This is a genomic window from Caballeronia sp. LjRoot31 (assembly GCF_964253885.1).
Taxonomy (GTDB): Bacteria; Pseudomonadota; Gammaproteobacteria; order Burkholderiales; family Burkholderiaceae; genus Caballeronia.
On record NZ_CAXURX020000002.1, the window covers coordinates 458,758 to 514,003 of the forward strand.

Sequence of the window (55,246 nt, forward strand, 5' to 3'; positions counted from 1 at the left end):
ACGGTGGCTTATCGACTACTCGAGCCGGCATTGAACCTGTCGGACTCACTGCGGCTGATCTGTCATGAAGGCAAGCTGCATGCGCTGCTTTCGCAATTAGCCGTGCATAAGCTGGACCTGATCATTGCCGACGCCCCCATCCCGCCCGATGTGAACGTCAAGGCGTTCAACCATTCGCTCGGCCGTTCGACGCTGAGTTGCTTCGCATCCAAATCCTTGGCGGCACGCGCCGCAAAGGCTTTCCCCGCATCGCTGAGCGACATGCCGGTGCTGTTGCCCGGCACTGAGTCAGCAGTCCGAAGGAAACTCGATCACTGGCTGAAGTTGCGCACGATCTCGCCGCGCATTGTAGGAGAGTTCGACGACAGCGCGCTGACGCTCGCGTTTGGCCGCGAGGGAAGGGGTGTGCTGTTTGCACCGACGGTGCTGGCGGCACAACTTAAACGAGAGCACGGCTTGATTGCGGTTGGACACATCGAAACAATTGTTGAAGAGTTCTTCGCCATCTCCATTGAACGGCGGATCAGCCATCCCGCCATATCGTCGATCATGAGCGCGGCGCGCAGCAAGCTGTTCAATGCGTAGGTCGTGCCCGAGTCGCATGGGCGCGTCCTCCGCCGACGGGCACTCTGTGAATAAATCTCTTACATTACATTTAACTTTCTACTATAACTGTCGTACGTGTTGCGGACTGCCATGTCGCGTACCACGTCTCGGCCCGCCAGGTTTGCCTGCGGGCCTTTTTTTATCGCGCGGAACAATCGGGAAAATACTTTCATATTTCTTTCAGTATTAACCCGATCTGGTAAAAACCCTGTCAATTCTTTCATTGTACTTACTTGATATATTACATATTGTGTATTCCATCGCCATCGAAACGAAGGACAGGCGATGACGGAGACGTCCATTCGGCGTCCCGAATACAAGGCAGCGAATGCCAAGGAGACAGTGATGGAAATGAATCGCCAGGAAGGTGCGTCGCGGCTGGCGTCGCCATGGATGCAGCTCGTGTTTGGCGTGATCTGCATGGCCATGATCGCGAATATGCAGTACGGCTGGACCTTGTTTGTGAATCCAATCGATGAAAAGCATCAGTGGGGTCGAGCGGCAATCCAAGTAGCGTTCACGATCTTCGTGGTGACGGAAACCTGGCTGGTTCCTATCGAAGGTTATCTCGTCGACAAGTACGGTCCGCGTCCGGTTGTCGTCGCCGGTGGGCTGCTTTGTGCGATCGCCTGGGCGCTCAACTCGGTGGCTTCCTCGTTGCCGTTGCTGTATTTCGCGGCGGCCGTGGGCGGCGTTGGCGCGGGGGCCGTGTATGGCACGTGCGTTGGCAATGCGCTGAAATGGTTCCCTACTCGCCGTGGTCTGGCAGCCGGTATCACCGCCGCCGGCTTCGGTGCGGGATCGGCCGCAACCGTCGTGCCGATCGCGCACATGATCAAGAGCAGCGGCTACGAAGCCACCTTCCTGTGGTTCGGCCTCGGTCAGGGACTGGTGGTGTTCCTGCTCGGGATGGCGCTGTATGCGCCGCCCGCAAGCCTGCTTGCATCGGTCAAGAGTGCCTTGAAGAGCGATGTTTATAACGCGACGCCGAGGCAGGTCGTAAGCTCTCCGATCTTTTGGGTGATGTACCTGATGTTCGTGATGATGGCGGCCGGCGGCTTGATGGCGACCGCACAGCTTGGTCCGATTGCGAAGGACTTCGGCCTGCATGACTCGCCTGTCTCGCTGCTTGGCCTGACGTTGCCCGCGCTTACATTTGCGCTGACGATCGACCGCGTTCTCAACGGCTTGACGCGGCCTTTCTTCGGCTGGATCTCGGATCGCATCGGCCGCGAGAACACGATGTTCATGGCGTTTGCGATTGAGGCGGTCGGTATTTTGCTGCTGTCGAAATATGGACAGAGTCCGGTGGCGTTCGTCGTACTGACGGGTATTGTCTTCTTCGCCTGGGGTGAAATCTACAGCCTCTTTCCCGCGACTTGCGGCGATACGTTCGGGCCAAAATTTGCAGCCACCAATGCCGGCCTGCTCTACACGGCGAAGGGGACGGCGGCCTTGCTCGTGCCGTTCAGCAGCGTGATTACGGCCGCGACCGGCAGTTGGCACGCTGTCTTCATGCTGGCTTCGGGAATGGCTGCGGCGTCGGCGCTGCTGGCGCTCTTTGTGCTCAAGCCAATGCGGCAGGCTCACAAGGAGAAGCATGCATCCACCATAGCCGGCATGCCGTTTGGTTCGGCCTTGAAGGAGTGATCATGCTATGCGGCGAAGCTCATGTGTTCTCCAGCTTCGCTCGTTTGTAATGAAAGAATGGCCGGTGTTCATCCGGCCGTCCTACTATTTCCTGCCCACCAGATAGCAGACGCCTTCGGGACCGTAACGCTCACTATGCGTTTCGTTTGCCCTCAAATGGAACACGTCGCCTGGTCGATAACGCGTGTCTTTATTGTCGATGCTCAGCGTCAATTCACCTTCAAGAATCAGCGCCTTGGCTTCGAACGCATGCGCGTGGTCGTCAAGAGACGCGCCGGCTTCGCGCTCCACCAGCACGGTGGTCTGAAAACCCCCGCGCGCGAGCATTTCGATGAAATCGTCGCGTTCCATGATCGTTCCCCTTCTAGCGGGTCTTGGGTCACCTACTAATATAAGTTGAAACGACGCGGTGCAGACGAGGATGCTTAGCGCCGCGTTGTGCGGCGAACGTGGTCCTCCGAGCCCCTGGTATGTGAGCGAATTTGAAATTCGCGTAAAATATGAGGATGTACTCATATTTTACGCGTTACCTTCTGTCACGCGTGCCTACAATGATGGAAGCCACTATGCCAAGTCTCGATTTGAACCCTGAACATACCGCGCTTATCTCGATCGATCTGCAAACCAGCAATCTCGCGCGTCAGCTCGCGCCGCATTCCGCCGCCGACGTGCTCGGCAAGACCGTTCAACTTGCCAATGCATTGCGTGCGAAGGGCGGCACGATCGTCTGGGTGCGCGTGGATGTAACGGCATTGCTGAGCCTTCCCGCCGACGCGCCGCTGACGCGTCCGCCGGGTTCGCCGGGTTCGCCGCCGCCGCCCGCGAATGCATCGGAGTTGTCGCCGGATCTGGGCGTGCAGAGCGGTGACGTCGTCGTGACCAAGCGTCAATGGGGCGCGTTTTATGGCACGGATCTTGAACAGCAACTGCGCCGCAAGGGTATTCGAACGATCATCATGAGCGGCATCGCGACGAATTTCGGCGTGGAGTCGACGGCGCGCGCCGCGTTTGATCGCGGTTATGAACTGGTGTTCGCGGAGGACGCCATGACGTCGCTGACAGCCGATGCACACACGTTTGTGACGCGGGAAATTTTCACGCGCATGGGGCGCGTGCGGTCGACGGATGAGGTGGTGACGGGGCTGCAGGAGGGGTAAAAGTGGCCAGTTGTAGAGTTCTGTGTCCAACACCAATTATGACGATGGCGGTCGATATACTTGCCTCCCTATGTTGCCGGTCGAGCGCACTGGTAACGAGAAAGCACGTGCCAAGACACGAGGAACTTTGATGAAAACGATCAGGCGGTCACACCTTGCGAGAATTTTGTCCGATGTCTGGTGTGACGTGGTTCGCGACAGTTACAGCAAAGGCCGATTGAACTCGGAGGGCAGTCTTCAGGCAGCGTTTGTTTCGCTTTTGGATGAACGCTTGCGTGCCCCCGACGAACCTGAACGCCAAATCTTTATTGAACCCGCGGTCAGGCTGACAAGTAAGACGCCGGAGATGCCGGGCACGTTGATTCGCCCGGATATCGTCATTTTCAATTCGCTTGAAGCCGTGTGCTTCATCGAGTTGAAATATATGCCGCGGGCTTTGCCCGACACCGTAAAAGATATGAATAGCCTGTCTGCCATTGCGGGCGACGCAAGCGTTACGGTGACGAACGATCGCTATCGCGGCCCGGAACTGAAGACAAAAGTGTTCGGTGTATCCAGGAGCGCGTTGTTTGTCTGGGCGGGGATCCATAAGGGAAGTGCGGTGCAGCTTGCGGCTTGGGACGACCCTCGGTTCGAGCCGCACGGATTCCTGCAAATGAACGCGGTGACGCAAGCGGAGCAGGAGCCTGATTGCAAGTTCTTCACCGACGCATACAAGCGACAGCGCAACGTCGACCCGGTTGAATGATAGTTATTGGAGGCGACGCATTGCATCGCCCCCAATCAAACTCAGCTCTCCAGCCGCGAACCTTTCGCCAACGCCATCGCTTCAAGATCACGCGTCGATCCTTTCGCCGGCCGCCCGGCCCAGTACCCTGCCAGCAAGGATCCCGACAAGTTGTGCCAAACCGAAAACAGCGCACCCGGGAGCGCTGCGATCGGCGTGAAATACAGCTTGCCCAGCGTGGCAGCGAGTCCCGAGTTTTGCATGCCGACTTCGATTGCCAGCGTGCGGCACACGGCTTCATCGAAACCCAGCAGACGTCCGCCCCAATATCCGCCAAGTAAGCCGATACCGTTATGCAGGATCACGCCCAACATCACCAGCAAGCCGACCGACGCAATACTTTTCTGCGTCCCTGCAACCACGGCCGAGATAATCAGCAGGATTGCGATCATCGAAATGATCGGCAACGCAGGCTCGATTGCGCGCACGGTCTTGTTGAACAACTGATTGATGATCAGCCCCGCCACGATAGGCAATGCGACGATCTGGAGAATGCTCATGAGCATGCCGTGGACATCGACGGCAATAGACGCGTCCACGTAAAGGCGCGTCAGCAGCGGTGTGGCGAACACGCCGACCAGCGTGGACAGGGCACTGATGGTAACTGACAGCGCCACGTCGCCGCGCGCGAGATAGATCATCACATTCGACGCCGTGCCGCTGGCAACGCTGCCGACCAGCACCATGCCTGCGGTCAGGTCGGGCGGCATGCGCAGCAATTTGGCGATGCCCCAAGCCGCGAGCGGCATCACCAGATAATGCAGGCCGATCCCCGCTATAACCGGCGCCGGCCGGGTAAAAACGCGCCGGAAGTCGGCGAACGAAAGCGTTACGCCCATCGCGAACATGATGATGGTGAGTAGCGTGGTGACGTGCGGCGCAATGCCTGTGAACGTTGCCGGCGAAAAGTACGCGACGACCGAAATGAGAGCGGCCCAAAGAGGGAACAAGCGGGTGACGCGCGAAAGCATGGAGAGACGATCCTGGCTGATTGATAGGGGCGTCGCCCGGAGCGCTGGGTGCATCGGGCGCGGGCGATCAGTCACGAAGCAACGAAACGAAAAGAAGGGTGTTCCAGGCTTGACCGACGGTGCTATCGATAAATGCGGCCGGTGACGCAAGCCGTCACGGGTCTTTGTGGGACCGGCGGGCGGCGAATATGCGTCGACGTGAATTGTAACGTTTCGTCGGAAGAAACCCGCTGGAGCGGATTTCCCGCTTACCTCAGGCGCGCGACCGTCCCCGCGTCGGGCTCTCCGCCGAAATAGGTATTCAGCGCCAGTTCGAACGGCATCTTGTCGGAGGCGGCGTGGGCGAAGAGGGTCATCGACGAATGGAATTTCAGGTCGTCGGGGTAACCGAAAATCTGCTCCACCGAGCGCCCGTCGAGCGCATTCACGATTTGCGTGAGAATCAGCAGCCGCTCGCCGAGCACGGGATGAGCGAGGTAGGCCCGCGCCTCGTCCACCGATGAAATCGCGTAGCGGCGCGCCATTTCGCTATGACCCAATCCCTGGATCTGCGGAAACACGAACCACATCCAGTGCGTGCGTTTCTTGCCGGCCTCGAGCTCGGCCGTCACCGTCTGGAACAGCGGATCCTGCGCATCGATAAAACGCTGCAAGTCAAAAGGATCTGGATCGGTCATGCGAGCCTCCGGGGTCTTCCTGGGATATTGCCGCAAACCACGTTCCCGGCGTTTTTCGTGGCTAGACGACCACGCGGCCTCAGATCTAATCCCGGTCATCTGCGAACGATATTCCGCTTTCTGATATCTTCACGGCCATGCAAAACATCATCGAAATTTCGAATCTGTCGAAGAGCTATGCCTCCGGCTTCAAGGCGCTGAAAAACGTCACGCTGAATATCCGCCGTGGCGAAATCTTCGCATTGCTGGGGCCGAACGGCGCCGGTAAAACTACCCTGATCAGCATTGTGTGCGGCATCGTGAACGCCACGGAAGGCACGATCCGGGTCAACGGTCACGGCATTATCTCCGACTACCGCGCCTCCCGCGCGATGATCGGCCTCGTGCCGCAGGAGTTGACCACTGACGCCTTCGAGTCCGTCTGGGCGACCGTTTCATTCAGCCGCGGCCTGTTCGGCAAGCCGCCGAATCCGGCGCACATAGAAAAGGTGCTGAAGTCGCTGTCGCTCTGGGACAAGAAGGACAACAAGCTGGTCACGTTGTCTGGCGGCATGAAACGCCGGGTGCTGATTGCCAAGGCGCTCTCGCACGAACCGGAAATCCTGTTCCTGGACGAGCCGACCGCAGGCGTTGACGTCGAACTGCGCCGCGATATGTGGAATCTCGTGCGCGGCCTGAAGGCGAGCGGCGTGACGATCATCCTGACGACGCACTACATTGACGAAGCCGAGGAAATGGCTGACCGGATTGGTGTGATCAACGGCGGCGAGATCATCTTGGTCGAGGAAAAAGCCGAACTGATGCGCAAGCTCGGCCAGAAGAAACTCGCGCTGCAACTGGAAGACGAGATCGAGCACATTCCCGCCGGCCTGAGTGATTACCGGCTCCACCTGTCCGCAGACGGGAGTGAGTTGACCTACACCTACGACGCGCAGGATGAACCGGGCCGCATCATTGCGCTGCTGAAAGACCTCGCCGATAACGGCGTCAAGTTCAAGGACCTGCAAACGACGCAAAGCTCGCTGGAAGATATTTTCGTGAGCCTGGTCGGAGAGAAAAAATGAATATTCATGCAGTCCGCGCAATCTATCTATTCGAAATGGCGCGCACCTGGCGCACCATCATGGGCAGCATCATCTCGCCGGTGATTTCCACCTCGCTCTATTTCGTCGTGTTCGGCGCCGCGATCGGTTCACGCATTCCCGAAGTGAACGGCGTGAGTTACGGCGCGTTCATCGTGCCGGGGCTCGTCATGTTGTCGTTGCTCACGCAGAGCGTGTCCAACGCGTCGTTCGGCATCTATTTCCCCAGGTTTACGGGGACTATCTACGAACTGCTGTCGGCGCCGGTTTCGTATATGGAGATCGTGCTGAGCTACGTTGGCGCGGCCGCCACCAAGTCGATCATCCTTGGCCTCATCATTCTTGCGACCGCGCGGCTGTTCGTGCCGTTGCACGTCGATCACCCGTTCTGGATGATCGTATTCCTGCTGCTGACGGCGGTGACGTTCAGCTTGCTGGGATTCATCATTGGCATCTGGGCGGACGGGTTCGAGAAGCTGCAGGTGATTCCGCTGCTGATCATCACGCCGCTGACTTTCCTGGGCGGGAGTTTTTATTCCATCGATATCCTGCCGCCGTTCTGGAAAGCCGTCGCGTTGTTCAATCCGGTGGTGTACCTGATCAGCGGGTTTCGCTGGAGTTTCTACGGCACCGCCGATGTCGGCGTCGAGATCAGCCTTATCATGACGCTGGTGTTCCTCGCGGTGTTTATCGGCGTGGTCGCATGGATCTTCAAGACGGGTTACAGGCTGAAATCATAGGGAGCGTGGCTGATGCGTGACGTGCTGATCGAACGGTTCGGGCTCCAGCCGCACCCTGAGGGCGGGTATTTTCGCGAGACATTTCGCGGCGCGGACAGGGTAGCGCGCGAGCTCACGCGTGATGTTGCGCCCGGCGAGACGCGCTCCGCATCGACGGCGATCTACTACATGCTTTGCGATGGCGCGCATTCGGTGTGGCATCGAATCCGCTCGGACGAGGTGTGGCACTTTTATGCAGGAGAGCCAATCAACGTTCATGTCATCGATACCGCGGGGCAGTTGCTCACGCATCGCCTGGGTAACGCGCTGACGCATGACGACGCTGTATTCCAGGCGGTCGTTCCGGCGGGGCAGTGGTTTGCGGCGGAGTTATGTGACCCGACGGCGTTCGCGCTGGTGGGCTGCACGGTAGCGCCGGGTTTCGAGTTCAGCGAGTTCGAACTTGCCGATATAACCGCTTTGACAAAAGCGTATCCGCAGCACGAGGCCGTGATCGGAAGGTTGGGTCCGGCGGTAGGGGCGAAGCGCTGAGCGCATGCCGGTGCATGCCACACACTGCATACAACCCATACTTGGGAACAACGTAAAAGCAGAACAAAAAAAGCGGCGCGCTCATTTCTGAGGCGCCGCTTTTTCATGTTTCTATTATAGATTGGCCCTGACTGCGTCGCGGACGGCATCCATCATGCCGCCGTGATTCAGCGGTATGTCGAGTGAATCACCATAGACGTCCTGATCCGCTTGTGCACGTGCTTCCTGCGATTCGCGGCGTACCGGCGATTCGTAAGCTGTGTCACCTGAACGAATAGTGTCTCTGGCTTCGACGCGCTGCGCTTGATAACTCTTCACGATGAACTCCTTGCAGTGATGGAGCGGCGGGAGACTGCGATCCTACGGAACTGCCATGACAGATTTACGACTCTTGACGCTTTTCGGTGCACGACTGTAACGGTGGCGGACCGCTTGCCTCTGGCCGTGTTGCGCACCCTGCAATGAAAGCGCGGCTCTACAGTTTAATGGCGTTGCGTTATGGGATTCGTACTTCTGGCTTATGAAACGATGGCTGCACTATCAGCGTGCAGCCGCGACTTTGGGCTTGAAACTTGCGAATGACGCAAGCGTTTGCGGGAGGCAGGAACACGCCGGAGCGGTCGATAAACGTGTCAGGCAGACAGTACGAACCAGCCCGGTACTGCATTTATCCGCGTGTGTATTACCGTCGAGGGAAACAGTTAAAGCTGTTTCTCAGAACCGGCGTGTCCGGTGCACGTGTTTCACATAGCGAAAAGCACAACCGCATGATGCAGCCGTGCTTTCGTGCCATTTAACCGGGCTCCGTGACGCGTTCAGGCGTGCTGGTCCTGCAAATCGGCGTCGCTGGTCTCGTCCTGTGGCATGGAAGCCGCAAGAATCATCGCCGATGCGTTCTGTGGTTTCGGGTCGCGCTGTGACGGCCGGTACACCGAATCGCCTCGATGAATGAGTGCGCCGGTCAGTGCGCAGGCGCCGTCAGACGTGGCCGTGGTCACGCGCCATCCCTGGTAGCCATAGTGGCAGGTTGCCGCGTCGGACCAGTAGACGATCGCCGTCGCGCTGCTCGGCCGCTCGATCACGCGCACCACAGCCTCGGGGAACGGCCGTGGCGATTGCGGCGATGCCGACACAACGCGCGGATGATCACGCTCCCACGCTCGCGTGAGCCGCTCTAGAAACGGGTGCGCGGCCTTTTGCTGCGGGGCAGGTGCTGCCGCGCGGTTGTGGGTCGCTGTCAATGAGCGGACCGTTTGCAGCCACGGGTCCGCGCTTCTCGCTAACGCTGTCATGGTTCGTTCCTGGCATGGTTCAGGGTCGAACTTACGCAATCAGCCTGCCCGGATAAATACCCTTAAGGTGAATACACTGTCTTGTTAGCGCGAATAATCGCAACAACGCTTTATGCAATAAGGCTTTGCCCGATATCGCTATGCGGCAGAAACGCTGTGTGCGCTTCATTGAACGTTTTAATGGGTTCGATAGTGGGGCCATTTAGCGAGAGCCTCGCGTGCGGAGCGATTCTGTTTTGTATGGATTACGTAAGGTGTCAAGTTTCGCCGCATTCCGTGGAATGCGACTTGCGTAGGCCATACTAGCTGTGTACTTACAACGTTGAACGAGGTGTTCGTGAAGAAAAGTCATATTACTGTTGCAGTACTGTTTGCAAGCTTGGGCCTGACAGCTACGGCGTTTGCCCAAAGCGGCCCCGGCGGCCCGGGTAATCAAGATCGACCGCAAGAGCGTCCGGGTAGCCCCGCTATGCAAGGCCACAACGGCGGCGGTTATCAGAACCAAAGTCAAAACCACGGCCCACAAGGTGGCCCTGGTGCCCAGAACCACAACAACGGCCGTCCGCCCGTGCCCATGCATGCTGACAATGGCCCGGGACGCGCCGGTCCTGGCGGTCCGCGTGCAGAAGGCCCGCGTGATTGGCACAGCGGGGACCGCTTGCCGAGCGACTATCGTGATCGCCAATATGTGGTCGACGATTATCGCGGTTATGGATTGCGTCAGCCCCCGCGCGGTTACCACTGGGTGGGCGTGAACGGCGATTACGTGCTTGCCGCGATCGCGACCGGCGTGATAGCGCAGATCGTGCTGAGCAACGGGCACTAAGCGCTTACTCGCGGTCTTACTTGCGCCCCGCTGCCGTAGCGGACGTATCCGCGAGTCAAATTAACAAGGCCGGTCCAAACTCGCGTTTTGGACCGGCCTTGTTTCATGCACGCGGCGTGAGCTCTCCACCGCCACCGTTGCGCTACATCCTGGCGGTATCGGTGATCGCTTTCACCACGCGCGCCAGCGACTTCAACGCTACGTCAGGCGATTCTTCAAATTGCGCACCGACTATGGCGCCATCCACCGCCATGGCCAATGCACGCGCGTCGGCCTTCGCCATTCTCGACGATGCCGGCAAGAGCGTCCTGATAACCGCGGCCATGTCCAGCTTGTGACGCCGTGAAATATCGACCGCTTCGGGCAGGGTCCCGCCCACTTCCACCACCGCGTTGATGAACGCACAGCCGCGATACACATCGCTCTCGAACCATTCCGCCAGCGCCGGCACCAGCGCATCCGCATCTGCGCCGTGACGCTTCACGGCGTCTTCGAACCAGGTCATCCAGTTGCGATGCCTATACTCCAGGAACGCAACGATCAGATCGTTTTTCGCCGGATAGTAGCGATAAAACGTCTTCTTCGCGACGCCCGATTCCGCGATCACACGGTCGATTCCGGTCGCGCGAATGCCATCCCGATAGAACAGCGCGTGGGCCGTGACAAGAATGCGCTCTGCCGGTGACAGCTCGGCCAAAGGCTCTGTATTTGATGAATGATTGTTCATGGCGAGTCATTGTAGACAGGTCTGTCTCCTTGCGCTAGAGTGAAGGTGTAGACAGACCTGTCTACTGCCAGATCATGCTGTCGACCGACAACACAATCGACGTTACATCATTCGCCGATCAATTCTCCACGATCAAAAGGAAACGCCATGGAAAGCAAACCGCCGTTCCCGCCATTCGATGCCGACACCGCCCGGCAAAAGGTCCGTCTCGCGGAAGACGGCTGGAATTCCCGCGACCCGAAGCGGGTTGCTCTCGCCTATAGCGAAGACACACGCTGGCGCAACCGCGCAGAGTTTGTGGCGGGACGTGCTGAAGTGGAGGCGTTCCTGGCGCGCAAATGGGCGCGTGAACTGGACTATCGGTTGATCAAGGAATTGTGGGCGTTCACCGGATCACGGATTGCGGTGCGCTTTGCTTACGAATGGCACGATGATTCCAAAAACTGGTTCCGGAGCTACGGCAATGAGAACTGGGAGTTCAACGAAGCGGGCTTGATGACGCATCGGCACGCGTGTATCAACGACTTGCCGATCAAGGAGTCCGAGCGCAAATATCACTGGCCGCTCGGCCGCCGTCCCGACGACCATCCTGGCTTGAGCGACCTGGGCTTCTGATTGAAGCTCGGCCGGCAGTCTCTTCGATCATCGATTGCATCGACTGACTGCCGGCATATTAGCGGCCTCGCCGCCGGTAAAAGGCCCACCATCCCGCCAGCACGGTGAAGGTCGCAACGATCGCCACCATCAGCCAGAACCCGTGTTTGTTGTCGGCCAGCGGCACTCCGCCAACATTCATGCCGAAAATCCCCGCGACTATGTTGATCGGCAGCGCCAGCACGGTGACCAGCGTCAACGTGAAAAGCGTGCGGTTGCTTTGCTCGTCCGTGCGTGCGGCGATCTCTTCCTGCAGCAGCTTGATGCGTTCTACCAGCCCTGCCAGATCGCCCAGCACCAGCGAAAATTCCTCGGTGGCATCGCGAAGATCCTGAAGGTCGAGCGTTTGCAGCCAGCGCGGCGGCCGTGCCAGCAGCCGGAAAATCGATCCCGGTTCAGGCGCGAGCAAACGCTGCAACCTGACGAGCACGCGTCGCGACGCGCCGAGTTCGGAGCGGGTAGCGGGGGACCGCATGGAAAGAAACCGGTCTTCTATCTGGTCGATGTCAATGCTCGTGCGCCGGACGATTTGTACCAGCAGATCGGCCTGGTCGCGCAACAGATGAATGAGCAGTTCGGCCGTCGACCGGAAGACCTCGCCGTTGCGTACCGATTCCCGCAGTGTATCGATGGAACGCAGCGGTTTCAGCCGCGCGGTGATGAGCAGCTTTTCGCGCGTGTAGACCCATAACGTTGCGATTTCGGAGGGTGTTACGTCGAAGTTGAACATCACGTCGTTGATGACGGCGAGCAGCGCGCCCTCCTGATGTTCTATCCGCGTGGAATGCGAGCCGTCGCGCAGGTTCTCGAAGAAGGCGTCCGGCAGCTCGAGCTGCGTGCGCATCCAGCGTTCGCTTGCGCTGTTCGCGAGGTCGAAGTGCAGCCAGACGAAGTCGTTCGAAGCGCGTTCGGCGCTGGATTGCGCCAGCCACTCGAGCGCCCCGGCGGAGTCGATGGCCACGCCCGCCGCGTCCGGGGCGAAACGAAAGCCGCACACGATGCCGGAGAAATCGGAGGCGTAGGGTAGGGCGGTAGTCATGGTGAGTCGGTCATCAGCAACGGTAATTGGAAGGGACTGCGGATTTCGATTGTCCCTGCCGTGCAATTCGAATCAAGCAACGTCCGCCTCGATTTGCGTTATTGTTGGTCAAATGCCGCGTGACACAGAAAGTACTTATGGTTGTCACGCCCTATGGGTAGACTCGCGCGGTGCAAGAGGGCCGTCGGGCGCAGCCCGACCCTTTACGCTTCATCGGGGAAACACAAATGGAAGATCGCGTCGAGCAGGACGAACCTACGCAAACCACGGCAGACGGACTGACGCGGCTCGCGACGAGCATCGTCGAATTGCTGGGCGAGCAGGCCATCGACAGCCGTCTGGGAGCCAAATTGCTCAAGCGGCTGGAAAAGGAAGCGAAGCTGGTGGAGGAATCGGGGCCGCAGCCGCTGAACAAGGCTCAAAAACGCAGTTTGCGCGACGCGCTGGACGGTCTCGAACACGCAGTGCGTCAGGTCGATGCAAACCTGTTGGTATCGGCGAACGCAAAACTACGCTCCACCGACGAATCTTCCAGCAAAAAGGCCAAAACAAAATCCTGAAGCCGGGCCGGCCGTCGCCCTGCGAAGCGGGTGCGGCGCCGGTTTTAAGCGCATCCGGCTTTATCGGACAAGCGATCTGGCGGTTTTTTCATCACGTCGACACAAACCGCTTGCAGCAAACGAGCAAGTTGGCGCGGAAAATGCTGCGTTTGCTGCACATGCATAAATCTGAGCGGTCATGGTTTCAGTCTCTTCTACCCCAAGCTGCGTGTTATGGACCGACCGGAACGTCGACGCCGACGCAGGCCGTTGGCGCATTCTGGTTGTCGACGATAACGCCGCCAGCGCCGAGGGCCTCGCTGCGGCGTTGAGCGCGGATGGTTGTGACGCGCGGTATGTGTTGAGCGGCGTTGACGCGCTGCAGGCTATTGACGGCTGGGTGCCGCACATTGTGGTGCTCGACATCAGCATGCCGGAGCACGACGGTTTTGCGACCGCGCGCGTGCTGCGCCGGATTTCCCCCACCCGGAACGCCGGGATCATTGCCTTTACGGCGCTCGGCGAGGATTACGTGCGCTCGAAAGGCCTCCACGCAGGGTTCGACGGCTATTGCCAGAAGGGCAACGCGCCCGGTGTCCTGGTCAGCCTGATCAGCCGGCTGGTCCAGGTTCACTGAACATTCCCTGAGAATTCAGTGGGGCGATGAGCGTCCGATTTGAATTTTTTTGATTTCGTCGGGTCAGGCCCTCTAAAAATCCTGCTTACCGCGACTTCCGGGTGAGCCTTTTACAGGCTCGCCCGCAGCGATTTTCCCCGATTTGGACGTCCTCCCATTATTGGTTTATCCCGAAAAGTGTATTGAACTTTATGGGGATAAAAAGCCGATAGTAGGGGTATACACTGCATTTCATTGACGAAGCAGCTACCGAAATAAGTTTGACCGCTGCGACGCCTTCTGAATCAGTCGAAGTCCAACGTATATCGGAGCTCAGCATGAAAAAGAATCTTCTCGCATCGTTACTCGTCGCCGTTACGGCTTCTATCGCTGTTCCGGCGTTTGCCAGCGGCTACGGCCCGGCACCTTCGTATCGTCCGTCGGTGGGTGCTCCGGCTTCGCAACAAGGCATGAACTTGCAAACCATCGCTGCGCAAAACAACGCTGATGCGAACGGCTACGGTGGCGCACGCACCTCGGTGTCGCAATCGGGCTCGAGCCGCGATCGTACGAACAACGCGCAACCTGTTTTCTCCGGTCAATAATCTCCGGGCTCCTACGTGCACGGCCGGCGCTACTCGCGCCGCCGTGATCGCGCCAAGCCCGATGGCCATGTAGTACAGAAACGCACAAACGCCCGCTGAACGAAAGTTCTGCGGGCGTTTGTGTTTGTGCGTGAAGAACGACCGTTTCAGGTGCCTGTCATTTTGAGCGCATCGCGCATCACCGCCGCCAGTTCTCCCGCGGCAAACTTGGCCACATAAGCGTTCGCGCCTACTTTGCGCACATGCTCCTCGTTCGCCGACCCCGACAGCGACGAGTGGATCACGACCGGAATGGCCTGCATGCCGGCGTTTGCCTTGATACGGCGTGTCAGCGTGAATCCGTCCATTTCCGGCATTTCGAGGTCGGTCAGGACGAGCGCGATTTCGTCGGCGGCGCAACGGCCATGCTTTTCCGCCTTGCTCTGCAAGTCTTCCAGCACGTTCCACGCTTCCTGGCCGCTCTTGGTCATGATGAACGACACACCCATCGCAGTCAGGCTTTGTTCGATCAGGCTGCGCGCGACGCCGGAATCGTCGGCGGCGAGCACTTTGGTACCCGGTTTCAGGACCAGCCGGCCAGTGCTTGATTCATTGATCTCCACTTCCGTCGACGGCAGCACGTCGCGCAGAATCTGTTCGACATCGAGTACTTGCGCGAGTCGCGAGCCGTCCACGTTGCCGTCGAGGCGCGCGAAGCTGGTCACCGTCCGTCCGCCCGAATGCGATTCCGCAGACAAAACCTGATTCCATTCCAGCCGCACGATGTCATCGACTTCCTCCACGGCAAAACCTTGCGTCGTGCGTGCGAATTCGGTGACCAGCAGGATCTTGAGACCGTTCTTCGGCTGGCAGCCCGTGACCTGCGCCAGATCGATCACGGGGATGATCTGGCCGCGGATATCGGCTACGCCAAGAATCTCCGGGTTTGCGCCGGCGACCACGGTGATCGGCGGCATGGCGAGGATCTCGCGCACCTTGAACACGTTGATGCCATATAGCTCGCGTTGTTCGGAGTCCGGCGCTTCGCCCAGGCGAAACAGGAGCAGTTCGAACATGTTGTTGCCGGCGAGCCGAACCCGCTGTTCGATATCGTGTTGTGAACTGCTCAAGGTGGTTCTCCTGATTGATTTATGCCGGGCTTCTAATTAGCCGGTTCTTGATTAGCGGCGCAGAGGGGGGAAACTGAAGCACTTTTCGGCGTGTTGTCGCGGGAACGTTTCATGCAGGTCGAGTCGCGCGCGAGGCAGTATCGGGATAGACCCTTGGACGCATAAAAAGCAGTGTTTTCCAGCGTTCACGCGGCAGGTGTCTGGCCTATACTTTTTGAATGGGCTGGGTAATCTGGATGTAAGGCGCTGGATGTACGGCGAATGATTCAACGCGGTGGCTGGGGAGTGTCAGCCGACGTGCCGCGCTCTAAACGCCGGCTATCCAACCATGTGGAACGCCCGCTATCCGGCGGGCGGCGCGCGGTTCAACGGAGGCGTTCGATGGCAACAGTCGCACAAGTTCTTAATTCGAAATCAGATCACACCATCTTCACGATCGCCGATACGGCATCGGTCTACGAGGCAATTGCGATGATGGCGGAGAAGCACATTGGCGCGTTGATCGTGACCCACGGTGAAGCGATCGTCGGCATCATGACCGAGCGTGACTATGCCCGCAAAGTGGTGCTGATGGATCGTGTCTCGCGACAAACTCCCGTGCGCGAGATCATGACCTCGCAAGTGCGTTTCGTGCGTCCCGACCAGACCACGGACGACTGCATGGCCTTGATGACCGAGCGCCGCATGCGGCATTTGCCGGTGATCGATGGCGAAAAGCTGGTGGGCATGATTTCAATCGGCGATCTGGTGGCGAATATTATCTCCGAGCAGCAACTCACGATTCATCAGCTCGAAGGGTATATACGAGGCGAGCACATGTAGCTTGCCCGGGAGGATGCAGCGCGGCGTGAAGACGCCGCGCTGTGTTTTATTTGTTGCCGCTGCGTGGGTATCGTGCTCATGCAGTTCGTGTCATCTCGCGTAGGCCGCCTCCTTCCTTACGTCAAGACTCCCTGCGGCGGTTTCGTTCAGCTAATTGTGTTGTAAGCAAGTTGTGAAAATTGTCAGGTGCTGCGCATAGGCCTGATGTTGACGCGTCCAATCCACCGCCGGGTTTTTCCTGGCCCTGAGCTGAAAGGTGTAGCGCCGTTCATAACGTTGCCTGAACTTTCCACGTCACCTTAGGTTATCGGTTCCACTGGCCATGCGCCGCGTGTCATTGCCGCGGGTGCGCCGTTAACTTGGCCTCACGCTGCGGGGCGCGGCAGGCCGGATCAGCGACGCGGACAACGTGATCAGTTTCGCATTCAGGCGCATCACGGTCACGCATCCCTCTAAACGTCAACGGCCTGTGAAAGTTGCGACCGATGGCAAGATAAACTGGATCACCATGCCGCTCGAATTTCGCGTCGCCCCGGAGTCGCTATTCCTGCTCAAGCCCGAGGCCCGCGTGGCCAATGTCAATCGCTCATGACCCTGCTGCTCCAGATTTCAGATCCGCACTTTGGCACCGAACAACCGCCGGTCGTGGCGGCGTTGCTGCGTCTTGTCAATACGTTGCAGCCCGATCTCGTTATCATGTCCGGCGACATTACTCAACGTGCCAGGCGTGCGCAATTCAGTGCTGCGCGGGCGTTCATCGAACCGTTCGGTGCAACGCCTTTTGTTGTCGTGCCGGGCAATCATGACATTCCGCTGTTCAACATATTCGCGCGCGTTGCACACCCCTATGCCAATTATCAGCGCGTGTTTGGAGACGATCTCGAACCTGTCTTCGAATCGGCGGAACTGTTGGTAATTGGCGTGAATACTACGCGGGCGTATCGTCGTAAGGATGGCGAAGTATCGGCTCAGCAAGTGGAGCGCGTGGTCCGCCGGCTCGAACATGCGACGGCACGGCAACTGCGGGTTGTCGTTACACATCAGCCTGTTGTGGCTGCGCGTGCCAAAGACATCAGGAACCTGTTGCACGGCCGCGAACATGCGATTGAACGCTGGTCGCAAGCGGGCGTGGATCTGATCCTGGGCGGTCATATCCATCTTCCGTATGTGGTGCCGCTGCATGTTGCGAACAAGGACTTGCCGCATCCGATGTGGGCCGTGCAAGCGGGAACCTCGTTGTCTTCGCGCGTGCGCGGGAACGTGCCCAATTCGGTGAACGTGATTGACTACGATGCGTCGCATACGGGCGCACGCCGTGCGATTGTTGCGCGCTGGGATTTCAATCAGGCGAGCGCATCGTTTGAACCCATCATGCAGCACGAACTCGACCTGGATAGCGAGTCGCTCAAGACTCCATTAACCACGCTTTTATGAAACAGATCGAAGTGCGGTACACCGGCTTGTTTGAGGCAGCGCACGTGGCCGGTGAACATGCACTGATGTTGTTCGTGGCGTTTCCCGTTCGTGCAATTGTCGTGGTATGGGGTGCAGGGTAGCTTGTACAACGCTACAGCTTATTGCTGTCACGACGGCAAGCAGCCGCGTGTTCCTGCGCGTACATTTCGCGGGTATTCGGAATAAGGTGTGGAAACGGGTTCCACTGTGAGGTCTCGGTTCAGGTCCCCACGGCTGACCAAAGCCGGAAATAGGGGTGACGGGAAAGGGGATTCAGTCGCGTCATCACGCTGCCCATCCACTTGCCTTGATTGTTTCGAAAACCAGCGGCTTTCTGATGCACCTCCGCGGCCTCTACCCGCGAGCGCGTTCTTCAATGACATTCGCTCGTTGACCTTAAGCCGTGCTGCGAACGAAGGCAAGCAGCAACGTGTAGTCACCTTTGTCCGCGGCACGCAGTGCAGTTAGATATAGCGCGCGAGCGTTGTCGGCATTGACGAGCGTGCCTCCGCCACCCCACGGAAAATGAGGCTCTTTCATGCTGCGCAAAAGTGCATCAGCCATCATCCGTGAGTGTCGGCCATTGCCGTTTGGAAAGGGGTGAATCCAGACCAACTCACGGTGAAATCGGGCCGCTATTTCATCCGGCGGGAAGATTTTATTCTCAATCCAGTAGCGCACATTGTCGAAAAGATTTCGCAGCTTGACACTCACCTGCGTCCAATCACATCCGATGTTTTTATCGGACTTCCGGAATGTGCCGGCCCAGGCCCAGGTCTTGTCGAACATTTTTTTGTGCAGGGTGCGGCAGAAATCCTCACTGAGCACGTCTGGCTGACGGGCACGGCGAAGCCATGTCACCGACGCCAGGATGTTCTCCTGCTCCCAGTCGTTAAGCTCACCCTTTGTGGTCAGGTGCGTTGGCTTTAATCCGGCGATTTCGTCGGGGTCGAGAGGCGTTTGCCCCTCCTGTTCATCAAAATCTATCGCCATAGTGCAGACCATCGACCCCGAAGCAACTCTTCGGCTCGCTGCTCAACCTGTTTGCGAAGGCGGGCTGTAGTCGGGCGCTGGTCCTCCAAACTCATGGTGTGCGCTACCCCGCCGACCTCTTGCAGCGCAATGGCGCGCGCCCGCTCCGCGACCACTTGCGTGAGTGGCTTCCGGGGCACTAAAGCATAGACCATCTCGCAGTCCAGCCCCTCTGCCAGCTTACGCAATTGCCCAAGCGTGATTCGTTCATCCGCTTCCGCTTGCTCTGACTTGTGCAAAGTCGGCGCAGAGATACCCAGGCGCTCGGCCTGCTGCCGCTCAGTCAGCCCCAATGATTCTCGAATGAGCTTCAACCAGCCCCGAGGCGGCGCGCGGCGCTTCGCTAAATCGGCATACGCTTCGACCGATGTCTGAACTTGTTCAAGCCTGAGCTGGTTCATTCTCGAATTCATTTGTTTGCCTATAGGCTAACCAAAAACCTTGAAATGATAGCTTATAGTGCAGCTATAACTGGCTTTTCGCTGCCCTATAATGCATCAGATCATTCCGCTATGATAGCCTATAAGCAATTATTTATCCTGAACTTGCTGCACTATAAGCTATTGAAAACAGCAAAAAACAGCCCTCTTCAGAGGGCTGTTGAGTGCCGGTGACAGCGTAACGATGTGGGTATCCGGAACTTGGAAGTGGGACCCGTTTCCGCACGTTATTCCGGATACCCCATTTCGCAAGCGATGTGCTGGCAGGCTTTACGCTGGGAACAGTCAGGCTGGTGGCGTGTATCTTGAGCATCGAATCGACGCACCGGTATAGGCCGAGGCCAGGGCCGTCGCGGCATCAGTCCTGAGGGTGTATCGATAGTTCGGGAAAGCCGGTACGCGGATCCAGATCGCGTGAGAAGCGGACGCCGTCCAAACAAACGATCAGGATTTCCGCCGTCGTCCGCACTATGCATCCCGCCGATACATGGCCGCCGACCACGCGGCCTTCGGCATTCGAGACCGCCATGTGAAGATGCGCGCCGTCGGCTGAAAGTGAGCCGGCCAGCGTCAGGATTTCGAGGTCACCGGTGAGCCGGGTCGGCTGGTCGATGCCCGCGTAACGCAGGTTCGCCACGCTCAGGCTGCCGATGCCCTGCATCACGAACGCGGCGCCAATGGCCTGGTCCCGCGCGATTGTTTCAAGCGCAACACGCAGGTCGTCGCCGGGCATAAGGCGCACCGGAAGTGTTTGCATGAGTGAAGTCCCAAGGCTACGCGGTGTATCAATGATGGCATGATGATTCCGGCTTCGCACATCGCTCCCCAATCAAACTGACATTTCCCATGACAACCGAACTTCATATACTCGCCTGGACACTTGTCCTTGCCCTTATCCAGGTGCTGCTGCCGTCGGTGGTGCGCAGCCGAGAAACGGGCCTGGGACATAACGGCGGACCGCGTGACCAGCCGGGACCGCCCGTCGGCAAGGTGACTGGCCGTTTGATGCGTGCCCAGAACAACCTGTTCGAGACCTTGCCCGTATTCGCCATCGCTATCCTGATCGCGCATATGGCCGGCCGCGAAGGCACGCTGACGTTGTGGGGCGCGTGGTTGTACATCGTCGCGCGCGTGGTCTACCTGCCCTTGTATGCGGCTGGAGTTCCATTTCTGCGCTCGCTTGTATGGCTCGTTTCGCTTTTCGGCATCATCCTTGTTCTCGTCCCTATTATCTAAAACCATCTGAAACCGGAGTCCAGTCAATGACCGCTTTGCTCACCACCATCGACGTGGAAACCGCGCCGAATCCCGAGTTCGCCGTGATCCTGATGCACGGCCTGGGCGCCGATGCCAACGACTTCATCCCGCTGGTGCCCGAGTTGCGCCTGGGCGATCTGCCCGCTGTGCGTTTCGTCTTTCCGAACGCCACCGAAATGCCGGTTACCGGCAACAACGGTTATGTGATGCGGGCGTGGTACGACATTTTGTCGTTCGAAGGCGTGAACCGCCGGGTCGATGAAGCTGGCCTGAAGGCGTCGTGCGAACGGATTCGCGAACTGATCACGCGTGAGAACGAGCGCGGTATTCCGACTTCGAAGATCTTCCTGGCAGGTTTTTCGCAAGGTGGAGCAATGACCTACACGGCGGGGCTCACGCATCCCGAGAAACTCGCGGGACTGATCGTGCTGTCCGGTTACGTGCCGTCGCCTGGTTTGATCGATGCGGCGTTCAGCGAAGCGAATCGCGACACGCCTATCTTCGCCGCACATGGCACGCAAGACCCTGTGCTGCCTATCGAGTTGGCTATTCAAGGCCGCGACTTCGCGCTCGCGCATGGTTGCAAGCTGGAATGGCATACCTACCCGATGCAGCATTCTGTCTGCGGCGAAGAAGTCGAGGCCTTGCGCGCGTGGCTAGGCGCAAGACTGGGCGGCTAAAGCGCCTTGAACAAGGTGTTTTTATACAACTCGAGCATGCCGGCTGCGTCCACGCCAATGCAGACCGACTGCGCCGGACGGTCATCCCAGTCCGGCGCGGGAACGCGCATGGTCGACGGTTTTTGTATCGTCTGACCGGTCGCGATACCGCTGGTCAGCACCCGCACGGGACCCTTGCGCACCGTATAAAGATGCGGAGCCAGCACGTACGCCACCGCCGATGAATCGTGGACATAGATGCCTTCGAGTCCGGCGCTGTCCTGGTGGAACTGCGCGTAATGCCGCGATACGTCCCACACAAAACGGCCGGCCTCGCCTGCGCCATCGCGAATCGATGCAAGCCATTGGTTCGGCATGATCGTGTTTTGCGTGACGTCGAGACCGACGAGCGTGACCGGCCACGCCGCGCCGAGCACGAGATCCGCTGCATCGGGGTCGCACAGGATGTTGGCTTCGGCTGCTGGCGACACGTTGCCGAGCAAGCCGGCCGTACCGAACGCGCCGCCCATGATGACAACCTGCTTCACCAGCCCGGCGATACCCGGGTCGGCTTTCAGCGCGTGCGCCAGATTCGTCAAAGGACCGACCGCGATCAGCGTCACTTCACCGGGAAACGCGCGAACCGTATCGATCATGAACTGATACGCGGGGCGCGCGTCGAGCGTTGTATCGGCGAGCTGGCCCAGTTCGATATTGCCAAGACCGTTGTCGCCGTGAATCCAGCCGAGCGGCGCAGGTGGCACGCGATGCAACGGCGCCGCCGCGCCGCGCGCTACTGGCACGCCGGGTGCAAAACGCGAGCGCAGGTAGAGCGCGTTAGCCGTGGTCGTTTCTATGGTCGCGTTGCCGAACACGCTCGTGATGCCAAGCAGTTCGATCTCGGGATGCAGCGCCTGGAACACGAGCGCCATGGCGTCGTCGACACCCGGATCGGTGTCATAGATGACCTTGTGGATTGTCATAGGTAGAACGCGTCGGGCAGTTGTTCGCGGGCGGTAGTGTCGCGGGTCGCGCCATTGAGATTGCCGAGGCGAATGCTCAACTCGGGGCCGCCCAGTTCAATGATCACCTGACGGCACGCGCCGCAGGGCGCAATGGGGCCGTCCGTGTCCCCGATCACGGCCAGCGCAGCAAATTGATCACGCGCGTAACCTGCGGCAATCGCGCTGAAAAACGCCGTACGTTCCGCACAATTGCACAGTCCATACGATGCATTCTCGACATTGCAGCCATCGAAAACACTGCCATCTTTTGTGAGCAAGGCTGCGCCGACCTTGAACCTTGAATAGGGTGCGTAAGCGCGTTCGCGCGCGTTCTTCGCGCGCTCGAGCAACTCGTCCATTGTCATGATTTTCTCCTTAGTTCAGCGTCAGGAACATGCCTGCGATCGTCGCGCTCATCAGGTTCGAGAGTGTGGCGGCGAGCACGACGCGCAGGCCGTAGCGTGCCACTTCCGCGCGGCGTTCCGGCGCAACCGCGCTGAAGCCGCCGGTGAGCACGGCGATCGACGAGAAGTTCGCGAAGCCGCACAGCGCGAAAGACAAGATCGCTATGGTACGCGGATCGAGCACCTGCAATCCAGCCGCGGCGACGCTGGCGGAGTCCTTCAAATACGGAGACAGCGACGCGTAGGCCACGAACTCGTTGAGAATGAGTTTCTGACCGAGGAAGTTGCCCGCGAGCGCGGCCTGATCCCAGGGCACGCCGATCAGATACGCGAGCGGCGAGAACACGGCGCCGAGCACGGATTGCATGGATACATTAGGGTCGCCGAACCAGCCGCCGATGCCACCCACGATCCCGTTGAGCAACGCGATCAGGCCGACGAACGCAATCAGCATGGCGCCGACCATGACCGCGATCTTCAGGCCGACGGTTGCACCGGAACTGGCTGCTTCGATCACGTTCGCCGGGCGTTTTTCGTCGAAGCTGAGGTTCTCGAGCGTGACGCGACTGGCTTCGCTCGTGGGGTGGATGATCTTGGCGAACAGCAGTCCGCCCGGCACAGCCATGAATGATGCAGCGAGCAGGTATTCGACCTTCACGCCAAGGCCCGCATATCCCGCGAGCACCGAACCGGCGACTGCCGCCATACCGCTCGACATCACGGCGAACAGTTCCGCGTTGGTCATGTCGCGCACGAACGGCTTTACGACTGCCGGCATTTCGCTTTGACCCAGGAAGATGGTGGTGACGGCCGAGAACGATTCGATCTTCGACACCCCGAGCAGCTTCTGGAAGATCGTGCCGAGCACGATCACGATCCAGCGCATGATGCCGAGGTAATAGAGCACTGAGATCAATGCGGTCACGAAGATGATGGCGGGCAGCACGCGAACGGCGAAGACGAAACCGCCGTTGCCGAAGAGTTCGAACATCTTCGATTGAACGAGACCGCCGAACAGGAATTCGATGCCTGCGTTGCCGTAGCCGAGTACGTGGTTGACTCCTGCTGCCGCAGCGGAGAGCACGCTTTTGCCGAAGGGCACGAACAGGATGAAGGCGCCGATGCCGACCTGCGCCAGCAACGCGGGCACGACGGTGCGCAGGCGAATGCCGCGGCGATTGGTGGAGAAGATGAAAGCGATGAGCAGCAGTACGGCGATGCCAAGCAGATTGCGCGCGATCAGGGTCATGTCTCGTTGTTTATGTTTGTCGGAGGAATGGGCGGATGCTACGCCATGTGTGGGGTTTGGAGAATAGGGCGGGAGGGTTTGCTGGCGCGGGTCGGGCTTGGGGCGGGGTTGGGTTTAGGCGGTTAAGTGGTCGGGGTTTATGCCGGGGTGCCGGGTTCCGGCGTTAGCGGTCGGGGTCAATGCCGGGTTGGTGCTTTCGGCGTTAGTGGTCTGCGAGAGTCGGATATTCTCTTTATCACTATTAGCCACTGTGCGTGGCGGCACGTCATTTCTTTGTCCAAAGCGACAAAGAAACGAAGCAAAGAAAACGCTTTCAAACCACGCTACCCTAAGTGTCCACAGCGTGCAGTTTTGATTCATAGGTGCCCCAAAAGCACGGTGCTCGCCAGAGCCACGGATGTGTGAACCCCTCCTTCTCGCGAATCCTGACACGAACACGCTTCGCCCCGTACGCTCTCGGGCAAGCACATTTGCCGAGGGACCAGCACGGCCTCACGCGTATTCGCTGCCGCCTTTCTTGGAGCGTTGGTCAAGCGTGCGCTGTTTTTTTGGTGGGCTATACGGCCGAACGCATACTTACGGCTTCATGTTTGGTGGGCTATTGCGCAGCATGCACATTTCTTTTCGCCGGCTACGGCCTCATGCATCCGCGCGGCTCTGTTTCTTGGTGGATTAGCGATGTGGTTCGTTATGCGCACAAAGTTGGAGGGAGGTTATCCGCGGATAGCGCGGGGTGCTCCTTGGGCAGGTTCAATCACTGGTGGCGAAGCGTGTGGGTATCGGTGTTCGGAGAAGGAGGGGTTCACACATCCTCCGCTCTGGCGAGCACCGTGCTTTTGGGGCACCTATGAATCAAAACTGCACGCTGTGGACACTTAGGGTAGCGTGGTTTGAAAGCGCTTTCTTTGCTTCGTTTCTTTGTCGCTTTGGACAAAGAAATGACGTGCCGCCACGCACAGTGGCTAATAGTGATAAAGAGAAAATCCGACTCTTGCAGACCACTAACACTGAAAGCACCAACCCGGCATCAACCCCGACCGCTAACCCTACAACCTGACCCTGACCAACGCCCGCAAACCCAACCCCCGAGTGCGAACGAAAACCAAACCCCTAAGCGAATAACTCCATGACCGGCCAGTTGCGCTCAGCAGCAATCACCCGCAATTTCGCATCGGGATTGGTTGCGACCGGATGGGTGACACGCTCCATCAGCGGCACGTCATTGACAGAATCGCTATAAAAATAGCTCGCTTCGAAATCCGCCAGTTTCAATCCCTGGGACGCCAACCATTGCTCGGTGCGCACAACCTTGCCTTCACGGAAAGTCACCACCCCCACCGAGCGACCGGTGTAACGCCCGAGCGGATCATCGCCTTCAGTGCCGAGGTCGATTGCCAGCAAATGTTCAACGCCAAGCGTCTTCGCGATGGGCGCCGTAATGAACGCATTGGTCGCGGTAACGATGCAGCACAAGTGCCCCGCGTCAAGATGACGGCGCAGCAACGCAAGCGCTTCAGGACGGATGGCCGGTTCGATCACCGTCTTCATGAAGGTTGCATGCCACGCGTCAAGTTGCGCTCGCGGATGACGGGCGAGCGGGGCGAGCGTCAGGCCCAGATACTCGTCCATGTCGAGCGTGCCGGCGACGTATTGCTGATAGTACGCATCGATTTCCTCCGCATGGTCGGCACTGCCCTCGAAACCCAACGTGGCGTAGAAGCGTGCCCACGACTGATCGCTATCCAGCGGCAGCAACGTGTGATCCAGATCGAACAGCGCCAGAGTACGACTCATCCCACAGCCCTCGATTAAGCCCCTGATTACCGGTAGAAAGTGCGCCAGACCATACCGTCTGGCGCAGGTCGACCAACACGATTCGATCGTAACTTTAAATACCCAAAACTACAACAAAGCAAAATTGTACAACTCATTTGCGTGGCATCATGGCACGAATGGCAGTACAGTCGGAACGAACAGCGGACATAGCCTCATGTTGATTCTCTTGAATATTCTGTCGGGCGTGGCGTTGCTGGTATGGGGCACGCACATTGTCCGGACCGGCATCCTGCGGGTCTTCGGCGCCGAGCTGAGGCGCGTGCTGGGACGCAGTGCGAATAGCCGTTTCCGGGCGTTCGGCGCGGGCTTGTGCGTAACAAGCCTGGTCCAGAGCAGCAATGCGACCGCCGTGCTGGCTTCGTCGTTCGCGGCGCAAGGCCTGCTGCCGCTCGCACCGGGACTGGCGATCATGCTCGGCGCGGACGTTGGCACGGCGCTGATGTCGCGCGTGCTCACGCTCGATCTCTCGTGGCTGTCACCTATCCTGTTGCTCGGCGGCGTGATCGCGTTCCTGTCGTTCAAACAGACACGCACGGGCCAGGTAGGGCGCACGGTCATCGGGCTGGGGCTGATCCTGCTGGCTCTGCACCTGATTGTGGAGGCCGCCCAGCCCGTGATGCAGGGCGAGGGCGTGAAGATCATGTTCGGTGCGCTGACGGGCGACTCCATGCTCGACACGCTGGTCGGCGCGGCCTTCGCCATGATTTCCTACTCCAGTCTTGCAGCGGTCCTGCTGACTGCGACGCTGGCGTCGTCGGGCGTGATTTCGCTGAAGGTGGCGGTGTGTCTCGTGATCGGTGCGAACCTGGGCAGCGGTCTGCTTGCGGTGATTGGCACACTGGGACAAAACCCCGCCGGCCGGCGCCTCTCGCTCGGCAGTGTGCTTTTCAAGCTGGCCGGCGCGTTGATCGTGCTGCCGTTCGCCCCGTGGATCGCGCAGGGAATTGGCGCAGTGATCCCGTATCCGCGCGAGGCAGTGATCACATTCCATCTGGTCTACAACATGGTGCGCTGCGTCGCGTGCATGCCGCTGATCGATCCGGTCTCGCGCCTGTGTTACCGGCTGCTGCCGGACCGGCCCGAAGCGAACCCGGAACTGCGGCCGCTGTATCTCGATCCCGTCGCGCTCTCCACGCCCACGCTCGCGCTGGCGAATGCCGCGCGCGAAGCGCTGAGGATTGGCGACATCATCCGCACCATGCTCGACAACCTGCTCGACCTGATGCGGGCCAACGACCCGGTCAAGGCACGCTCGACCATCCGCATGGACGACGACGTCGATCAGCTCTATGCAGCGGTAAAGACCTATCTGGCGCGCATCTCACGCGAGCAACTCGACGAAGCGGATAGCCGCCGATGGACCGACATCATTACGTTGACGATCAACCTGGAACATGCGGGCGACATCATCGAGCGCGTGGTGACCAATATCCAGGAGAAGAAGATCATGCACCGGCTGGCGTTTTCGCCGGAGGGCTTAAGCGAACTGGAGGACCTGCACGCACGCCTGATCCTCAATCTTCAACTGGGCCTGAGCGTGTTTCTCAATAGCGACTTGCGCAGCGCCGAGCGCTTGCTGGCAGAGAAGGAGCGGTTCCGTGATCTCGAACGCAGTTATTCGTACGCGCACCTGGACCGGCTTGCCGGGCAGAGCGCGCGCAGCATTGAGACCAGCGCGCTGCATCTCGACATCATCAGCGACCTCAAGCGCCTCAACTCGCTGTTCTGCTCGACGGCCTACCCGGTACTCGACGCTGCCGGCGCATTGCGCGATACACGGCTGCGCCGCCGCGTGCTCGACGCGACCTACGGTAACGACAGCGTTTAAAACGCTAGGCGAGAATGACTTGCGGCAGCTTCTTGCGCAATGAAAGCAGCGCCGGACCTTCGGCGCCTTTCTTGTTGGTGATCAGCGTATCCACGCGATTGATCGGGCAAAACGCAATCCTGCTGCACTGTCCGATCTTGCTGTAGTCAGCGAGGATCACTACCCGGTCGGCATGCGCGACCATGGCACGGGCCACCTCGGTTTCAGCGTGATCGAAGTTGGTTGCGCCATGCCGGTGGTCGATGGCGACGGGCGAGAGCAAGGCCACGTCGGCGCGGTACCTGAGAATTTCGGAGACAGTCGTGCCGCCCACTGTGGCGAATGCCCGGTCGCTGATCGAGCCGCCGAGCAGGATGATCTCGTTACTTGACTCGGTCTTTTCGCCGGTTGCCCGCATCTTCTGGGCGACGTCTATCGAGTTCGTGATGATGGTCAGGTTGGCCAGCTTGGCGAGTTCTTCAGCCAGGATGGCGGTGGTCGTGCCGGCATCGATGAACAGGGTTTGTCCACTGCTGACCAAGGCGGTCGCTGCGCGTGCAATGGCGTTCTTCGACTTGACGTGCGTGTGGCTGCGCTCGGCGATCGGTGCTTCGTCTGCCGGGCGCGTCACGCCGCCATGCACGCGCCGCAGTTCACCTAGTGCTTCCAGATCTACCAGATCGCGCCGGACCGTCTCGCGCGACACACCGAGTTCGGCCATGATGCGTTCGGTCGACACGCGTTCAAGCGTGGCAAGCAGCGCGCGAATTCTCTGATGCCGATCTTCCTGCCACATGCTGTATTCCTGAGCGTTGAAGTCGAGTGGGTACTGGTGAAAACGAATAGAAAATGACTAGAAGCAACATGGCCGCCGATCCAGCTCAGCAGCCTTAAGTCTTGTGAACGGACTATGTGTCGCCTGTGTGTCGCCAATATTAATTAGTTGTCGAGCGCCACGTGTTACCCGAAAACCCAGTTGAAAGATTAACAAGAACTGGCGCTGCCGAGGTTGCATTTTTTTGGATACTTGCGAATTTGGGTATTTGAACTTAGTCTCTCCGTCACACTCGCGGATAGTTCCCTTGGGTCTTCCGCAGTGCCTGAAAACAGTCCTGGATTGTTGTCTTTTTCACCGTCGTCATTGTTCTTAAACATTTGGCCGCCAGAGTCGCGTGCGCGCCAGATGTGAGTGCGCACTAAAAACAAGTTTCGGACTATGCAGCATGCACGCAGCACGCAACTTTCCAAAAACGTAAGCACGCAGGCAGAGGATGGAAACACCATGAATCAAGACGGGTTGCGAGTGACCACCACATTTCGCCGCTTGAGCGGCAAGGCATCCATTACGGCAGCTATCGCCGCGCTGACCGCGGTCGCGGGGCAGGCCGTGGCGGCGCCGCCGGCATCGCTCATCGCTGCTGCGAAGAAGGAAGGCCAGTTGACCACGATCGCATTGCCGCACGACTGGTGCGGTTATGGCGCGCTGATCGAGGGCTTCAAGGCGAAATACGGCATCACGGTGAACGAGCTGAATCCGGACGCTGGCTCGGGTGACGAAGTCGAAGCCATCAAGGCGAACAAGGGCAATACGGGACCACAGGCACCGGACGTGATCGACGTCGGTTTGTCGTTTGGGCCGACGGCGCAGGCCGCCGGCTTGCTGCAGCCTTACAAGGTGTCGACCTGGGCGTCGATTCCGGATTCGGCCAAGGAGAAGGACGGCTATTGGTACGGCGATTACTACGGCGTGCTGTCGTTTGAAGTGAACACCGACATGATCGACAAGGTCCCGACCGACTGGCCCGATCTGCTCAAGCCCGACTACAAGAACGCCGTTGCACTCGCGGGTGATCCGCGCTCGGCTAACCAGGCCATTCAAGCCGTCTACGCAGCCGGGTTGTCACAAAGCAAGGGCGATGCATCGAAGGCCGGCGCTGCGGGCCTGAGCTTCTTCAGCACGCTGAACAAGAACGGCAACTTCGTGCCGGTGATCGGCAAGGCGGCATCGTTGGCGCAAGGCACCACGCCGATCATCGTGCGCTGGGACTACAACGCGCTGGCGGATCGCGATACGCTGAAGGGTAATCCGAAGGTGGCGGTGGTCGTGCCGAAGACCGGCGTCGTGGCCGGCGTCTACGTGCAGGGCATCAGCGCTTACGCTCCGCACCCGAACGCGGCCAAGCTGTGGATGGAATATCTGTATTCGGACGAAGGCCAGATTGGCTGGCTCACCGGCTACTGCCATCCTATCCGCTTCAAGGACCTCGAAGCGAACAAGAAGATCCCGGCAGCGCTGCTCGCCAAGCTGCCGCCGCCATCGGCCTACAAGAACGTGGTGTTCCCGACGCTCGACGAACAAAACGCTTCGAAGGCGCTCATCACGAAGCAATGGGATCAGGTAGTCGGCGCCAACGTGAAGTAACTGCTTGAATTAGTCACATGCAGTAGTCGTACGAAGTAACGTAGTGCACGGGTAGCCGGACCTGAGGTCCGGCTACCCTTCCGGCTCGCGCTTTGTGCCTGGTCCCCAGCGCGGCCTGTCAGTCGAGAGCGACATCATGAGCACTTCATCGAAGATCGCCACGCCCATGTCCGGACATGAGGAGCGCGCGGAACAGTCGAACCCGTCGCTCGGTCCCGGCATGAAGGCGGCGCGACGCGTGTCGCCCGCGTGGAATTATCTCGGCGTCTTACCGTTTTTCGCGTTTGCCGTCTTGTTCCTGCTGCTGCCCACCGCGTGGCTGATGGTCGGCGCGTTCCAGGACCCGCAAGGCCATTTCACGCTTGAGAATTTTCGCCAGTTGCTGCAGCCCAGCGTGCTCGACGCGTACTGGATCAGCTTCAAGGTCAGCGCGGCGTCGGCACTGGGCGGCGGCGTGCTCGGGCTCCTGCTGGCGTGGGCCGCCGTGCAGGGCAAGCTGCCCGTATGGATTCGCCCCACGCTCATGACGTTCTCCGGGGTGGCGTCGAACTTCGCGGGCGTGCCGCTCGCGTTTGCGTTCATCTGCACGCTCGGGCGCGTCGGGCTCGTCACGGTGCTGCTGAAGAAGTATGTGGGCATCAACCTGTATTCCACGGGCTTCAGCATCCTGAGCTTCACAGGGCTGACGCTGACCTACCTGTACTTCCAGATTCCGCTGATGGTTCTCATCATCACGCCGGCGCTCGACGGCCTGAAGCGCGAATGGCGTGAAGCCTGCGATTGCCTTGGCGGCAGTGCGTACCACTACTGGATGTTCGTCGCGTTGCCGGTGCTCTGGCCGAGCGTGCTCGGCGCCACGCTGCTGCTGTTCGCCAATGCGTTCGGCGCGGTGGCGACGGCTTATGCGCTTACCGGCAGTTCGCTCAATATCGTGCCAATCGTGCTGTACGCGCAGATTCGCGGCGACGTGCTGCACAACGAAAATCTCGGTTATGCGCTCGCGCTCGGCATGGTCCTCGTGACCGGCTTGTCCAACGGCGGTTATATCTGGTTGCGCTCACGCGCTGAAAGGGGCCGTCGATGAGCACCGTCACCACAGTCACTCCGGTACCGGACAACAAGGTTCGGGCCCAGACGCGGGCGGGCGCGTGGATCGCGATGGTTATCGGCGCGCTGTACTTCCTGCTGCCGCTGGCGGCGACCGTGGAGTTCAGCCTGAAGATGCGTCGCGATGAATACAGCTTCGATGCCTACCGCGTCGTCCTCTCCGATCCGCATTTCCAGGCGTCGTTCGGCTACTCCATCATGATGGGCGTGTTCGCTATCGTGCTTGGGGTGCTGCTGGTTGTGCCGACCGCCTACTGGGTGCAGTTGCGCTTGCCGAAGCTGCGTCCGCTGATCGAATTCATCACGCTGCTGCCGCTGGTGATACCGGCTATCGTGATCGTGTTCGGCTATCTGCATATCTACAACAGCAGTTCGTTCCTGCCGCTCACCGGCAACGAGCGCGCGACCGACTTCCTGCTGATCTGCGGTTATGTCACGCTGTGTTTGCCCTACATGTACCGCTCGGTGGATGCCGGCCTGCGCGCCGTCGATGTCCGCTCGCTGACCGAAGCGGCCGAATGCCTGGGCGCGAACTGGCCGACCATCCTCTTCAAGATCATCTTTCCGAACGTGCGTTCCGGGATCCTGTCGGGCGCGTTCCTGACGTTCGCGGTGGTGATCGGCGAATTCACGCTGGCGAGCTTGCTCAACCGCCCCGCGTTCGGGCCGTATCTGCAGTTGATCGGCGCGAACCGGGCGTATGAACCTTCGGCGCTTGCAATCATCGCGTTCGCTATTACGTGGGCCTCGATGGGGCTTATTCAGGTCTTCGGCTCGGCGCGCGCTCTCGCCGGACAAAAAATTTAAAGGGCAGGCTTGTCATGGCACTTCTCGAGATCGAAAACCTTTCCAAGACGTTCGGCACGAACACCGTGCTGCATCAGTTCGATATGCAAATCGAGCGCGGCGAATTCATCACCTTCCTTGGGCCCTCGGGCTGCGGCAAGACGACGGTGCTGCGAATGATTGCCGGCTTCGAAACCCCCACGCGCGGCACGATCAAGCTCGCCGGTCGCGACGTCACCCATGTGCGCACGCGGCAACGCAAGGTCGGCATGGTATTCCAGTCGTACGCGCTGTTTCCGAACATGACGGTGGCGGACAACATCGGCTTCGGGTTGAAGGTGTTGGGGCGGCCCCAGGCCGAGATCAAGGCGCGGGTGAAGGAAATGCTAGAGCTGATCAAGCTGCCTCAGCTTGCCGACCGGTATCCGTGGCAGATGTCCGGTGGTCAGCAGCAACGGGTGGCGCTCGCGCGGGCGCTCGCCAACAAACCGCAGGTACTGCTGCTCGATGAACCCCTGTCCGCTCTCGATGCCAAGATTCGCGTCTCGTTGCGTGAGGACATTCGCAGCTTGCAGCGCGAGCTCGGCATTACTTCGATTTTCGTGACGCACGATCAGGAGGAGGCGCTGTCGATTTCCGACCGTATCGTGGTGATGAACGAGGGGCGCGTGGAGCAGATCGGCACGCCATCGGAGATTTATAACTTTCCGCGTACGCGTTTCGTGGCGTCGTTTGTCGGAACGTTGAACCTGCTGTCGGGACAGGTGGTGGATCCGGCGAGCGGGAAGATCGTGGTCGGCGGCCAGGAATTGCGGACCTCGCACGCGCTCAATTCCGCCGATGCCGGCAAGCAGCGCATGCTCGCGGTCCGGCCCGAGGCGATCGTGCTGGAAGCGCCGGCGAACGGCCGCAATACGCTTGCGGCGACGGTCGAGGAGGTCAATTTCCTCGGCGCGGTGGTGCGGATCAGGACGCGCGTGGATCAGTCTGTGATTTCACTCGATGTATTCAACGACCCGAACCGGCGCTTGCCGGAACGCGGACAACCCGTGGCGCTCGGGTTCTCGCATGAGAATTTGCTGGTGCTGGAGGAGGGGGTTTGACCGTTGGCTAGCTGAAGCAACTGACGACAGACGCTGGTTTAAAAGGCCGCTTCGCATCGCGCAGGCGGCCTTTTTGTTGTGCGAACCGGGGCGATTCCATATTTCCGCACCGGTACGACCTCCGTTTTTCCCAACGCCGTCGCCATTCGCTCATCTTTCCCAAAAGCGACGCAATCTCCGCCTCCGTCTCAAAATGTTAAGGTAGGGCTCGGTTTATTTTGAGACGGACAGCAAAAGCGTGATTGTTACCACCCATCTGAAGGTTCTAGGCGTTTCCCTCGCCGCATCGATTCTCGTTCTTGGCGCCTGCGCGCCCCTGCCTCCCGCTGGCGGCGCCAGCAGCGCACTGCCGCCACCACCCACCGCGCAGGTCGCCGCCGCCAAACCGCAACCCGCCCCGAGACGTTCCGCACAGGTCGATTCTTCCGGCGCTCCAGGCGCACAACGGATTCAGGTTGGCGGTCCCAGCGGCTACCGGACCGAAGTCTCCATTACGCCACCCCGGCAGGTCTGCGATCTCGACGCCTTCGCCGACGGTGTCCAGTACGGTTATGCCTACACGTGGAATCGCCTCGTGATGGAACAGGCGCGCGACGGCGGCAAGACCACCGGTGCGCCGCAGCCTCAGTTCGATCCCTCAGCCATCCGTTTGCAGGACGAGCAGTACAAGATCGTATGGAACGGCGACCAGCGGGTGAATGCGTGCGCGTCGGATGGTTATCTGATTGGGCGCATCGTGGGTACGCACCAGGCTTACACCGATCTCAAGGGCGGTGCGGGCTGATCGTACTGTGCGTCGTTTAGTCGCACTTGTGGGCGTCGGCCACGTACGCCGACGCGCTGACGATATCGCCGTAAATCGTATATCCCGTGCCGTTCCCCGACGGTTCCGCGTCGATCAGCAACATGGTCTGCCCGTTCGCGCCGTGTACGGTGATCACGTCGCCGTCCGCGTTCGGCGAGTATTCGCCGATCTTCAGCGGCCGCGTGGCCCATTTCGCCTTCACGCATGCAACGAACGGCAGCGTGGCGAGATGCGACGTTCCTGAGCCGACGGGCACCGTCTTGATCAGCGAATCGTATTGGGTCGCGCAGGCACTCAGGGCGAAGGCGGCGACGGAGAGAACCACGGCGGCGGCGAGGCGTTGCGTTTTCATGCGGTAGAACCTTTTTATCGATGATAAATGCGGCGCCCGAAGGCGAGCATCGGAGCCAAGATGCTAACCGCTCACCCGATCAGGTGTGAAGAAAACCGCCCGAACGCGCACAAAACCGCTGCTGGACTCGTCCGAACGGCATAGACTCCCACACTTTTCTTAAGTCCCGTCAACCTACGCCGTTATACAACCGTTGCTAACCGTAACGTTCTATTCAGGATTTTGAAATCTGAACGAGCGCCGGATAGACGTGCAACGGTCCGGCATCTGCCGATCAGAACCAAGAACCAACAAAACGCCAACAAGCCGCGAGGCCAGAAGGCGTTGGAGCAAGTCCGGTAATCCGCATGTCTCGCAGAAATAGTGTCAGTTCAGTCCCTTTGCTGGAATCGCTGCTTCGTTTGCCCAAAGCGTGGCGGTTGCAGCGTTTCACCGCGCCAGTTCTCGCGTTGGTCGTATGCGCGCTGCTGCTGGTGGTTTTCGAGCATCTGTCGCACGCCGTCGACTATAAAACGGTCGTTCACCACTTGCGCGTGCTTCGCTTCGAGGCGTGGGCCGGGGCGCTCGCCGCCACCGTGCTGAGCTACGTGGCGCTGGTCGGCCGCGACGCCGTTGGCCTTCGATACCTCGACACCAAAGTGCCCCGTTCCGTGCTGTGGGTGGGTGCGACGGTCGCATCCGCGCTCGGCAACGCGACCGGTTTTGGTGCGCTGACCGGCGGCGCCGTACGCTGTCGCGTGTATGGCGTCGCGGGTGTCACGCCCGCGCAGGTTGGCCGCCTGACGGTGTTCACGAGCGTCACGCTGGCGCTCGCGCTGGCGTTGATGACGGCGATCGGCATGGTGTGCGCTGCCGATACCCTCGCCGCCATGCTGCATGTATCGCCGGATATCCTGCGATTCATCGGCGGCGCAGTCCTGATCGGATTCGTGGTGATGATCGTGCTGTGCCGCACCGTCCCTCGAACCCTGCAAACGCGCTGGAGCTGGCTCGCCGTCACCATTCCGGCGCGCCGGGACCTGGTTGCGCAACTCCTGCTCGCCACGCTCGACGTATCCGCCGCCGCGCTCGCGCTGTGGGCCGTGCTGCCGCATGCCCAGGTCGGATTCGGCGAATTCCTCACGGTGTTTTCCGCCGCCATGCTGCTCGGCATGATCGGCCATACGCCCGGTGGAGTCGGCGTGTTCGAGGCCGCGATGGTATTTGCGCTCGGCGCCAGCGTGAAGACACCTGAGATGCTGGCCGCGCTGCTGGCGTATCGCGCGATCTATTTCGGCCTGCCGCTGATCGCGGCCACATTCGTTCTGGCGGCGTTCGAAGGCCGGGCGCTCAAGGGACGCTTCGCGTTTTTGAATCCATCGAATGTGTCGCAGCTCGCGCCCGTGTTCCTGAGCGTCGTGACCTTCGTGGTCGGCGGCATGCTCGTGATTTCCGGCGCCACGCCCGCGTTCGGCAAACGCATTGAGGTGCTGCAAGCCGTATTGCCGTTGTGGGTGCTCGAAAGCTCGCAACTGCTGGGAAGCGTGCTGGGCGTGGTTCTGCTCTTCGTTGCGCGCGGTTTGCTGCGCCGGCTTGACGCCGCCTGGTGGCTCGCCATCACGCTCGCGGTGGCCAACCTGGCGCTGTCGATGGCGAAGGGGCTGGCGTTTGTCGAAACGGGCGTGCTCGCGCTGCTGATCGCGTTGCTGCTGGCGACCCGCGACCGCTTCAACCGGCGCTCGTCGCTGCTGGCTGAGCGGTTCACGGCGAGCTGGCTGGTGTCGGTGGCGATTGTGATCGGGCTGGCGGTCTGGATCATGTTGTTCGCCTTTCGCGATGTCAATTACAGCCGCGACCTCTGGTGGCAATTCGCCTTCGACGAACGTGCGCCGCGCGCATTGCGCGCGACGCTCGCGGCGGGCTTGTCCGCCGCGCTGTTCGCCGTGTGGCAATTGCTGCGGCCGGCGGCCGGGCGGTTCGAGAAACCCGCGCCGCAGGATCTGCTCGATGCTGCGCGCATTTTCCGCGCGCAGGAGCGCAGCGACGCCGGCCTCGCGATGATGGGCGACAAGAGTTTCCTGTTCTCGACCTCGCGCGAGGCGTTCCTGATGTACGCGAAACACGGCCGGACCTGGGCGGCGCTGCACGACCCGGTCGGGCCGCGCCGCGAATGGGCGGAACTGATCCGCCGGTTCGTGGAAATGGCGCATGCGCACAGCGGCCGCGCCGCGTTCTACCAGGTTCGCGCCGACGCGCTGCCGCTGTACCTCGATGCCGGCCTCACGCTGATGAAACTCGGCGAGGAAGCGCATGTGGTGCTGGAGGATTTCGACCTGAAGGGATCGCATCGCGCCCATTTGCGATACGCGCTGAAGCGCGGTGAACGCGATGGTTTCGACGTAGAAGTCATCGATTCGCGGCACGTTCCTGAACATATGCCGATCCTGCGCGAGATTTCCGATGCATGGCTTGGAAGCCGCGAAGCGCGCGAAAAAAGCTTCTCGGTCGCGGCCTTCACCGACGATTACCTCGCCGCGCAGTCCGTGTTGCTGGTGCGTCAGGAAGGCAAGCCGGTGGCGTTCGTCACGTTCATGACGACCGATCTGAACACCGAGGCCACGGTCGGCGTGATGCGGCATCAGCCTGACGCGTCACCGTACGCAATGGAATATCTGTTCACGAAGCTCGCGCTCCATTTGAAGCAGGCCGGGTTCCAGACCTTGAGCCTGGGCATTGCGCCTTTGTCCGGCATGCAGCCGACACCGCTTGCTTCGCCGTGGCATCGGCTGGCTGGGTTGGTCTGGCGGTTCGGAGGGCGTTTCTATAATTTCCGGGGCTTGCGCGGTTTCAAGAGCAAGTTCCAGCCGCGTTGGGAACCGCGTTATCTCGCGGCATCCGGCTCGGTCGGCGTGTTTTTCACGCTTGCAGATCTCTCGTTGCTGGCGGGAGGCTGGCGTTCATGACATTTTTCAAGAAATTCGCGGTTGTTTCCCTGCTGTCTGCGTTGTCAGTTTCAATGGCCCATGCCGGCACCTTGGCCGGCGGTCGTTATGGCGACGTGACGTTCACGAAACCCGCCGGCCCGATGCGCGGTTTTGTCGTGCTGTTCTCCGATAAAAACTGGACCCCTGCCGACACCCAGACCGCCGATGCGTTAGCCAAAAACGGCGCAATGGTGGTAGGCGTGGACACGGCGCGTTACGCGGCGAAATTGCCGGCGGAGAAGGAGGCTTGCCACAACCTGGTCGGCGATGCCGAGTCGGTGAGCCATCAACTTGAACGCGAGGTGCAATCAAGCCGTTATTTCGCGCCGATCCTGATGGGCACGGGGCAGGGCGGCGTGCTCGCTACGAAAATCCTTGCCCAGGCGCCGGATAATACGGTCGCGGGTGCGCTCGCGCTGAATCCCGATCCCCAACTGGACGCGCGTTTCAAGCTGTGCCCGCCCGATCCGACCATCACGCACGCGAAGGGCCTGCCCGGTTTCTTCGATAAGACCACGCAGCCCGTCAGCGACTCGCAGGCCGATGCGCTGCTCGCGCTCGCCGCGCCGCATCTGAAGGTCGAGCAAATGCGCGACGAAGACGTATCGGATTTGCCGCTCATCGAACTGCCCGCTTCGCGTCCGACGAACCTGCTTGCCATTGTGATTTCCGGCGACGGCGGTTGGCGCGATCTCGACAAAACTATCGCGGAGTCGTTGCAGAAGGATGGGGTGTCGGTGATCGGCATCGACAGCCTGCGTTACTTCTGGAGCGCTAAAACGCCCGAACAGACAAGCCACGACCTCGCACGCGTGATCCAGGCTTACAGCGCGCGCTGGCATTCGGAGCACGTCGCGCTGATCGGCTATTCGTTCGGCGCGGACGTGATGCCGTTCGCCTATAACCGGTTGCCGGATTCGGTGCGCGCGAAGGTGTCGTTTGTATCGCTGATGGGCTTTGCGCCCGACGCCGATTTCCAGATTCGCGTCACGGGCTGGCTCGGCATGCCGGCGAGCAAGAATGCGTTGAAAGTGCAGCCGGAACTGGCGAAACTGCCGCCGTCGATCGTGCAATGCATCTACGGCGCGGCCGAGAAAGATACGCTGTGTCCCGCGCTGACGCAGACCGGAATAGAAGTGGTGAAGACCACGGGAGATCACCACTTCGGCGGCGATTACAACGTGCTCGCGCGACGCATCCTGACTAGCTGGCAGAAGCAGATCGCCGCGCGGACCTGAGCCGGGCGGCGGTTGTCTTTCAGCATGTGTCGCGAGTCAGGAGCCGGACGTCACGCCGGCTGGATCGGCCCGAGAAAATCGAGCTTTCCTACCGGCACGCCGAGGTGCCGGAGGATGTCGTAAGCCGTGACAATATGGAAATAGAAGTTCGGCAGCCCGAACTGGAACAAATACTCTGCGCCGCTGAATTTCAGCTCGGTGTCCTTTTGCTTGATGGTTACAACACGCGTGTCACCCCCTTCGAACGTCCCGGCATCGATCCCTTTCAGATAGGCCGTCGTCTTCGCGATGCGCTCCCGCAGTTCCGCGAAGGTCGTTTCGGTATCGTCGAAACGGGGCGCGGCGACGCCCGACAAACGTTCCGCCGATGCCTTCGATGTATCGCTTGCGCGCTGGATTTGCGCCGCGAACGGCAGCATGTCCTCGGCTAGCCGTGCGCTCGTTACGTCGGTGTCGCTCAAGCCCTTTTCTTTCGCGTGGGCGGCGGCTTTATCGAGCAGGGAAACAAGCACGTCGAGGCTACGGACGAAAACCGGAACGGTCGCGCGATATATTGAAACGGACATGATGAGGCTCCTGATTGATCGGGCCACAAGCATACCGGGACGTCGTTCATAGCGCTTTTTCCGCCGCTTGAGCGGCGCGTTCTTTCGGCACTCGCGTGCCATTTTCAAGTTTGCGAAATGGCTGTCGTGCTCGCTGCCAAAGGCGAAAAGACGCGCCGCCGAGATTCGGCTCGTGAGAAACTGTGAATTCGAGTTAACGCTAAACACAGCTATCATTGATATTTAAACGGCCGGGACGCCCGTCATGATCTCAGACGACCTTACTCAAGAAAAACAACACATCGACCAAATCGACCGTCAGGCACTGCGCGAATTCATCGACCGGAAGTGGGACGACGAAATTCTCCCCGCGCTCACCGACTACATCGCGGTGCCCGCCAAAAGCCCGATGTTCGACCTCGACTGGGCGCGCAACGGATTCATCGAACGCGTTATTGCGGACGCTGCGCAATGGGCCGAACGGCAGCCCGTGCGTGGCCTTAAAGTCGAGATCATCCGTTTGCCCAATCGCACGCCCGTGATCTTTTTCGAAGCACCGGCTACGCGTTCGAACAGCAGCGACACCATCGTCCTGTACGGCCATCTCGACAAACAGCCCGAATTCGACGGCTGGCGTCGTGATCTTGGGCCCTGGTCACCCAAATACGAAGACGGCAAGCTCTACGGACGCGGCGGCGCGGACGACGGATACGCCACCTACTCGTCGATCAGCGCGATCGCCGCGCTGGACGCGCAAGGCGTCGAACGGCCGCGCTGTGTCGGCATTATCGAAACGTGTGAAGAATCGGGCAGCTATGACTTGCTGCCGTACGTCGATGCGCTGCGTGACCGGCTCGGCAAGGTGAGCCTCGTGATCTGCCTCGATTCCGGTGCGGGTAACTACGATCAGCTCTGGCTGACGACGTCGCTGCGGGGTCTGGTTGCCGGCGACCTGGAAGTGCAGGTGCTCGACGAAGGCATTCACTCGGGCACGAACGGCGGCATTGCGCCGTCCACGTTCCGGATCATGCGCCGCCTGCTGGAACGGCTGGAAGATTCGAGCACGGGCAACCTGCTGCCGAAGGGTTTTCATTGCGATATCCCGCCGCGCCGGCTGAGCGAAGCGGAAGCAACGGCACGCATTCTCGGCGATGACGTATGGAAGAAGCTCCCGTGGACCTGCGGCCAGAATGGCGGCACGGTGCTGCCCGTCACAACGGACCCGCGTGAAGCGCTGCTCGATTCCACCTGGCGGCCGTCGCTGGCGGTGACCGGGGCGGAAGGGCTACCATCGCTGATCAATGCGGGCAACGTGCTGCGTCCGCGCACCGCGTTCAAGTTGTCGCTGCGTCTGCCGCCGCTGGTCGAGGCCACGAAGGCGCTTGCGGAACTCAAGGCCATGCTCGAAGACGATCCTCCCTACAACGCGAAGGTCACGTTCAAGCCCGAGCGCGGCGAAGCGACCGGCTGGAGTGCGCCCGAACTATCGCCGTGGCTGGGCGATGCGCTCAACGACGCCTCGCGCCGGCATTTCGGCGCCGATGTCGCGTTTCTTGGTCAGGGCGGTACCATTCCATTGATGAGCACGTTGCAAGAAGGCTTTCCGCGTTCGCAGTTCATGGTGTGCGGCGTACTGGGACCGAGGTCGAACGCGCACGGGCCGAATGAGTTCCTGCATGTGCCTTTCGCGAAGAAACTCACGGCGACGGTAGCCGAGGTGATCGCGGCGACGCCTTGATGGCGGGTGGTCGACATTGACTTTCAGACGGCGCGCAACTTTTGCGCGCCGTTTTATTTGCACGGCGCGGTGATGAACCGGCATGTCGTTGAATTTGGTTGAATTTGATTTAATTGGGTTGAATTTGAAGCGCAGTCCTTTTCCTATCAGGAGACGCAGTCGCATGAGCACTGAAACCACGCGCGAATCGCGCATCGCCCCGGATACCTTACACGCCTTCGTCAGCGCGATCTGGACCCACGCCGGCAGTACGCCGCGTGAAGCTGAGCTGGTGGCCGATCATCTGGTGATGGCGAATCTGTCGGGACACGATTCGCATGGCGTCGGCATGATTCCGCGTTATATGGCGTCGCTCGCGGACGGCCAATTGCAGCTCAATACGCACGCTGAAATTGTCCGCGATGTCGGCGCGGTGCTGACTATCGAAGGCGCCAAGGGTTTCGGCCAGGTCGTGGCGTATGAGGCGATGGAGCACGGTATCGCGCGGGCGAAAAAGCTTGGTGTATGTGCGGTTGGCTTGCGCAATGCGCATCATATTGGGCGCATTGGGCATTGGGCCGAGCAGTGTGCGGCGGCCGGTCTTGTGTCGTTTCACTTCGTCAACGTGGCGGGGGACCCGCTGGTTGCGCCGTTTGGCGGTATCGACCGGCGTTTCGGCACGAACCCTTTTTGCGCCGCGTTTCCGCGCGAAGGCAACACGCCGCTGGTGCTCGACTTTGCGACGGCGGGGATTGCCTACGGCAAGACGCGCGTGGCCTATAACAAAGGCGTGAAGGTCGCGCCCGGTTACCTGATCGACCACGCCGGCGTGTCGACCATCGAACCGAAGGTGATGCACGAGGCACCGTTCGGCTCGCTGACGGCGATGGGCGCGCACAAAGGATACGGCCTCGCCGCCATGTGCGAGATTTTCGGCGGCGCGCTGTCGGGCGGTTTCACCACGCACGCGGATACCCTGGACACGACTAACGCGATCATCAATTGCATGACGTCGGTGATCGTCGATCCGAACGCCTTCGATGCCCCCAACGCTCAGGCTGAAGCCGATGCGTTCGTCGAGTGGGTGAAGGCGTCGCCGCTCGCGGCCGGTACGGACAAGATCATGGTGCCGGGCGAGCCGGAACAGGCGCGGCGGGCCGATCTCAACGCGAACGGCATTCCCGTCGATCCCACCACGTGGCAGCAAATCCGCGATGCCGCCGTGCAATCGGGCATGCCGGCGGGCGCGATCGAGGAGTTTGTGCAAGCGTTGAAGTGAGCTTCGGGTGTCGTTTTGCGTGAGGCGCGCAGGCTTCAGAATCGCCGCGCGAGCGAGGGTGCATGTGCAGCCCCGCCCGCGCGGTGTAACGCCAGCGCGTTGTAAAACATGCCCGCTAGCGTGTTCGCTTCCAAAGCGCCCGGGTTACTTTGTCTGCAGCATTTCGTTGCTGATCCAGTCGGTCACCGACGTCCGCTTGGGCTCCCAGCCCAGCAATTCCCGCGTGTGTTTGCCACGCACCCGGCTATTCGATCCCAGCCCGTACGACGCCATTTCGTAACCCCATTCCTTCTTGGCTTCCTCGAGCGGCCAGTCTTGCGGCGCGCCGAGGCCGAGGGCTTTAGCCATTGCCGTCGTCATATCGCGGAAGGCCGCTTCGCCGCTTTCGACGAAATAGAACGTACCAGCCGGGGATTTTTCGAGCGCACGCGCGTACAAGTCGGCGACATCGTCGATATGCACGTTCGACCAGATATTGCGTCCCGGTCCCACGTGGCGCACGATGCCGCTCTTTTTCGCCTGAGCCAGCAAGCGCGGCAACTGCACGCTTTTCGCGTTCACCATGGCGCCGTGGCCGTAGATCAGCGTATTGCACAGCACGGAAGCGCGCACGCCGCGTTTGGCTGCGTCGAGCACGAGGTTGTCGATGGCTACGCGCGGGGCTTTATCGGCGGTCGGTTCGGGCAGCTTGTCCTCGTAATAGATCGTGTCTGTTCCTTCGCCGCCGGATGCATCGCCGACAATGCTCGATCCGCTCGTGTGCAACAGCGGTTTGTTCGAGCCCGCAAGCCCTTCGATCAACGCCTCGACCGCGCCGCGATGGTCGCTGCTGGCGGCGTTGATGACGCCATCGGCTGCTTTTGCCTGCGCGATCAACAACGCCCGGTCGTCGAGGCTGCCGATCACGGGTTCAATGCCTAATGCCTTGAGTTCGTCCGCCTGTTCCGGGCGACGGATGAGGCCGCTGACCTGATGGCCATCGCGAACCAGACGCGCCGCAATCGAACCGCCGATAAAACCGCCTGCGCCAGTCAAAAAAATCTTCATGTTCGTTCTCCGTTAAATCGTGTGTCGACCGGAGTTGGCGTGTCGACCAGAGTTGGCGCTTTAGCGCTTACTCTGGTCCCATAGCGCTTACTCCGGTCCCATTGAGTCGATACATGCAAGTATCCCCGTCTTCGACTTTCGCAAAAACAGTGTTAGTCTCAAATCAATCTTGATTCCAGGTCAACAATGGATAGATGAAAACGACCACCGAAGAACTGCTGGCGTTCGTGACCGTGATCGACAGCGGCTCGATCACGGCGGCCGCAGAGACATTGCAGCAAACCGTTTCCGGCGTAAGCCGGGCCTTGACGCGGCTGGAGCACAAGCTCGACGCCACGCTGGTGCGGCGGACTACGCGCCGCTTGCAACTCACCGACGAAGGCGAGCTTTTCCTCGTGCGCGCCCGCGCCATCCTCGCCGCGATGGAAGATGCGGAGGAATCGATCGCCCGGCAACGCGAGCGGCCGGCGGGGCGGTTGCGCGTAGATGCGGCGTCGCCGTTCATGCTGCATTGCATCGTGCCGCACGTGCAAGCGTTCGCAGCGGCGTATCCAGAGATCGTGCTGGAACTGAGCAGCAATGAGCGGATTGTCGACTTGATGGAACAGCGCGTGGATATCGCGATCCGGATCGGCGCTTTGCAGGATTCCACGCTGCACGCACGCGCGCTCGGCAGCAGCCGGCTGCGCATCCTGGCGAGTCCCGCGTATCTCGCGCAACGCGGGGAGCCGCGTACGGTAGCGGAATTGCGTCGGCATCGGCTGATCGGTTTTACAGCGCCCGAGAGCCTGAACGACTGGCCGTTGATCGATGACGATTCAGCAAACCGGGATACGGGCGGGCGCTTTCGGATCGTGCCGGAGATCGCGGCATCGAGTGGCGAGACCATGCGGCAACTTGCGCTGGCGGGCGGCGGAATCGTCTGCCTTGCCGCGTACATGACCAGCGCCGATGTGGCCAGTGGACGCCTGCAAACCGTGATGGACCCCGTTTTGCTCGATGTCCGGCAACCGATCAGCGCGGTGTTCTACCAGAGCGCATCGATGGCGGGACGGGCGAGAGCCTTCCTCGATTTCCTCGCCGGACGGTTGGTGCTTTAAAGCGCCCGACGTATGCTGCCGGTTTCCCTTTTCCGATTCGTGAACCATTCGTCAATATTCATATGCCCATTGAATCCATCAACGCGCCAGGCCTTCCAGTTCCCGCAGGCCACTACAGCCACGCCACCCGCGCGGGTAATCTCGTTTGCGTGTCGGGGCAACTACCGATGCGTCCCGACGGCACGCATACAGGCGACTTGCCGTTCGAACAACAGGCCCAGCAGGCGCTGGACAATGTCAGCACCGTGCTGGCGGCGGCCGGCGCGGGGTTGAAGGACGTGATCGAAGTGACGGTTTACCTGGTCGGCGTGGATCACTGGAAAACTTTCAACGAGATCTACGCGCGCCATTTCGGTGACTGGAAACCCGCGCGGGCAGTCGTTCCCGTGGGCGCGCTGCATTATGGTTATCTGCTGGAAATCGCGGCGCGGGCCTGGGTGGAACCGGCTTGAGTTGTTGTTTGAGTGAGTGGTAAGTATGGATCGGGGCGGGCGCACAGGCGTTCGAATCCCGTTGGCGTAAAGCGGCAGCGCTTTTATCATGGCGAGGTCGCGTCCTCACAGGTGACCTCATGATCCAACTCGTGTTGCTTCTGCTGGGCGTGGACTACTTGCGCCGCCGTTGGCTTACGCTGGCCCTGGCGGGCGGCATCTGGCTGGTGATCGGGGTGTCGGTGTTTATCGACGCTCTCGACGGCGTCCTGTATTTTCCTATCCACGTCTTCGCTTGGCTGCTTCTCGTCGAAGGTCTTGCGACCCTTGCTGTTGCGGGCATTGGCGTGGGCGGCCAGCGCACGCTGCGTTACGTGAAAGGTGGCGCGTTCACGCTCGCCGCGCTGCTGATCATGGCGGGCAATCATCACGGCAACTTCGTTCTGTCGATGATCTTCGGCACGCTTTTTCTCGCCGATGGCTTGCTGCAGAGCGTGTCGGCTGTCGTTGTGCGCTATAGCCGATGGAGGATCGTGCTGGCCCTGGCTATTGTCGAAATCCTGCTCGCCATCTTTTTCTTCGAACCGTATCCGACCCACTATGTTGGCACAGCGCCTTACGCGATCGGACTCGGACTCGCGTTCGGCGGTTGGAACATCCTGTGGATCGCATTTCGCGTACGCCGTATGGAAAGCCTGCCGCCTGAAAACGAGAAGGCGCTGGCGCTTTCCGATGACGTAATCGCCGACTCCACCCTCGCTGAAAAGTCCGCTACGGCAAAGGCCGCTGCGGGCGCGGTGGCGACCGAGGCCGACGGCCCGTTTGAATGGGACGGTCCCCCCTCCGCCGATGAAAAAGCGCTCACCGTGCATGTGTGGACGCCCGTCGGGTCCGCGCGGGCGCAGGCCAATCGGCGCCTGATCGTGGACCGCTACATTGCCGCCATCGACGCGAACGGCGTCATCTCGACGGGCCACGCAGCGCTCGAGTCACCCGAGGGCATTTACATCAGTCTGTATCCGGGTGTGGAAATCGACCGTTCGCCGGACGAGTTCGGGCGCATCTTGCGCGCGACCCGCGAGAACAACGTGCCGGGCACGTTCCAGCCGGATTACGTGACGGAATCGAAGGCATGGTGCGAATCCACGACCCGCGTGCGTATTCGTAATTACCGGCCGGATCGGTTGCAGGCATTCTGGGAGAAATATCGGCAGGATCAGACGTATAACCTGACCTACCGGAATTGTTCCAGCACTGTTTCCAAGGCGCTGGAAGCGGCGCTCGAAGGGTCGGTGGGCACCTTTCATGGCCACGATACGGGTTGGCGCGCGTTCCTGCGCCTGATCGTCACGCCGGAGCTATGGGTCGCTGCGCAGATCCGCAAGCGCGCGGCCACCATGGCCTGGACTCCGGGCCTGACGCTCGACTACGCGCGGGCGCTCAGCATGCTGGCCGACCCCAGGCCATTTGGTTATCTCAAGATGGCGCGGCTCGCGGTGCGCAAGATGCTGCGCTCGCGGCGCGAATGGCGACAGGAAGCGTCCGATGCCGCCGACGCCCGCGCAGGCCGGATGGACGGCTCGAGCGTTTCATAGGTGTCGTGAGGTGGCGCGGTGCGACTTATCGGTGCGTCGCGGTCGTCCATTTGCCAGTTGTTTCTCCCGTTGTTGTTGGCAGCTCAGGCGTTGGCAACCCAAGCGTCCGCAGCTCGGGGATTTGCAACTCAAGCGTGTGCAACTCATGCGAGATCGAGCGTCCCCGTCATGTCCCCTAGCGGCGCTTCGCCGTTTGCCGCGAATGCCCGGTCGCGCGCGACCACGCCGTCAAGCGGCACCAGGTCGTGGACGCGCGTGATGAAACGCAGGATGGAGTTCGTGTCGTAGACCGTATGGTCGACGAGCCCCTTCTTCGCGAACGGCGCAATCACCAGGGCTGGAATGCGCGACCCGGGTCCCCATCGATCTCCTTTCGGCGGCGGCACGTGATCCCACCAACCACCGTTCTCGTCGTGCGTGATGATGACGACCGTGCTTTCCCATTGGGGGCCGCGCTGGATTCGCTCGACTATGTTGGCGAGATGCCGGTCACCCGATTCGACATCGGCATAACCCGCATGCATATTCAGATTGCCTTGCGGTTTGTAGAACGTCACAGCCGGCAGCTGGCCTGCGTCAATGTCCGCAATGAGTTTGTTGGTCGACGGATCATCGCCCAGACCGGCGTCGCGCAAGTGTTGCGTGCGAGCTTGCGTGCCGGGCGCAAAGCTGCGGAAATAATTGAACGGCTGGTGGTGATACTGGAAATCAGGAACCATGCCCGTGTCGCGATGCGTGAGCGCATAGTCCCAACCGCCGCTATACCACGCCCAGTCCACGCCTTTGTCCGATAACCGGTCGCCGATGGTGGCGTAACTCTGCGGCGGCAGCACGCGATAATTCGACGGGTCCGCCAGCGCCGGATCGCCGCTTTCCGCCGGGCGGACGTTACTCGGCTGATAGGGCGGCGCCATTGTGTTGACCGCGTAGCCGTCGGCTGTGAGCGCGCCGTCGTTGACGTAGGACGGGGGGCCATCGAGTGCCGATGCCGGTGAATCGGCCGCGAGTTTCAGGCGCGTGCCCAGCGGATCGTCTCCATCCAGGACAGACAAGAGCTTTTTCGCCGGACCGTTATGTGCATCCGGATAAAACGGAGCCTGTGCCGAAATCAGATAAATATGATTGAGCCAGGAACCCCCGAATGCGGCCATGAAGAAGTTGTCGCACAGCACGTTTTGCCGGGCGATGTTCCAGAGCTTCAGCGAGTCCGCCGAATTGCGGTAATGCCCCATGACCAGGCCGCCGGAATCGCCCCATGCGGCGAACTGGTTATTGCGGCCCGCGTTGATCTGCATCTGGTTCTGATAAAAACGGTGCACGAGGTCGCGCGTGATGACGCCATTCGGCAGCGGTTGCCCCTGCGCGTCGACAAGATGGAACGGTCCGTTCGGCACGCCGTCGATCTGCTTTTCCGAAATCATATAGCGCTTGCCGTCCACTTCCTGCGCTTGCGGCACGAGGCCGCCCCAGATTTTCGGCAGCACAGGCATGGGCGTGCGCCCGTCGCGGTCTAGCTGTACGTAGCGCGACGCCGGCACGGCTTCCAGCGGATATTGCACGCCGGGATAGTTACCCCAGAGGTTGCTGAAGCTGCGATTTTCCGCGTAGATCACGACAATATGGCGGACCTGCGCCTGCAGCGTTTTGTCGAGCGCGATATCAGCGGCCGTCTTGGGCGTAGCCGGGCGCGAGTCAAAGAGATTACAGCCGCTCAGCGACAATCCGGTAAGGCTGGCCAGGCCGACCCCAGCCGCAAGCAGGCGGCGGCGCACGGGATCGTGGGGCAGGTCGGACGCGGGTTGCTCGTCGCGGGGATCGTCAGTGTGGCTCATCGCTGCTCCTGGATGTCTGGCGGCTCATCAATGTGCTTATTGATGTAGCTAAATAATGTGACTCAATGATGTAGCTAAATAATGTGGCTCGTCAAAGTGATCCAATCTTGAGGCTGACTATTCTGAATCAAAGCATTGAATCAAAGCATTGAATCAAACCCGCGATTCAAGGCAATGCCCGAGCACAGGACGGCTACCCGGCCATATATGGCGAAGAGCGCCTGCGCGTTGTTTCATCGCCCTTCGCCTACCTGAATCTTGCCCGGAAACGCATGGTTGCCGATAGCTGACCGAACGGCCTATGCGCCCAAAGAATAGGTCGGCCCAGACGTCATAGGCCGTTCGGTCGACTGGAAAGCGTCACGCTGGGCGACTACTATCGTTCGAACTGCCCGGGAATCAACTCAGTACCAGTTTCACGCCGACAATCACCAGCGTGGCGGCCAGCACGTTGCGCAGCAGCACCTCTGGCGCCCGGGAGGAAAGCATGCTGCCCAGCACGATCCCTGGCAGCGAACCCACGAGCAGGGACAGCAGCAGGTCCCAGTTGACGGAACCGAGCAGCCAGTGGCCGGTCCCCGCAATTAGCGTAAGCGGAACCGCGTGCGCAATATCCGACCCGACTATTCGCGCAGTCGGCAAACGCGGGTAGAGGAGCAACAGGACGGTCACGCCAATGGCGCCCGCGCCGACCGAGGTGATCGACACCAGCACGCCCAGGATTGCGCCGGTCAGCACGGTCCAGGCCACGGTGCGGGTTTCACGACTCGCCGCCCCTGGTTTTCCGCTTGCCTCGCGGGCCATCCCGGTCTTGTAGGCCAGGCGCGCGAGTTGTGGGCGGAACACGAGCGAGACGGCGGTAACAAGCAGTGCGGAGCCCAGCACGAGCTGGATCACCCGGGCGGCGGCGGGGGTGTTCAAACCGTATCGGTTGAGCAGGACCAGGGTGATCGCCGCCGCAGGGATGCTTCCCGCCGCAAGCCGGCCGGTGATACGCCAGTCCACGGACCCCTTGATGCCGTGGACCAGGGTGCCGGCTGTCTTGGTCGCGGCCGCGTAGAGCAGGTCCGTGCCGACCGCGGTGGCCGGGTGGATGCCGAACAGGAGCACCAGCAGCGGCGTCATCAGAGAGCCGCCGCCCACGCCGGTCAGGCCCACGAGGAAGCCGACAGCCAGGCCGGATGCTGAATACAGTAAGTCGATGTGCGGAAAAGACATGCGGCGGGGAGAACCGGTTGAATGAGCGTCGGTCGAAAAACGGTCGATGATAGCGGGTCCACGGTGCGCTTGCCTCCGGTCCGCGAAAATTGATTCGCAGGCTCCGGCCGTACAATCGGCCGGGTGTCCAGGCAACTCTTTCAGGAAGGTGTAATGGAAACGAAGGAACAACAGCAAGCAAAGCAGGCGCTCAGCGACCGGCACGCCAGTGATATCGCTCGCGACCCTGCCCATGACGACATGCCCGACCCGATCCGCAGTACGGCCGGCGTTCGCGAGGTTCCTCCGTCGACGCCCGTCGACAACACGGACGGCGCATTTATCGCGACCGAACATACGAACTACGCGAACGAGCGCCAGTTCGTTCTCAAGGCCGGCAACACCTTCGTGGTCAACGACGCGAATGGCGATATCCGCGGCAATGACGACGGTCTTTTCGTGAACGACACCCGCGTGTTGTCGCAGTTGCGCCTGACCTTCGGCGGACGCTCGCCGTCGCTCCTGTCCGGCAGCGTGTCCAGCGACAACGCCGTCTTTACCGCGCACCTGACCAACCGGCCGCTGCCGCCTATCGGCGGGGCGACCACGCCCGAGGGCGTGATCCACGTCGAGCGCCGCCGGGTGCTGTCGCGGCACGTGCTGCACGAAGCCATTGTGTTGACCAACTACGGCACCGAACCGGCCACCGTGCCGCTTTCGATCAATTTTGCCGCCGACTTCCACGACATGTTCGAGGTGCGCGGGTCCACGCGCCCGAAACGAGGGGCAATGCGCGAGCCGTGCATTGAAGATGGCGAAGTCGTGTTGCGCTATACGGGTCTGGATGAAGTCGAGCGGACCGCGCGCATCCAGTTTTCGCCTGCACCGCATTCGCTCTCGGTCAATCGTGCTGATTACGTCCTGCGGATCCAGTCGGAAACGGCCATGTCGATCTACTTGTCGATCACGGCCGTCACGCACGCGTTGAGCGACGCGAGCGCGGAGAGCAAGAAGATCGCAGAGGAAGGCGCTGAATGTGCGCCGGAATCGGGGCGCCCGGCCATTCGCGAGGCACTTGTCGATGCGCATCGGCGCATGCGCGAGCGGCGGCGTTCGGTGGCGCGCGTGCGTTCGAGCAATCCGTTGTTCAGCGAATGGATCGATCGTTCGCTCGCCGATCTCGGTTTGCTGACGACTGATCTCGAAACCGGACCGTATCCGTACGCAGGCATTCCATGGTTTTCCACGGCTTTCGGCCGCGACGCCATCATTACTTCGCTGCAGATGTTATGGATCGATCCGTCGCTTGCCCGTGGCGTGCTGCGGTTTCTCGCGGCACATCAGGCACGCGAAGACTCCGCATTTCGCGATGCGGAAGTGGGCAAGATCATGCACGAGACCCGCAATAGCGAAATGGCTGCTACGGGCGAAGTGCCGTTTGCGATGTACTACGGCGGGGTCGACAGCACGCCGCTGTTCGTCGCGCTGGCCGGCGCATACGCCGAGCGAACCGGCGACACCGCGTTGATCGACGAATTGTGGCCTGCCCTGCAACTCGCCGCGCAATGGATCGCACGTCATTGCGACAAGAACGAATTCGGCTTGCTGAGCTACCAGCGCGCAACGGAAGCGGGGCTTGCCAACCAGGGCTGGAAAGACAGCGGCGACTCGGTGTTTCACGCCGATGGCAGTTTCCCGATCGGACCGATCTCGCTGGTCGAAGTCCAGGCCTATGCGTCCACCGCGTTTGCCACCATGGCCCGCTTCGCAAGGCGGCGCAACGCGCCGGAGCAGGCGCTGGACTTCGAGCAACGCGCGCAAAACATCCGCGAACGTGTGGAGACAATGTTCTGGATGCCCGAGTCGGAGTTCTACGGTATCGCGCTCGACGGCAAGGGCGAGCTGTGCAAGGTGTTGGCGTCGAATGCGGGACACTTGCTGGCCTTTGACCTGGTCGAACGCAGCCGCGGTGAAGCCGTCGCGCGCCAGCTTGAGTCGACCCTGTTCAACACCGGCTGGGGCGTCCGCACGCTGGCAGCAGGCCAGCCACGCTTCAATCCCATGTCGTACCACAACGGCTCCGTGTGGCCGCATGACAGCGCCATGTGCGCTCGCGGGCTCGCACGCTACGGTGACCGCGGCGGTGCAGTGCGCCTGTTGCAGGCACTGTTCGAAGCGGCCGTCACGTTCGATATGCGCCTGCCCGAGCTGTTCTGCGGCTTCACCCGGCAACGTGGCGAACGGCCGATCGGCTATCCGGTCGCGTGCTTGCCGCAAGCCTGGGCGGCCGGATCGCCGTTCATGATCCTGGAGGCCTGTCTCGGGGTCACGATCGACGCCGAGCACGAGGAGGTGCGTATCGACCGGCCGCAGTTGCCTGATGGCATCGATTGGCTGGAGATCGGTGAACTGAGGGTCGGCAACAAAACCGTGTCTATAACCTTTCGGCGCGTGGGCGGGCAAGTCGTGCCGTCTATCGAAGGCGATATCCGGGTGGTCGCGGTGCTTTAACCGCACCGCGAACGCTTGACCATCGCCTGGCCGCTTAGCGCATTGGCGAGGTATCGCGCAAAGGCTATATCTGGAATGGGGATAAAGGTCCTGGCCGCCTTTTCCACTTCCAGGCGATATCGTTCGCCCGGTGAACGGGTTCATGCCGGACGGTGCTGCCGGCGGAATTGCCCTAAAGCGGCAGCCTACCCACATGCGCCGCTAGCCGGAGCCAACGATCATCCACCGCTCTCCTGGGTCCGTTGCTTGCTGAAACCCGGTCTTCCATCATCGTTTTTAGGGAGACCGCACATGGCCCAGATTTCATATCCCAAACCACCCTTCCCGGAACAGCACCAGGACTGGCAACCCGGCCACAGCGCGCCGATGAATCCCCCGCCCGATTACGGCGAGAAAACCTACAAGGGCTCGGGCAGGCTTGCCGGCAAAATCGCACTGATCACGGGTGCGGACAGCGGCATCGGCCGCGCGGTGGCAATCGCGTTTGCCCGTGAAGGCGCGGACGTCGCAATCGTCTACCTGAACGAGCACGAGGACGCGAAAGAAACTGCCCGCTGGGTCGAGGAAGCGGGCCGGAAATCGCTGCTGCTGCCCGGCGATATCACCGACCCCTCGTTTTGCCGCGAGCTGGTCGCGAAGACGGTGGAGTCGTTCGGGCGCGTCGACGTGCTCGTCAACAATGCCGCTTACCAGATGGTCTACGACAGCCTCGAGGACATCAGCGACGAAGAATGGGACAAGACCTTTTCGACGAACATCGGCGCGATGTTCCGGATCACGAAGGCCGCCTTGCCGCACATGAAACCGGGCAGTGCGATCGTCAACACGACGTCGGTGAACGCGGACAGTCCGAATCCCGGATTGATCGCGTATGCGGCCACGAAAGGCGCCATCCAGAACTTCACGGGCGGCCTCGCGCAGTTGCTGGCGGAGAAGGGCATTCGCGCAAACGGTGTGGCGCCGGGGCCGATCTGGACGCCGCTGATTCCATCGACGATGAAGCCGGAGCAGGTCAGGAATTTCGGCTCGCAAGTGCCGATGAAACGTCCCGGGCAACCAGCCGAACTGGCTGCGGCGTATGTGATGCTGGCGTCCGATGAAGCGAGTTATATCTCCGGCGCGACCATCGCGGTGACGGGCGGCAAGCCGATCATCTAGACGCGAGGCTTGGGGCAAACGGGGCTTGGAGCGGACGCGCCGTGCGTGCGAAACTGGCGCTTTAACGCCAGCAATCACGACGCGCCGCTCAAGGTACCCACGCTCATGCCCATGCCATTCACCATCCGCCGTCTGACTGCCGCCGACGCCAGTGCGTATCGCGATATCAGGCTCGAAGGGCTCGCCCGACACCCCGATGGTTTCGGCTCGGCGTGGGAAGATGAAGCTGAACAGCCGCTCGCGTGGTTCGAACAACGGATCGTGAATGCTGCCGTGTTCGGCGGGGTCTTAAACAACGAAAGCGAGTTGGCGGGCGTGGCCGGCCTGATGGTGCCGCAAGCCGCGAAACAGCGGCACAAGGGCGCGCTGGTGGGCATGTACGTCCGCCCGGCCGCTCGCGGAACGGGATTGGGGCTTGCCCTCCTGCAAGCCGTCCTGAGCCACGCCCGCACGGTGGTGGAAGAGGTCCAGCTGACGGTTGCGCCGCATAACGAAGCGGCGCAACGGCTGTATCGCTCGGTCGGATTCGTTGAGTACGCGCGTGAACCGCGGTCGCTGAAGATAAACGGCAAGTATCAGGAGTCGGTACTCATGACCTTGCCGTTTCAAACCATCGTTAGCTAATCAGCCGACTAACGACCAACTCTCAACTAGCCGCCACTCGATTCCCGCAGCTGATTCAAGCGATATTCGCCCTGGCGAGCAAACATCCAGCCCGGATATTCGCTAGCGAGTTGGCTGACTTCATCGAGTGCGGCGAGTTCGTCGTCGTTCAGTTTTACTTGCGTCGCCGCAATGTTGTCGTCGAGTTGCTCGACCCGTTTCGCGCCGATAATCACGCTCGTCACCACCTTCTGGTGCAGCAGCCACGCCAGCGCGATTTGCGCCACGGTCACGCCCTTGGCTTCGGCCATCTGGGTCATGGCGTCGATGCAATCGAACGCGCGATCCATGTTCACCGGCGGAAACGAGAAGTTCGTGCGCCGGCCCGGCTCCGTCGAACTGCCGTCGCGCTTGTACTTGCCGCTCAGCAAACCGCCCGCGAGTGGACTCCACACCATCAGGCCCAGGTTTTCGCTTTTGAGCATCGGGACGATTTCACGTTCGAGGTCGCGCCCGGCAATCGTGTAATACGCCTGCAACGACTCGAAACGCGCGAGGCCGAGCCGCTCCGAAATGCCAAGCGCCTTGGCGATCTGCCACGCCGCCCAGTTCGATACGCCGATGTAGCGGACATGGCCATGCTGCACGAGGTTGTCGAGTGCGCGCAGCGCTTCTTCGATTGGCGTGGCGGTATCGAACCCATGCAGCTGATACAAATCGATGTGATCGAGTTGCAGGCGTTTCAAGCTCGCCTTCACGCCGTCAATGATGTGATACCGCGACGCGCCGCGCGAATTGATGCCTTTCGTGCCGGTTTCACCGTGGATCTTGGTGGCGACCACCACGTTTTCGCGAGGCACCTTCAGGTTCTTGAGCGCCTGGCCGGTGATGACCTCCGACGTGCCGTCGGCGTAGACGTCGGCGGTATCGATGAAGTTGATGCCCGCATCCAGCGCCCGGCCGACGAGTTTGTCCGCGTCCGCCTGTTGGAGGCCGCCAATATTGGTCCACATGCCGCCTTCGCCGAAGGTCATGGTACCGAGGCACAATTCCGAAACGAACAAGCCGGTATTGCCGAATTTTTTGTTACGCATGCTGGGTTCCTTAGAATTCGTCCTTGAACTGGCGGCCTGTAGACTTCACCATCGGCCGCTTCACGGCGGAACGACCGAACGCCCGTTCGGTGTTTCAGCAACGCCGCGATCCAAGCAGTATCTGCCTATGCCGCTTCGCCCGGCTAGCCTGATCCTGTCGGATCATTGCCCGATCCTGCAAAGGCCGCGCGTGGCTCTGGGCGAAAATATGCAGGCGCGAGTAAGCTGAGTGCCATACGCCGGCAGCGTGCGGTTGCGTGTAATTGCGTGTAGTTGATCGCGATTGGCCTCTGGCTGACGGCAACCCTTCTCCATCCTTGCAAGACTGTGACCGTTCCTGGGCAGCAGCCGCGCAAAAACTCACCCACTGCGAATCATGGCCCTGAATGAGACGGCGGATTCCGCCATCGACCCTTTGAACCACGCTGACCACGCTATCAACGGCGGTGCGCCTGCACCGCTTGATCCGGGCCTCGATCACGCCCGGCTCGATCTCGTCGCGTTGCTGGACCGCTTCACCGCTGACACCACCGGCACGTGCCAGACAGCGGTGCACGGTTTGTTCCTGCATCGCGTCGTGCATTGCGGCGGCCCAAGCCATGGCATCCAGACGCCGGCGCTTGGCGTGATCGCGCAAGGGTCGAAGCGGATCATGGTAGGGGACGAACTGTATGTGTACGACCCCATGCACTATCTGGTTTCATCGGTGGATTTGCCGGTGATGGGGCAAGTGACCGGCGCGACCGAGGACAAACCGTATCTGGGCATGCGGCTTGACCTCGATGTCG

At 60.5% G+C, this 55,246-nt stretch carries 56 protein-coding genes (2 of these 56 running past the window's edge); 34 read left to right on the top strand and 22 right to left on the bottom strand.

Annotation, left to right across the window (positions count from 1 at the left end; genetic code table 11):
- Together nhaR and oxlT are read left to right on the top strand one after the other, a co-directional pair.
- Positions 1–585: the 3' portion of a transcriptional activator NhaR gene (gene nhaR / locus ACSQ8V_RS20435; RefSeq protein WP_436206949.1), read on the top strand. Its footprint begins 309 nt before the window's first position; the window shows 585 of its 894 coding nt (coding positions 310–894); its start codon lies beyond the left edge, outside the window; its stop codon occupies positions 583–585.
- Between the two features lie 366 nt (positions 586–951).
- Positions 952–2,256, top strand: coding sequence for an oxalate/formate MFS antiporter (gene oxlT / locus ACSQ8V_RS20440; RefSeq protein WP_436207973.1), 1,305 nt, complete (start codon positions 952–954; stop codon positions 2,254–2,256).
- Between the two features lie 84 nt (positions 2,257–2,340).
- On the opposite strand, the gene ACSQ8V_RS20445 is transcribed toward oxlT, so the two are convergent.
- Complete coding sequence (locus ACSQ8V_RS20445; RefSeq protein WP_213768001.1) at positions 2,341–2,607, bottom strand: cupin domain-containing protein; 267 nt, start codon at positions 2,605–2,607, stop codon at positions 2,341–2,343.
- 215 nt (positions 2,608–2,822) lie between these two features.
- Between ACSQ8V_RS20445 and ACSQ8V_RS20450 the strand changes: the two genes are divergently transcribed.
- Together ACSQ8V_RS20450 and ACSQ8V_RS20455 are read left to right on the top strand one after the other, a co-directional pair.
- Positions 2,823–3,413, top strand: coding sequence for an isochorismatase family protein (locus ACSQ8V_RS20450; protein ID WP_436206950.1), 591 nt, complete (start codon positions 2,823–2,825; stop codon positions 3,411–3,413).
- A 22-nt stretch (positions 3,414–3,435) separates the two neighbouring features.
- Positions 3,436–4,161 carry a hypothetical protein gene (locus tag ACSQ8V_RS20455; protein ID WP_436206951.1) on the top strand — a complete coding sequence of 242 codons (726 nt, stop codon included), beginning with the start codon at positions 3,436–3,438 and terminating at the stop codon, positions 4,159–4,161.
- 41 nt (positions 4,162–4,202) lie between these two features.
- Here ACSQ8V_RS20455 and panS read toward each other — a convergent pair whose 3' ends face one another.
- Both panS and ACSQ8V_RS20465 read right to left on the bottom strand, forming a co-directional pair.
- Entirely contained in the window at positions 4,203–5,171 is a 969-nt protein-coding gene (gene panS / locus ACSQ8V_RS20460; protein ID WP_436206952.1) for a ketopantoate/pantoate/pantothenate transporter PanS, read from the bottom strand.
- Between the two features lie 248 nt (positions 5,172–5,419).
- Entirely contained in the window at positions 5,420–5,848 is a 429-nt protein-coding gene (locus ACSQ8V_RS20465) for a DUF1810 domain-containing protein (protein WP_436206953.1), read from the bottom strand.
- Positions 5,849–5,985: 137 nt separating this feature from the next.
- Here ACSQ8V_RS20465 and ACSQ8V_RS20470 point away from each other — a divergent pair, with 137 nt between their 5' ends.
- The 3 genes from ACSQ8V_RS20470 to ACSQ8V_RS20480 are packed head-to-tail and all read left to right on the top strand — an operon-like array spanning position 5,986 to position 8,201.
- Positions 5,986–6,912 (top strand): ABC transporter ATP-binding protein, encoded by a 927-nt coding sequence (locus ACSQ8V_RS20470; RefSeq protein ID WP_213768005.1) that lies wholly within the window; start codon positions 5,986–5,988, stop codon positions 6,910–6,912.
- On the top strand, positions 6,909–7,670 hold the full coding sequence (locus tag ACSQ8V_RS20475) for an ABC transporter permease (RefSeq protein WP_213768006.1): 762 nt from the start codon (positions 6,909–6,911) through the stop codon (positions 7,668–7,670). Before ACSQ8V_RS20470 ends, ACSQ8V_RS20475 begins: the two co-directional genes overlap by 4 nt.
- 12 nt (positions 7,671–7,682) lie before the next feature.
- Positions 7,683–8,201, top strand: a complete 519-nt coding sequence (locus ACSQ8V_RS20480; protein WP_436206954.1) for a cupin domain-containing protein — start codon at positions 7,683–7,685, stop codon at positions 8,199–8,201.
- Positions 8,202–8,315: 114 nt separating this feature from the next.
- On the opposite strand, the gene ACSQ8V_RS20485 is transcribed toward ACSQ8V_RS20480, so the two are convergent.
- Both ACSQ8V_RS20485 and ACSQ8V_RS20490 read right to left on the bottom strand, forming a co-directional pair.
- Positions 8,316–8,519 (bottom strand): hypothetical protein, encoded by a 204-nt coding sequence (locus tag ACSQ8V_RS20485; protein ID WP_213768008.1) that lies wholly within the window; start codon positions 8,517–8,519, stop codon positions 8,316–8,318.
- A gap of 497 nt (positions 8,520–9,016) precedes the next feature.
- Positions 9,017–9,493, bottom strand: a complete 477-nt coding sequence (locus ACSQ8V_RS20490) for a DUF3331 domain-containing protein (RefSeq protein ID WP_436183424.1) — start codon at positions 9,491–9,493, stop codon at positions 9,017–9,019.
- A 337-nt stretch (positions 9,494–9,830) separates the two neighbouring features.
- On the opposite strand from ACSQ8V_RS20490, the gene ACSQ8V_RS20495 reads away from it, so the two are divergent.
- Positions 9,831–10,319, top strand: a complete 489-nt coding sequence (locus ACSQ8V_RS20495) for an RcnB family protein (RefSeq protein WP_436206955.1) — start codon at positions 9,831–9,833, stop codon at positions 10,317–10,319.
- 142 nt (positions 10,320–10,461) lie between these two features.
- Here the strand turns inward: ACSQ8V_RS20495 and ACSQ8V_RS20500 are convergent, their stop codons facing one another.
- The gene (locus tag ACSQ8V_RS20500; RefSeq protein WP_436206956.1) at positions 10,462–11,046 is read right to left on the bottom strand and encodes a TetR/AcrR family transcriptional regulator; all 585 of its coding nucleotides are present in this window, start codon (positions 11,044–11,046) and stop codon (positions 10,462–10,464) included.
- A gap of 147 nt (positions 11,047–11,193) precedes the next feature.
- Between ACSQ8V_RS20500 and ACSQ8V_RS20505 the strand changes: the two genes are divergently transcribed.
- The gene (locus tag ACSQ8V_RS20505; protein WP_436206957.1) at positions 11,194–11,661 is read left to right on the top strand and encodes a DUF1348 family protein; all 468 of its coding nucleotides are present in this window, start codon (positions 11,194–11,196) and stop codon (positions 11,659–11,661) included.
- Positions 11,662–11,719: 58 nt separating this feature from the next.
- On the opposite strand, the gene ACSQ8V_RS20510 is transcribed toward ACSQ8V_RS20505, so the two are convergent.
- A complete protein-coding gene (locus tag ACSQ8V_RS20510; protein WP_436183427.1) occupies positions 11,720–12,739 on the bottom strand; it encodes a transporter in 1,020 nt (339 codons plus the stop codon).
- Between the two features lie 227 nt (positions 12,740–12,966).
- Between ACSQ8V_RS20510 and ACSQ8V_RS20515 the strand changes: the two genes are divergently transcribed.
- The 3 genes from ACSQ8V_RS20515 (at position 12,967) to ACSQ8V_RS20525 (ending at position 14,499) form a co-directional block, all read left to right on the top strand.
- The gene (locus ACSQ8V_RS20515) at positions 12,967–13,299 is read left to right on the top strand and encodes a hypothetical protein (RefSeq protein ID WP_213768014.1); all 333 of its coding nucleotides are present in this window, start codon (positions 12,967–12,969) and stop codon (positions 13,297–13,299) included.
- 178 nt (positions 13,300–13,477) lie between these two features.
- Positions 13,478–13,915, top strand: coding sequence for a response regulator (locus ACSQ8V_RS20520; protein WP_213768015.1), 438 nt, complete (start codon positions 13,478–13,480; stop codon positions 13,913–13,915).
- A 317-nt stretch (positions 13,916–14,232) separates the two neighbouring features.
- The gene (locus tag ACSQ8V_RS20525) at positions 14,233–14,499 is read left to right on the top strand and encodes a hypothetical protein (RefSeq protein ID WP_213768016.1); all 267 of its coding nucleotides are present in this window, start codon (positions 14,233–14,235) and stop codon (positions 14,497–14,499) included.
- A gap of 146 nt (positions 14,500–14,645) precedes the next feature.
- Here the strand turns inward: ACSQ8V_RS20525 and ACSQ8V_RS20530 are convergent, their stop codons facing one another.
- A complete protein-coding gene (locus ACSQ8V_RS20530; RefSeq protein ID WP_213768017.1) occupies positions 14,646–15,608 on the bottom strand; it encodes a chemotaxis protein in 963 nt (320 codons plus the stop codon).
- A gap of 381 nt (positions 15,609–15,989) precedes the next feature.
- On the opposite strand from ACSQ8V_RS20530, the gene ACSQ8V_RS20535 reads away from it, so the two are divergent.
- The 3 genes from ACSQ8V_RS20535 to ACSQ8V_RS20545 all read left to right on the top strand — a co-directional run bounded on the left by ACSQ8V_RS20535 (position 15,990) and on the right by ACSQ8V_RS20545 (position 17,986).
- A complete protein-coding gene (locus ACSQ8V_RS20535; RefSeq protein ID WP_213768018.1) occupies positions 15,990–16,430 on the top strand; it encodes a CBS domain-containing protein in 441 nt (146 codons plus the stop codon).
- Between the two features lie 588 nt (positions 16,431–17,018).
- Positions 17,019–17,864 carry a metallophosphoesterase family protein gene (locus ACSQ8V_RS20540; protein ID WP_436206958.1) on the top strand — a complete coding sequence of 282 codons (846 nt, stop codon included), beginning with the start codon at positions 17,019–17,021 and terminating at the stop codon, positions 17,862–17,864.
- A complete protein-coding gene (locus ACSQ8V_RS20545) occupies positions 17,861–17,986 on the top strand; it encodes a hypothetical protein (protein WP_436206959.1) in 126 nt (41 codons plus the stop codon). Before ACSQ8V_RS20540 ends, ACSQ8V_RS20545 begins: the two co-directional genes overlap by 4 nt.
- Positions 17,987–18,281: 295 nt before the next feature.
- On the opposite strand, the gene ACSQ8V_RS20550 is transcribed toward ACSQ8V_RS20545, so the two are convergent.
- The 3 genes from ACSQ8V_RS20550 to ACSQ8V_RS20560 all read right to left on the bottom strand — a co-directional run bounded on the left by ACSQ8V_RS20550 (position 18,282) and on the right by ACSQ8V_RS20560 (position 20,114).
- Complete coding sequence (locus tag ACSQ8V_RS20550) at positions 18,282–18,878, bottom strand: mobile mystery protein B (protein WP_436183431.1); 597 nt, start codon at positions 18,876–18,878, stop codon at positions 18,282–18,284.
- On the bottom strand, positions 18,869–19,318 hold the full coding sequence (locus ACSQ8V_RS20555; protein ID WP_436183432.1) for a mobile mystery protein A: 450 nt from the start codon (positions 19,316–19,318) through the stop codon (positions 18,869–18,871). Before ACSQ8V_RS20555 ends, ACSQ8V_RS20550 begins: the two co-directional genes overlap by 10 nt.
- 397 nt (positions 19,319–19,715) lie before the next feature.
- Positions 19,716–20,114, bottom strand: a complete 399-nt coding sequence (locus ACSQ8V_RS20560) for a PPC domain-containing DNA-binding protein (RefSeq protein WP_213768023.1) — start codon at positions 20,112–20,114, stop codon at positions 19,716–19,718.
- Positions 20,115–20,203: 89 nt separating this feature from the next.
- Here ACSQ8V_RS20560 and ACSQ8V_RS20565 point away from each other — a divergent pair, with 89 nt between their 5' ends.
- On the top strand, positions 20,204–20,593 hold the full coding sequence (locus ACSQ8V_RS20565; protein WP_213768024.1) for an MAPEG family protein: 390 nt from the start codon (positions 20,204–20,206) through the stop codon (positions 20,591–20,593).
- Between the two features lie 26 nt (positions 20,594–20,619).
- A complete protein-coding gene (locus ACSQ8V_RS20570; protein ID WP_213768025.1) occupies positions 20,620–21,294 on the top strand; it encodes an alpha/beta hydrolase in 675 nt (224 codons plus the stop codon).
- On the opposite strand, the gene ACSQ8V_RS20575 is transcribed toward ACSQ8V_RS20570, so the two are convergent.
- From ACSQ8V_RS20575 to ACSQ8V_RS20590, 4 genes are all read right to left on the bottom strand, one after another.
- Entirely contained in the window at positions 21,291–22,256 is a 966-nt protein-coding gene (locus ACSQ8V_RS20575) for a nucleoside hydrolase (RefSeq protein ID WP_436206960.1), read from the bottom strand. The genes ACSQ8V_RS20570 and ACSQ8V_RS20575 overlap by 4 nt on opposite strands.
- A complete protein-coding gene (locus tag ACSQ8V_RS20580) occupies positions 22,253–22,642 on the bottom strand; it encodes a cytidine deaminase (protein ID WP_436206961.1) in 390 nt (129 codons plus the stop codon). The genes ACSQ8V_RS20575 and ACSQ8V_RS20580 overlap by 4 nt, the downstream gene beginning before the upstream one ends.
- A 10-nt stretch (positions 22,643–22,652) precedes the next feature.
- The gene (locus ACSQ8V_RS20585) at positions 22,653–23,930 is read right to left on the bottom strand and encodes a NupC/NupG family nucleoside CNT transporter (protein ID WP_436206962.1); all 1,278 of its coding nucleotides are present in this window, start codon (positions 23,928–23,930) and stop codon (positions 22,653–22,655) included.
- Between the two features lie 1,110 nt (positions 23,931–25,040).
- Entirely contained in the window at positions 25,041–25,724 is a 684-nt protein-coding gene (locus tag ACSQ8V_RS20590; RefSeq protein ID WP_436206963.1) for an HAD family hydrolase, read from the bottom strand.
- Positions 25,725–25,920: 196 nt separating this feature from the next.
- Between ACSQ8V_RS20590 and ACSQ8V_RS20595 the strand changes: the two genes are divergently transcribed.
- Positions 25,921–27,594 carry a Na/Pi cotransporter family protein gene (locus tag ACSQ8V_RS20595; protein ID WP_436206964.1) on the top strand — a complete coding sequence of 558 codons (1,674 nt, stop codon included), beginning with the start codon at positions 25,921–25,923 and terminating at the stop codon, positions 27,592–27,594.
- Positions 27,595–27,598: 4 nt separating this feature from the next.
- On the opposite strand, the gene ACSQ8V_RS20600 is transcribed toward ACSQ8V_RS20595, so the two are convergent.
- The gene (locus ACSQ8V_RS20600; protein ID WP_436183440.1) at positions 27,599–28,369 is read right to left on the bottom strand and encodes a DeoR/GlpR family DNA-binding transcription regulator; all 771 of its coding nucleotides are present in this window, start codon (positions 28,367–28,369) and stop codon (positions 27,599–27,601) included.
- Between the two features lie 486 nt (positions 28,370–28,855).
- On the opposite strand from ACSQ8V_RS20600, the gene ACSQ8V_RS20605 reads away from it, so the two are divergent.
- From ACSQ8V_RS20605 to ACSQ8V_RS20625, 5 genes are all read left to right on the top strand, one after another.
- Entirely contained in the window at positions 28,856–29,995 is a 1,140-nt protein-coding gene (locus ACSQ8V_RS20605; protein WP_213764395.1) for an ABC transporter substrate-binding protein, read from the top strand.
- Positions 29,996–30,215: 220 nt separating this feature from the next.
- Positions 30,216–31,079 carry an ABC transporter permease gene (locus tag ACSQ8V_RS20610; protein ID WP_231937196.1) on the top strand — a complete coding sequence of 288 codons (864 nt, stop codon included), beginning with the start codon at positions 30,216–30,218 and terminating at the stop codon, positions 31,077–31,079.
- Complete coding sequence (locus tag ACSQ8V_RS20615) at positions 31,076–31,909, top strand: ABC transporter permease (protein WP_213764396.1); 834 nt, start codon at positions 31,076–31,078, stop codon at positions 31,907–31,909. Before ACSQ8V_RS20610 ends, ACSQ8V_RS20615 begins: the two co-directional genes overlap by 4 nt.
- A 14-nt stretch (positions 31,910–31,923) precedes the next feature.
- On the top strand, positions 31,924–32,991 hold the full coding sequence (locus ACSQ8V_RS20620) for an ABC transporter ATP-binding protein (RefSeq protein WP_436183442.1): 1,068 nt from the start codon (positions 31,924–31,926) through the stop codon (positions 32,989–32,991).
- 238 nt (positions 32,992–33,229) lie between these two features.
- The gene (locus ACSQ8V_RS20625) at positions 33,230–33,775 is read left to right on the top strand and encodes a hypothetical protein (RefSeq protein WP_436206965.1); all 546 of its coding nucleotides are present in this window, start codon (positions 33,230–33,232) and stop codon (positions 33,773–33,775) included.
- A gap of 16 nt (positions 33,776–33,791) precedes the next feature.
- On the opposite strand, the gene ACSQ8V_RS20630 is transcribed toward ACSQ8V_RS20625, so the two are convergent.
- On the bottom strand, positions 33,792–34,148 hold the full coding sequence (locus tag ACSQ8V_RS20630; RefSeq protein ID WP_436183444.1) for a hypothetical protein: 357 nt from the start codon (positions 34,146–34,148) through the stop codon (positions 33,792–33,794).
- Positions 34,149–34,495: 347 nt separating this feature from the next.
- Here ACSQ8V_RS20630 and mprF point away from each other — a divergent pair, with 347 nt between their 5' ends.
- Both mprF and ACSQ8V_RS20640 read left to right on the top strand, forming a co-directional pair.
- Positions 34,496–37,090, top strand: a complete 2,595-nt coding sequence (mprF, locus tag ACSQ8V_RS20635; RefSeq protein ID WP_436206966.1) for a bifunctional lysylphosphatidylglycerol flippase/synthetase MprF — start codon at positions 34,496–34,498, stop codon at positions 37,088–37,090.
- On the top strand, positions 37,087–38,349 hold the full coding sequence (locus ACSQ8V_RS20640; protein ID WP_436206967.1) for a virulence factor family protein: 1,263 nt from the start codon (positions 37,087–37,089) through the stop codon (positions 38,347–38,349). The genes mprF and ACSQ8V_RS20640 overlap by 4 nt, the downstream gene beginning before the upstream one ends.
- Positions 38,350–38,399: 50 nt before the next feature.
- On the opposite strand, the gene ACSQ8V_RS20645 is transcribed toward ACSQ8V_RS20640, so the two are convergent.
- A complete protein-coding gene (locus ACSQ8V_RS20645; protein WP_436183447.1) occupies positions 38,400–38,915 on the bottom strand; it encodes a DUF1993 domain-containing protein in 516 nt (171 codons plus the stop codon).
- 244 nt (positions 38,916–39,159) lie between these two features.
- On the opposite strand from ACSQ8V_RS20645, the gene ACSQ8V_RS20650 reads away from it, so the two are divergent.
- A complete protein-coding gene (locus ACSQ8V_RS20650; RefSeq protein WP_213764402.1) occupies positions 39,160–40,632 on the top strand; it encodes a M20 family metallopeptidase in 1,473 nt (490 codons plus the stop codon).
- 163 nt (positions 40,633–40,795) lie between these two features.
- Positions 40,796–41,890: a malate/lactate/ureidoglycolate dehydrogenase gene (locus ACSQ8V_RS20655; protein ID WP_436206968.1), complete on the top strand. Its 1,095-nt coding sequence runs from the start codon at positions 40,796–40,798 to the stop codon at positions 41,888–41,890.
- Positions 41,891–42,034: 144 nt separating this feature from the next.
- Here ACSQ8V_RS20655 and ACSQ8V_RS20660 read toward each other — a convergent pair whose 3' ends face one another.
- Positions 42,035–42,937, bottom strand: coding sequence for an NAD-dependent epimerase/dehydratase family protein (locus tag ACSQ8V_RS20660; RefSeq protein ID WP_436206969.1), 903 nt, complete (start codon positions 42,935–42,937; stop codon positions 42,035–42,037).
- Between the two features lie 194 nt (positions 42,938–43,131).
- On the opposite strand from ACSQ8V_RS20660, the gene ACSQ8V_RS20665 reads away from it, so the two are divergent.
- The 3 genes from ACSQ8V_RS20665 (at position 43,132) to ACSQ8V_RS20675 (ending at position 46,063) form a co-directional block, all read left to right on the top strand.
- Positions 43,132–44,037 (top strand): LysR family transcriptional regulator, encoded by a 906-nt coding sequence (locus ACSQ8V_RS20665; protein ID WP_436206970.1) that lies wholly within the window; start codon positions 43,132–43,134, stop codon positions 44,035–44,037.
- Between the two features lie 62 nt (positions 44,038–44,099).
- Complete coding sequence (locus tag ACSQ8V_RS20670) at positions 44,100–44,489, top strand: RidA family protein (protein WP_436206971.1); 390 nt, start codon at positions 44,100–44,102, stop codon at positions 44,487–44,489.
- Positions 44,490–44,608: 119 nt separating this feature from the next.
- The gene (locus ACSQ8V_RS20675; RefSeq protein ID WP_436206972.1) at positions 44,609–46,063 is read left to right on the top strand and encodes an HdeD family acid-resistance protein; all 1,455 of its coding nucleotides are present in this window, start codon (positions 44,609–44,611) and stop codon (positions 46,061–46,063) included.
- A gap of 143 nt (positions 46,064–46,206) precedes the next feature.
- Here ACSQ8V_RS20675 and ACSQ8V_RS20680 read toward each other — a convergent pair whose 3' ends face one another.
- Positions 46,207–47,895 carry an acid phosphatase gene (locus ACSQ8V_RS20680; RefSeq protein WP_436206973.1) on the bottom strand — a complete coding sequence of 563 codons (1,689 nt, stop codon included), beginning with the start codon at positions 47,893–47,895 and terminating at the stop codon, positions 46,207–46,209.
- Positions 47,896–48,294: 399 nt separating this feature from the next.
- Positions 48,295–49,113: a sulfite exporter TauE/SafE family protein gene (locus tag ACSQ8V_RS20685; protein ID WP_436206974.1), complete on the bottom strand. Its 819-nt coding sequence runs from the start codon at positions 49,111–49,113 to the stop codon at positions 48,295–48,297.
- A gap of 153 nt (positions 49,114–49,266) precedes the next feature.
- Between ACSQ8V_RS20685 and ACSQ8V_RS20690 the strand changes: the two genes are divergently transcribed.
- The 3 genes from ACSQ8V_RS20690 (at position 49,267) to ACSQ8V_RS20700 (ending at position 53,385) form a co-directional block, all read left to right on the top strand.
- Positions 49,267–51,603: an amylo-alpha-1,6-glucosidase gene (locus ACSQ8V_RS20690; RefSeq protein WP_436206975.1), complete on the top strand. Its 2,337-nt coding sequence runs from the start codon at positions 49,267–49,269 to the stop codon at positions 51,601–51,603.
- Positions 51,604–51,894: 291 nt separating this feature from the next.
- Positions 51,895–52,761, top strand: coding sequence for a glucose 1-dehydrogenase (locus ACSQ8V_RS20695; RefSeq protein WP_213764409.1), 867 nt, complete (start codon positions 51,895–51,897; stop codon positions 52,759–52,761).
- Between the two features lie 45 nt (positions 52,762–52,806).
- Positions 52,807–53,385, top strand: a complete 579-nt coding sequence (locus ACSQ8V_RS20700) for a GNAT family N-acetyltransferase (RefSeq protein WP_346730497.1) — start codon at positions 52,807–52,809, stop codon at positions 53,383–53,385.
- A 26-nt stretch (positions 53,386–53,411) separates the two neighbouring features.
- Here ACSQ8V_RS20700 and ACSQ8V_RS20705 read toward each other — a convergent pair whose 3' ends face one another.
- The gene (locus tag ACSQ8V_RS20705) at positions 53,412–54,458 is read right to left on the bottom strand and encodes an aldo/keto reductase (RefSeq protein WP_436206976.1); all 1,047 of its coding nucleotides are present in this window, start codon (positions 54,456–54,458) and stop codon (positions 53,412–53,414) included.
- Positions 54,459–54,834: 376 nt separating this feature from the next.
- On the opposite strand from ACSQ8V_RS20705, the gene ACSQ8V_RS20710 reads away from it, so the two are divergent.
- A protein-coding gene (locus tag ACSQ8V_RS20710) for an AraC family transcriptional regulator N-terminal domain-containing protein (RefSeq protein WP_436206977.1) crosses the window boundary here: on the top strand, positions 54,835–55,246 show its 5' end (the start). The gene runs 581 nt beyond the window's last position; only the first 412 of its 993 coding nucleotides appear in the window; it begins with the start codon at positions 54,835–54,837; the stop codon falls past the right edge of the window.

Coding starts and splice junctions, on each gene's coding strand:
- oxlT (WP_436207973.1), top strand. CDS start 952: ATGGAAATGAATCGCCAGGAAGGTGCGTCGCGGCTGGCGTCGCCATGG.
- ACSQ8V_RS20445 (WP_213768001.1), bottom strand. CDS start 2,607: ATGGAACGCGACGATTTCATCGAAATGCTCGCGCGCGGGGGTTTTCAG.
- ACSQ8V_RS20450 (WP_436206950.1), top strand. CDS start 2,823: ATGCCAAGTCTCGATTTGAACCCTGAACATACCGCGCTTATCTCGATC.
- panS (WP_436206952.1), bottom strand. CDS start 5,171: ATGCTTTCGCGCGTCACCCGCTTGTTCCCTCTTTGGGCCGCTCTCATT.
- ACSQ8V_RS20465 (WP_436206953.1), bottom strand. CDS start 5,848: ATGACCGATCCAGATCCTTTTGACTTGCAGCGTTTTATCGATGCGCAG.
- ACSQ8V_RS20470 (WP_213768005.1), top strand. CDS start 5,986: ATGCAAAACATCATCGAAATTTCGAATCTGTCGAAGAGCTATGCCTCC.
- ACSQ8V_RS20475 (WP_213768006.1), top strand. CDS start 6,909: ATGAATATTCATGCAGTCCGCGCAATCTATCTATTCGAAATGGCGCGC.
- ACSQ8V_RS20480 (WP_436206954.1), top strand. CDS start 7,683: ATGCGTGACGTGCTGATCGAACGGTTCGGGCTCCAGCCGCACCCTGAG.
- ACSQ8V_RS20490 (WP_436183424.1), bottom strand. CDS start 9,493: ATGACAGCGTTAGCGAGAAGCGCGGACCCGTGGCTGCAAACGGTCCGC.
- ACSQ8V_RS20500 (WP_436206956.1), bottom strand. CDS start 11,046: ATGAACAATCATTCATCAAATACAGAGCCTTTGGCCGAGCTGTCACCG.
- ACSQ8V_RS20505 (WP_436206957.1), top strand. CDS start 11,194: ATGGAAAGCAAACCGCCGTTCCCGCCATTCGATGCCGACACCGCCCGG.
- ACSQ8V_RS20510 (WP_436183427.1), bottom strand. CDS start 12,739: ATGACTACCGCCCTACCCTACGCCTCCGATTTCTCCGGCATCGTGTGC.
- ACSQ8V_RS20515 (WP_213768014.1), top strand. CDS start 12,967: ATGGAAGATCGCGTCGAGCAGGACGAACCTACGCAAACCACGGCAGAC.
- ACSQ8V_RS20520 (WP_213768015.1), top strand. CDS start 13,478: ATGGTTTCAGTCTCTTCTACCCCAAGCTGCGTGTTATGGACCGACCGG.
- ACSQ8V_RS20525 (WP_213768016.1), top strand. CDS start 14,233: ATGAAAAAGAATCTTCTCGCATCGTTACTCGTCGCCGTTACGGCTTCT.
- ACSQ8V_RS20535 (WP_213768018.1), top strand. CDS start 15,990: ATGGCAACAGTCGCACAAGTTCTTAATTCGAAATCAGATCACACCATC.
- ACSQ8V_RS20540 (WP_436206958.1), top strand. CDS start 17,019: ATGACCCTGCTGCTCCAGATTTCAGATCCGCACTTTGGCACCGAACAA.
- ACSQ8V_RS20545 (WP_436206959.1), top strand. CDS start 17,861: ATGAAACAGATCGAAGTGCGGTACACCGGCTTGTTTGAGGCAGCGCAC.
- ACSQ8V_RS20550 (WP_436183431.1), bottom strand. CDS start 18,878: ATGGCGATAGATTTTGATGAACAGGAGGGGCAAACGCCTCTCGACCCC.
- ACSQ8V_RS20555 (WP_436183432.1), bottom strand. CDS start 19,318: ATGAACCAGCTCAGGCTTGAACAAGTTCAGACATCGGTCGAAGCGTAT.
- ACSQ8V_RS20560 (WP_213768023.1), bottom strand. CDS start 20,114: ATGCAAACACTTCCGGTGCGCCTTATGCCCGGCGACGACCTGCGTGTT.
- ACSQ8V_RS20565 (WP_213768024.1), top strand. CDS start 20,204: ATGACAACCGAACTTCATATACTCGCCTGGACACTTGTCCTTGCCCTT.
- ACSQ8V_RS20570 (WP_213768025.1), top strand. CDS start 20,620: ATGACCGCTTTGCTCACCACCATCGACGTGGAAACCGCGCCGAATCCC.
- ACSQ8V_RS20575 (WP_436206960.1), bottom strand. CDS start 22,256: ATGACAATCCACAAGGTCATCTATGACACCGATCCGGGTGTCGACGAC.
- ACSQ8V_RS20580 (WP_436206961.1), bottom strand. CDS start 22,642: ATGACAATGGACGAGTTGCTCGAGCGCGCGAAGAACGCGCGCGAACGC.
- ACSQ8V_RS20585 (WP_436206962.1), bottom strand. CDS start 23,930: ATGACCCTGATCGCGCGCAATCTGCTTGGCATCGCCGTACTGCTGCTC.
- ACSQ8V_RS20590 (WP_436206963.1), bottom strand. CDS start 25,724: ATGAGTCGTACTCTGGCGCTGTTCGATCTGGATCACACGTTGCTGCCG.
- ACSQ8V_RS20595 (WP_436206964.1), top strand. CDS start 25,921: ATGTTGATTCTCTTGAATATTCTGTCGGGCGTGGCGTTGCTGGTATGG.
- ACSQ8V_RS20600 (WP_436183440.1), bottom strand. CDS start 28,369: ATGTGGCAGGAAGATCGGCATCAGAGAATTCGCGCGCTGCTTGCCACG.
- ACSQ8V_RS20605 (WP_213764395.1), top strand. CDS start 28,856: ATGAATCAAGACGGGTTGCGAGTGACCACCACATTTCGCCGCTTGAGC.
- ACSQ8V_RS20610 (WP_231937196.1), top strand. CDS start 30,216: ATGAAGGCGGCGCGACGCGTGTCGCCCGCGTGGAATTATCTCGGCGTC.
- ACSQ8V_RS20615 (WP_213764396.1), top strand. CDS start 31,076: ATGAGCACCGTCACCACAGTCACTCCGGTACCGGACAACAAGGTTCGG.
- ACSQ8V_RS20620 (WP_436183442.1), top strand. CDS start 31,924: ATGGCACTTCTCGAGATCGAAAACCTTTCCAAGACGTTCGGCACGAAC.
- ACSQ8V_RS20630 (WP_436183444.1), bottom strand. CDS start 34,148: ATGAAAACGCAACGCCTCGCCGCCGCCGTGGTTCTCTCCGTCGCCGCC.
- mprF (WP_436206966.1), top strand. CDS start 34,496: ATGTCTCGCAGAAATAGTGTCAGTTCAGTCCCTTTGCTGGAATCGCTG.
- ACSQ8V_RS20640 (WP_436206967.1), top strand. CDS start 37,087: ATGACATTTTTCAAGAAATTCGCGGTTGTTTCCCTGCTGTCTGCGTTG.
- ACSQ8V_RS20645 (WP_436183447.1), bottom strand. CDS start 38,915: ATGTCCGTTTCAATATATCGCGCGACCGTTCCGGTTTTCGTCCGTAGC.
- ACSQ8V_RS20650 (WP_213764402.1), top strand. CDS start 39,160: ATGATCTCAGACGACCTTACTCAAGAAAAACAACACATCGACCAAATC.
- ACSQ8V_RS20655 (WP_436206968.1), top strand. CDS start 40,796: ATGAGCACTGAAACCACGCGCGAATCGCGCATCGCCCCGGATACCTTA.
- ACSQ8V_RS20660 (WP_436206969.1), bottom strand. CDS start 42,937: ATGAAGATTTTTTTGACTGGCGCAGGCGGTTTTATCGGCGGTTCGATT.
- ACSQ8V_RS20665 (WP_436206970.1), top strand. CDS start 43,132: ATGAAAACGACCACCGAAGAACTGCTGGCGTTCGTGACCGTGATCGAC.
- ACSQ8V_RS20670 (WP_436206971.1), top strand. CDS start 44,100: ATGCCCATTGAATCCATCAACGCGCCAGGCCTTCCAGTTCCCGCAGGC.
- ACSQ8V_RS20675 (WP_436206972.1), top strand. CDS start 44,609: ATGATCCAACTCGTGTTGCTTCTGCTGGGCGTGGACTACTTGCGCCGC.
- ACSQ8V_RS20680 (WP_436206973.1), bottom strand. CDS start 47,895: ATGAGCCACACTGACGATCCCCGCGACGAGCAACCCGCGTCCGACCTG.
- ACSQ8V_RS20685 (WP_436206974.1), bottom strand. CDS start 49,113: ATGTCTTTTCCGCACATCGACTTACTGTATTCAGCATCCGGCCTGGCT.
- ACSQ8V_RS20690 (WP_436206975.1), top strand. CDS start 49,267: ATGGAAACGAAGGAACAACAGCAAGCAAAGCAGGCGCTCAGCGACCGG.
- ACSQ8V_RS20695 (WP_213764409.1), top strand. CDS start 51,895: ATGGCCCAGATTTCATATCCCAAACCACCCTTCCCGGAACAGCACCAG.
- ACSQ8V_RS20705 (WP_436206976.1), bottom strand. CDS start 54,458: ATGCGTAACAAAAAATTCGGCAATACCGGCTTGTTCGTTTCGGAATTG.